Source organism: Vogesella oryzae (assembly GCF_902829295.1).
Taxonomy (GTDB): Bacteria; Pseudomonadota; Gammaproteobacteria; order Burkholderiales; family Chromobacteriaceae; genus Vogesella; species Vogesella oryzae.
In genome coordinates this window covers 1-56,115 of the sequence record NZ_CADEPL010000030.1, presented here as the reverse complement: position 1 = coordinate 56,115, position 56,115 = coordinate 1, and the positions used below count along the sequence as shown (strand labels likewise).

At 61.4% G+C, this 56,115-nt stretch carries 59 protein-coding genes and 1 pseudogene (1 of these 60 only partly in view); 29 read left to right on the top strand and 31 right to left on the bottom strand.

Annotated features, from left to right (window positions below; translation table 11 throughout):
* Nucleotides 1–84, bottom strand: the 5' end (the start) of a protein-coding gene (locus HU218_RS12290) for an extracellular solute-binding protein (protein WP_174875233.1). Its footprint begins 963 nt before the window's first position; only the first 84 of its 1,047 coding nucleotides appear in the window; its start codon is at nt 82–84; its stop codon lies off the left edge, out of view.
* A gap of 375 nt (nt 85–459) precedes the next feature.
* Between HU218_RS12290 and hppD the strand changes: the two genes are divergently transcribed.
* On the top strand, nt 460–1,536 hold the full coding sequence (gene hppD, locus HU218_RS12285) for a 4-hydroxyphenylpyruvate dioxygenase (RefSeq protein WP_174875232.1): 1,077 nt from the start codon (nt 460–462) through the stop codon (nt 1,534–1,536).
* A gap of 48 nt (nt 1,537–1,584) precedes the next feature.
* On the top strand, nt 1,585–3,876 hold the full coding sequence (locus tag HU218_RS12280) for a heavy metal translocating P-type ATPase (protein WP_174875231.1): 2,292 nt from the start codon (nt 1,585–1,587) through the stop codon (nt 3,874–3,876).
* 371 nt (nt 3,877–4,247) lie between these two features.
* Here HU218_RS12280 and HU218_RS12275 read toward each other — a convergent pair whose 3' ends face one another.
* Complete coding sequence (locus tag HU218_RS12275; RefSeq protein WP_174875230.1) at nt 4,248–5,210, bottom strand: tRNA dihydrouridine synthase; 963 nt, start codon at nt 5,208–5,210, stop codon at nt 4,248–4,250.
* Between the two features lie 207 nt (nt 5,211–5,417).
* On the opposite strand from HU218_RS12275, the gene HU218_RS12270 reads away from it, so the two are divergent.
* From HU218_RS12270 to recN, 8 genes are all read left to right on the top strand, one after another.
* Nucleotides 5,418–6,362, top strand: a complete 945-nt coding sequence (locus tag HU218_RS12270; RefSeq protein WP_174875229.1) for a nucleoside hydrolase — start codon at nt 5,418–5,420, stop codon at nt 6,360–6,362.
* Nucleotides 6,359–6,601: a DUF1653 domain-containing protein gene (locus tag HU218_RS12265; RefSeq protein WP_174875228.1), complete on the top strand. Its 243-nt coding sequence runs from the start codon at nt 6,359–6,361 to the stop codon at nt 6,599–6,601. Before HU218_RS12270 ends, HU218_RS12265 begins: the two co-directional genes overlap by 4 nt.
* Nucleotides 6,602–6,610: 9 nt before the next feature.
* Nucleotides 6,611–7,513: a histone deacetylase family protein gene (locus HU218_RS12260; RefSeq protein WP_174875227.1), complete on the top strand. Its 903-nt coding sequence runs from the start codon at nt 6,611–6,613 to the stop codon at nt 7,511–7,513.
* A gap of 3 nt (nt 7,514–7,516) precedes the next feature.
* Nucleotides 7,517–8,053: a peptide-methionine (S)-S-oxide reductase MsrA gene (msrA, locus tag HU218_RS12255; protein WP_174875226.1), complete on the top strand. Its 537-nt coding sequence runs from the start codon at nt 7,517–7,519 to the stop codon at nt 8,051–8,053.
* 137 nt (nt 8,054–8,190) lie between these two features.
* Nucleotides 8,191–10,455, top strand: a complete 2,265-nt coding sequence (locus HU218_RS12250; RefSeq protein ID WP_174875225.1) for a CHASE domain-containing protein — start codon at nt 8,191–8,193, stop codon at nt 10,453–10,455.
* The gene (locus HU218_RS12245) at nt 10,455–11,084 is read left to right on the top strand and encodes a response regulator transcription factor (protein ID WP_174875224.1); all 630 of its coding nucleotides are present in this window, start codon (nt 10,455–10,457) and stop codon (nt 11,082–11,084) included. Before HU218_RS12250 ends, HU218_RS12245 begins: the two co-directional genes overlap by 1 nt.
* 12 nt (nt 11,085–11,096) lie before the next feature.
* Complete coding sequence (locus tag HU218_RS12240; RefSeq protein ID WP_174875223.1) at nt 11,097–11,972, top strand: NAD kinase; 876 nt, start codon at nt 11,097–11,099, stop codon at nt 11,970–11,972.
* A gap of 7 nt (nt 11,973–11,979) precedes the next feature.
* Entirely contained in the window at nt 11,980–13,641 is a 1,662-nt protein-coding gene (gene recN, locus HU218_RS12235) for a DNA repair protein RecN (RefSeq protein ID WP_174875222.1), read from the top strand.
* 39 nt (nt 13,642–13,680) lie between these two features.
* On the opposite strand, the gene HU218_RS12230 is transcribed toward recN, so the two are convergent.
* From HU218_RS12230 to HU218_RS12220, 3 genes are all read right to left on the bottom strand, one after another.
* Nucleotides 13,681–14,979 carry a methyltransferase domain-containing protein gene (locus tag HU218_RS12230; RefSeq protein WP_174875221.1) on the bottom strand — a complete coding sequence of 433 codons (1,299 nt, stop codon included), beginning with the start codon at nt 14,977–14,979 and terminating at the stop codon, nt 13,681–13,683.
* A 140-nt stretch (nt 14,980–15,119) separates the two neighbouring features.
* Nucleotides 15,120–16,478, bottom strand: a complete 1,359-nt coding sequence (locus HU218_RS12225) for an aspartate aminotransferase family protein (protein WP_174875220.1) — start codon at nt 16,476–16,478, stop codon at nt 15,120–15,122.
* Between the two features lie 59 nt (nt 16,479–16,537).
* Nucleotides 16,538–17,875 (bottom strand): glutamine synthetase family protein, encoded by a 1,338-nt coding sequence (locus HU218_RS12220; protein ID WP_174875219.1) that lies wholly within the window; start codon nt 17,873–17,875, stop codon nt 16,538–16,540.
* Nucleotides 17,876–18,084: 209 nt separating this feature from the next.
* Here HU218_RS12220 and HU218_RS12215 point away from each other — a divergent pair, with 209 nt between their 5' ends.
* Nucleotides 18,085–18,735 carry a GntR family transcriptional regulator gene (locus tag HU218_RS12215; protein WP_174875218.1) on the top strand — a complete coding sequence of 217 codons (651 nt, stop codon included), beginning with the start codon at nt 18,085–18,087 and terminating at the stop codon, nt 18,733–18,735.
* Nucleotides 18,736–18,749: 14 nt separating this feature from the next.
* Nucleotides 18,750–19,325, top strand: coding sequence for a flavin reductase family protein (locus tag HU218_RS12210; protein WP_174875217.1), 576 nt, complete (start codon nt 18,750–18,752; stop codon nt 19,323–19,325).
* A gap of 81 nt (nt 19,326–19,406) precedes the next feature.
* Here the strand turns inward: HU218_RS12210 and selD are convergent, their stop codons facing one another.
* Entirely contained in the window at nt 19,407–20,447 is a 1,041-nt protein-coding gene (gene selD / locus HU218_RS12205; RefSeq protein ID WP_174875216.1) for a selenide, water dikinase SelD, read from the bottom strand.
* Nucleotides 20,448–20,467: 20 nt separating this feature from the next.
* Between selD and mnmH the strand changes: the two genes are divergently transcribed.
* A complete protein-coding gene (gene mnmH / locus HU218_RS12200) occupies nt 20,468–21,508 on the top strand; it encodes a tRNA 2-selenouridine(34) synthase MnmH (RefSeq protein ID WP_174875215.1) in 1,041 nt (346 codons plus the stop codon).
* Between the two features lie 102 nt (nt 21,509–21,610).
* On the opposite strand, the gene HU218_RS12195 is transcribed toward mnmH, so the two are convergent.
* On the bottom strand, nt 21,611–22,096 hold the full coding sequence (locus HU218_RS12195; protein ID WP_174875214.1) for an AtaL-like protein: 486 nt from the start codon (nt 22,094–22,096) through the stop codon (nt 21,611–21,613).
* Nucleotides 22,097–22,408: 312 nt separating this feature from the next.
* Here HU218_RS12195 and HU218_RS12190 point away from each other — a divergent pair, with 312 nt between their 5' ends.
* Nucleotides 22,409–23,284 carry a hypothetical protein gene (locus tag HU218_RS12190; RefSeq protein WP_174875213.1) on the top strand — a complete coding sequence of 292 codons (876 nt, stop codon included), beginning with the start codon at nt 22,409–22,411 and terminating at the stop codon, nt 23,282–23,284.
* A 6-nt stretch (nt 23,285–23,290) separates the two neighbouring features.
* Here the strand turns inward: HU218_RS12190 and HU218_RS12185 are convergent, their stop codons facing one another.
* Nucleotides 23,291–24,520, bottom strand: a complete 1,230-nt coding sequence (locus HU218_RS12185) for an MFS transporter (protein ID WP_174875212.1) — start codon at nt 24,518–24,520, stop codon at nt 23,291–23,293.
* 251 nt (nt 24,521–24,771) lie between these two features.
* Between HU218_RS12185 and HU218_RS12180 the strand changes: the two genes are divergently transcribed.
* The 4 genes from HU218_RS12180 (at nt 24,772) to msrB (ending at nt 28,320) form a co-directional block, all read left to right on the top strand.
* A complete protein-coding gene (locus HU218_RS12180) occupies nt 24,772–26,136 on the top strand; it encodes a deoxyguanosinetriphosphate triphosphohydrolase (RefSeq protein ID WP_246211060.1) in 1,365 nt (454 codons plus the stop codon).
* A gap of 146 nt (nt 26,137–26,282) precedes the next feature.
* A complete protein-coding gene (locus HU218_RS12175; protein ID WP_174875211.1) occupies nt 26,283–27,155 on the top strand; it encodes an AEC family transporter in 873 nt (290 codons plus the stop codon).
* Nucleotides 27,156–27,232: 77 nt separating this feature from the next.
* Nucleotides 27,233–27,871 carry a histidine phosphatase family protein gene (locus HU218_RS12170; protein WP_174875210.1) on the top strand — a complete coding sequence of 213 codons (639 nt, stop codon included), beginning with the start codon at nt 27,233–27,235 and terminating at the stop codon, nt 27,869–27,871.
* 47 nt (nt 27,872–27,918) lie between these two features.
* Entirely contained in the window at nt 27,919–28,320 is a 402-nt protein-coding gene (msrB, locus tag HU218_RS12165; protein WP_174875209.1) for a peptide-methionine (R)-S-oxide reductase MsrB, read from the top strand.
* A 77-nt stretch (nt 28,321–28,397) separates the two neighbouring features.
* Here msrB and HU218_RS12160 read toward each other — a convergent pair whose 3' ends face one another.
* Genes HU218_RS12160 through HU218_RS12145 form a run of 4 tightly spaced genes read right to left on the bottom strand, consistent with a single transcriptional unit; the run spans nt 28,398 to nt 30,299 of the window.
* Nucleotides 28,398–28,652 carry a hypothetical protein gene (locus HU218_RS12160; protein ID WP_174875208.1) on the bottom strand — a complete coding sequence of 85 codons (255 nt, stop codon included), beginning with the start codon at nt 28,650–28,652 and terminating at the stop codon, nt 28,398–28,400.
* A gap of 29 nt (nt 28,653–28,681) precedes the next feature.
* Nucleotides 28,682–29,209 carry a lysis system i-spanin subunit Rz gene (locus HU218_RS12155; protein ID WP_174875207.1) on the bottom strand — a complete coding sequence of 176 codons (528 nt, stop codon included), beginning with the start codon at nt 29,207–29,209 and terminating at the stop codon, nt 28,682–28,684.
* Between the two features lie 2 nt (nt 29,210–29,211).
* A complete protein-coding gene (locus HU218_RS12150; protein ID WP_174875206.1) occupies nt 29,212–29,769 on the bottom strand; it encodes a glycoside hydrolase family 19 protein in 558 nt (185 codons plus the stop codon).
* Nucleotides 29,757–30,299: a deoxynucleotide monophosphate kinase family protein gene (locus tag HU218_RS12145; RefSeq protein WP_174875205.1), complete on the bottom strand. Its 543-nt coding sequence runs from the start codon at nt 30,297–30,299 to the stop codon at nt 29,757–29,759. The genes HU218_RS12150 and HU218_RS12145 overlap by 13 nt, the downstream gene beginning before the upstream one ends.
* A 95-nt stretch (nt 30,300–30,394) precedes the next feature.
* Here HU218_RS12145 and HU218_RS12140 point away from each other — a divergent pair, with 95 nt between their 5' ends.
* Nucleotides 30,395–30,613, top strand: a complete 219-nt coding sequence (locus HU218_RS12140; RefSeq protein ID WP_174875204.1) for a hypothetical protein — start codon at nt 30,395–30,397, stop codon at nt 30,611–30,613.
* Here HU218_RS12140 and HU218_RS12135 read toward each other — a convergent pair.
* The 5 genes from HU218_RS12135 to HU218_RS16800 all read right to left on the bottom strand — a co-directional run bounded on the left by HU218_RS12135 (nt 30,610) and on the right by HU218_RS16800 (nt 33,423).
* The gene (locus HU218_RS12135; RefSeq protein WP_174875203.1) at nt 30,610–31,830 is read right to left on the bottom strand and encodes a hypothetical protein; all 1,221 of its coding nucleotides are present in this window, start codon (nt 31,828–31,830) and stop codon (nt 30,610–30,612) included. The genes HU218_RS12140 and HU218_RS12135 overlap by 4 nt on opposite strands.
* A gap of 81 nt (nt 31,831–31,911) precedes the next feature.
* Entirely contained in the window at nt 31,912–32,484 is a 573-nt protein-coding gene (locus tag HU218_RS12130; RefSeq protein ID WP_174875202.1) for a hypothetical protein, read from the bottom strand.
* Between the two features lie 58 nt (nt 32,485–32,542).
* Nucleotides 32,543–32,833 carry a DUF5658 family protein gene (locus tag HU218_RS12125; RefSeq protein WP_174875201.1) on the bottom strand — a complete coding sequence of 97 codons (291 nt, stop codon included), beginning with the start codon at nt 32,831–32,833 and terminating at the stop codon, nt 32,543–32,545.
* Nucleotides 32,830–33,222, bottom strand: coding sequence for a hypothetical protein (locus tag HU218_RS12120; protein WP_174875200.1), 393 nt, complete (start codon nt 33,220–33,222; stop codon nt 32,830–32,832). Before HU218_RS12120 ends, HU218_RS12125 begins: the two co-directional genes overlap by 4 nt.
* A gap of 12 nt (nt 33,223–33,234) precedes the next feature.
* The gene (locus HU218_RS16800) at nt 33,235–33,423 is read right to left on the bottom strand and encodes a hypothetical protein (RefSeq protein WP_217450810.1); all 189 of its coding nucleotides are present in this window, start codon (nt 33,421–33,423) and stop codon (nt 33,235–33,237) included.
* Between the two features lie 388 nt (nt 33,424–33,811).
* On the opposite strand from HU218_RS16800, the gene dinG reads away from it, so the two are divergent.
* From dinG to map, 3 genes and pseudogenes are all read left to right on the top strand, one after another.
* Nucleotides 33,812–35,893 (top strand): ATP-dependent DNA helicase DinG, encoded by a 2,082-nt coding sequence (gene dinG / locus HU218_RS12110; protein WP_174875244.1) that lies wholly within the window; start codon nt 33,812–33,814, stop codon nt 35,891–35,893.
* Between the two features lie 179 nt (nt 35,894–36,072).
* Nucleotides 36,073–36,360, top strand: a pseudogene (locus HU218_RS12105) (DUF3579 domain-containing protein); the annotation flags it as partial.
* 120 nt (nt 36,361–36,480) lie between these two features.
* Complete coding sequence (map, locus tag HU218_RS12100) at nt 36,481–37,281, top strand: type I methionyl aminopeptidase (RefSeq protein WP_174875198.1); 801 nt, start codon at nt 36,481–36,483, stop codon at nt 37,279–37,281.
* A gap of 91 nt (nt 37,282–37,372) precedes the next feature.
* Here map and HU218_RS12095 read toward each other — a convergent pair whose 3' ends face one another.
* The 4 genes from HU218_RS12095 to HU218_RS12080 all read right to left on the bottom strand — a co-directional run bounded on the left by HU218_RS12095 (nt 37,373) and on the right by HU218_RS12080 (nt 41,060).
* The gene (locus HU218_RS12095) at nt 37,373–37,981 is read right to left on the bottom strand and encodes an alpha/beta hydrolase (RefSeq protein WP_174875197.1); all 609 of its coding nucleotides are present in this window, start codon (nt 37,979–37,981) and stop codon (nt 37,373–37,375) included.
* Nucleotides 37,981–38,289 carry a (2Fe-2S) ferredoxin domain-containing protein gene (locus HU218_RS12090; RefSeq protein ID WP_174875196.1) on the bottom strand — a complete coding sequence of 103 codons (309 nt, stop codon included), beginning with the start codon at nt 38,287–38,289 and terminating at the stop codon, nt 37,981–37,983. Before HU218_RS12090 ends, HU218_RS12095 begins: the two co-directional genes overlap by 1 nt.
* A 44-nt stretch (nt 38,290–38,333) precedes the next feature.
* Nucleotides 38,334–39,737, bottom strand: a complete 1,404-nt coding sequence (dnaB, locus tag HU218_RS12085; protein WP_174875195.1) for a replicative DNA helicase — start codon at nt 39,735–39,737, stop codon at nt 38,334–38,336.
* A 66-nt stretch (nt 39,738–39,803) separates the two neighbouring features.
* Nucleotides 39,804–41,060 carry a BaiN/RdsA family NAD(P)/FAD-dependent oxidoreductase gene (locus HU218_RS12080; protein WP_174875194.1) on the bottom strand — a complete coding sequence of 419 codons (1,257 nt, stop codon included), beginning with the start codon at nt 41,058–41,060 and terminating at the stop codon, nt 39,804–39,806.
* A 31-nt stretch (nt 41,061–41,091) separates the two neighbouring features.
* Between HU218_RS12080 and HU218_RS12075 the strand changes: the two genes are divergently transcribed.
* Entirely contained in the window at nt 41,092–41,682 is a 591-nt protein-coding gene (locus HU218_RS12075) for a superoxide dismutase (RefSeq protein ID WP_174875193.1), read from the top strand.
* Nucleotides 41,683–41,726: 44 nt separating this feature from the next.
* Here HU218_RS12075 and HU218_RS12070 read toward each other — a convergent pair whose 3' ends face one another.
* The 6 genes from HU218_RS12070 to tig all read right to left on the bottom strand — a co-directional run bounded on the left by HU218_RS12070 (nt 41,727) and on the right by tig (nt 49,937).
* Nucleotides 41,727–43,553, bottom strand: coding sequence for a SurA N-terminal domain-containing protein (locus HU218_RS12070; protein ID WP_174875192.1), 1,827 nt, complete (start codon nt 43,551–43,553; stop codon nt 41,727–41,729).
* A gap of 129 nt (nt 43,554–43,682) precedes the next feature.
* Complete coding sequence (locus HU218_RS12065; protein ID WP_174875191.1) at nt 43,683–43,952, bottom strand: HU family DNA-binding protein; 270 nt, start codon at nt 43,950–43,952, stop codon at nt 43,683–43,685.
* A 174-nt stretch (nt 43,953–44,126) separates the two neighbouring features.
* Nucleotides 44,127–46,541, bottom strand: coding sequence for an endopeptidase La (gene lon, locus HU218_RS12060; protein ID WP_174875190.1), 2,415 nt, complete (start codon nt 46,539–46,541; stop codon nt 44,127–44,129).
* Nucleotides 46,542–46,678: 137 nt separating this feature from the next.
* Nucleotides 46,679–47,962 carry an ATP-dependent Clp protease ATP-binding subunit ClpX gene (clpX, locus tag HU218_RS12055; protein ID WP_174875189.1) on the bottom strand — a complete coding sequence of 428 codons (1,284 nt, stop codon included), beginning with the start codon at nt 47,960–47,962 and terminating at the stop codon, nt 46,679–46,681.
* 16 nt (nt 47,963–47,978) lie between these two features.
* Entirely contained in the window at nt 47,979–48,611 is a 633-nt protein-coding gene (gene clpP, locus HU218_RS12050) for an ATP-dependent Clp endopeptidase proteolytic subunit ClpP (RefSeq protein ID WP_174875188.1), read from the bottom strand.
* Nucleotides 48,612–48,635: 24 nt separating this feature from the next.
* Complete coding sequence (tig, locus tag HU218_RS12045; RefSeq protein WP_174875187.1) at nt 48,636–49,937, bottom strand: trigger factor; 1,302 nt, start codon at nt 49,935–49,937, stop codon at nt 48,636–48,638.
* 387 nt (nt 49,938–50,324) lie between these two features.
* Between tig and moaC the strand changes: the two genes are divergently transcribed.
* From moaC to HU218_RS12015, 6 genes are all read left to right on the top strand, one after another.
* Nucleotides 50,325–50,819, top strand: a complete 495-nt coding sequence (gene moaC, locus HU218_RS12040; protein ID WP_174875186.1) for a cyclic pyranopterin monophosphate synthase MoaC — start codon at nt 50,325–50,327, stop codon at nt 50,817–50,819.
* Nucleotides 50,820–50,889: 70 nt separating this feature from the next.
* Nucleotides 50,890–51,642, top strand: a complete 753-nt coding sequence (locus tag HU218_RS12035; protein WP_174875185.1) for a TOBE domain-containing protein — start codon at nt 50,890–50,892, stop codon at nt 51,640–51,642.
* Between the two features lie 14 nt (nt 51,643–51,656).
* On the top strand, nt 51,657–52,412 hold the full coding sequence (gene modA, locus HU218_RS12030; protein WP_217450809.1) for a molybdate ABC transporter substrate-binding protein: 756 nt from the start codon (nt 51,657–51,659) through the stop codon (nt 52,410–52,412).
* Complete coding sequence (locus HU218_RS12025) at nt 52,409–52,810, top strand: TOBE domain-containing protein (RefSeq protein WP_174875184.1); 402 nt, start codon at nt 52,409–52,411, stop codon at nt 52,808–52,810. The genes modA and HU218_RS12025 overlap by 4 nt, the downstream gene beginning before the upstream one ends.
* On the top strand, nt 52,807–53,475 hold the full coding sequence (gene modB / locus HU218_RS12020; protein ID WP_174875183.1) for a molybdate ABC transporter permease subunit: 669 nt from the start codon (nt 52,807–52,809) through the stop codon (nt 53,473–53,475). Before HU218_RS12025 ends, modB begins: the two co-directional genes overlap by 4 nt.
* Nucleotides 53,472–54,332, top strand: a complete 861-nt coding sequence (locus tag HU218_RS12015; protein WP_174875182.1) for an ATP-binding cassette domain-containing protein — start codon at nt 53,472–53,474, stop codon at nt 54,330–54,332. Before modB ends, HU218_RS12015 begins: the two co-directional genes overlap by 4 nt.
* Nucleotides 54,333–54,413: 81 nt before the next feature.
* On the opposite strand, the gene HU218_RS12010 is transcribed toward HU218_RS12015, so the two are convergent.
* The 4 genes from HU218_RS12010 to HU218_RS11995 form a co-directional block, all read right to left on the bottom strand.
* A complete protein-coding gene (locus tag HU218_RS12010; RefSeq protein ID WP_174875181.1) occupies nt 54,414–55,025 on the bottom strand; it encodes a 3'-5' exonuclease in 612 nt (203 codons plus the stop codon).
* Nucleotides 55,022–55,225 carry a hypothetical protein gene (locus HU218_RS12005; protein ID WP_174875180.1) on the bottom strand — a complete coding sequence of 68 codons (204 nt, stop codon included), beginning with the start codon at nt 55,223–55,225 and terminating at the stop codon, nt 55,022–55,024. Before HU218_RS12005 ends, HU218_RS12010 begins: the two co-directional genes overlap by 4 nt.
* 80 nt (nt 55,226–55,305) lie before the next feature.
* Nucleotides 55,306–55,653, bottom strand: a complete 348-nt coding sequence (locus tag HU218_RS12000; RefSeq protein ID WP_174875179.1) for a 2Fe-2S iron-sulfur cluster-binding protein — start codon at nt 55,651–55,653, stop codon at nt 55,306–55,308.
* On the bottom strand, nt 55,650–56,115 hold a 466-nt coding region (locus HU218_RS11995; protein WP_246211056.1), incomplete at its 5' end, for a molybdopterin-binding protein. The genes HU218_RS11995 and HU218_RS12000, both read right to left, overlap by 4 nt.

Genomic DNA, 56,115 nt, shown 5'->3' with positions numbered 1-56,115 from the left:
CAACACCCCCTCGGCTTGCACCGACAACGGCAGCAAGCACAGCAGGGTGGCAATCAGCAGAATGCGCCATTCAACAAGCAGCATGCGGTTTTCTTTCTTTTAATCCGGATAAATTCACAGCAGACATTTGCCATTTGCACGACAAGCTTGCCACATAATTTTAAAGCTCAAGCGATAACAAAACGGGCTCACCTATTAAATATCATCACACAATCCAAAACGGCAAGCCCGTGATAGCCCGTGATTTTTATCCACAAAAAATCAATGCCAATATAGTTGCACTCTGCATGCATTAATTTGCAAATAATCAAGGCGGCACAAACCACCCATACGGCATACAAAACAATTTCAACTCTACAAACCAATCGCATAATCAGCGGTCACCCACCCTAAAGCCGGCTATTGTGGTGATAAGAGCCGCGCAATGCCCTTGCCACACTTATCACCGGGAGTACCACCATGACTGACCTGTTCGACAACCCGCTGGGGTTGATGGGTTTCGAGTTTGTCGAGTTTGCTTCGCCATCACCAGGCATCCTTGAACCGGTATTCGAGAAGCTTGGCTTCAGCAAAGTGGCGCACCACCGCTCCAAGAACGTCGATCTCTACCGTCAGGGAGGGATCAACTTCATTCTGAACAACGAGCCACACAGTCTGGCCGCATATTTCGCCGCCGAACATGGCCCTGCCGCTTGCGGCATGGCATTTCGCGTTCGCGACGCACACCATGCCTACAACCGGGCGCTGGAGTTAGGCGCCCAGCCTGTCGACATCCCCACCGGCCCGATGGAGCTGCGTCTGCCGGCCATCAAGGGCATTGGCGGTGCACCGTTATACCTGATCGACCGTTTCGAAGACGGCAAGTCGATCTATGACATCGACTTCCGTTTTCTGCCAGACGTGGATCCGCATCCGCCGGGCTATGGCTTCAAGGTGATCGATCACCTTACCCACAATGTCTACCGCGGGCGCATGGCTTACTGGGCCTCGTTCTACGAGCGACTGTTCAACTTCCGCGAGATCCGCTACTTCGACATCAAGGGCGAATACACCGGCCTGACCTCCCGCGCCATGACGGCCCCGGACGGCCTGATCCGCATCCCTCTCAACGAGGAAGGCGGCTCCGGACACGGGCAGATCGAGGAATTCCTGATGCAGTTCAATGGCGAGGGCATCCAGCATATCGCGCTGCTGACCGACAACCTGCTGGCCAGTGTCGACCGGCTGCGCGCGGCCGGGGTACCGTTGATGACCGCGCCGCCAGCCACCTACTACGAAATGCTGGCCGAACGACTCCCCGGCCACGGCGAAGACCCGCAGCAACTGCAAATGCGCGGCATCCTGCTGGACGGCAGTACGGCTGATGGCAACCAGCGTTTGCTGTTGCAGATTTTCTCGCAGACGCTGCTGGGACCGGTTTTCTTCGAGTTCATCCAGCGCAAGGGCGATGACGGCTTTGGCGAGGGGAATTTCAAGGCTCTGTTCGAATCGATGGAGCGTGACCAGATTCGGCGTGGTGTCCTGCAAAAACCATGAGCCGATCCGGCGTACCCGGAACCACCTGTTCAGACAGAAAGGCCAAACTTGTCGCTACCGTTTACCTCGCGCCTTAACCATTTTTTGCTGCTGATCTCTGTCGCCTCCTTGCTGGCCGGCGGCATCAGCTATCTGCTGACAGCCCCCGACCTGGCCCGACTGCTATGGTTGGCCGGTGTCATACCGGTGCTGGTCGCGCTGCTGCATGACTCGGTACGCAGCCTGCTACAGCGCAAAGCCGGAGTCGATGTACTGGCCCTGCTTTCCATTCTGCTGGCAATTTCGCTGGGTGAGATACCGACAGCGGCTGTCATCGGCCTGATGCTGGCAAGCGGACGAACCCTGGAAGATTACGCCACCGCTCAAGCGCAGCGTGAAATGACCGCGTTGCTACAGCATGCACCTCGCTACGCCCACCGGTTTGAAAGCGGCGAATGGCACAAGATCGATATCAAGGCGATTGCCCCTGGCGATAGGTTGCTGGTGCGCAACGGCGAGGTCGTGCCGGCTGACGGCAACCTGCTCAGCGAAGCCACGCTAAACGAGTCCACGCTGACCGGCGAATCGCTGCCGGTGAAACGTGCCGCCGGCGAGCCATTGCAAAGCGGCGCCATCAATGCCGACCAAGCCTTCGAGATGCTGGCAACCGCCAACAGCGAGCACAGCACCTTCGCCGGCATCGTGCAGCTGATGCGCCAGGCACAACAACAGCAAAGCCCCTCGGCCAGGCTGGCCGACCGCTATGCGCTGCTGTTTGTACCGCTCACGCTGATCATCGCGCTGTTTGCCTGGCTGATCAGTCACGACCTGACCCGGGTGCTGGCGGTACTGGTAGTCGCCACGCCCTGCCCGTTGATTCTGGCCGTGCCGGTGGCCATCGTCTCCGGCATGTCCAGCTGTGCCCGTCGCGGCGTACTGGTAAAAGGCGGCGCGGCACTGGAAAGACTGGCCCAGGCCGACACCCTGTTTTTCGACAAGACCGGCACCCTGACCGGCGGCCACGCCCGCCTGGCCGTCATCCAGACCTCTGCAGGCATCAAGGCCGATAATGTCTTGTGGTTGGCCGCATCGCTGGAACAAGCCAGCAATCACGTGCTGGCGGAGTCGGTAGTCGGCGCGGCACGCGAACACAGTATTGCGCTGGCACTGCCACAACACATTGAGGAAAGCCCGGGTGCCGGCATCAGCGGCGATATCGCAGGCCATCATGTTGTGGTCGGCTCTTACGCCTATGTAAGCAGCCAGGCGATTCCGGCGCCGTGGAGCCCGCTATTTCTGCAACGGCTTGGCTACGAGGGCGCCAGCGGGGTGTTTGTCGGCATGGATGGCATGATGGTGGGCGCGCTGCAGCTGGTGGACAAACTGCGGCTGGACACCCCGCGCGCGCTGCGGCGCATGTCACTGGCCGGCATGCGCCGCATTGTCATGCTCACCGGCGACCGCAAGGACATTGCCAACACCCTCGGAACGCAACTGGGCGTTACCGAAGTGCTGGCGGAGCAAACTCCGGCCGACAAGCTGGCAGCCATCCGCCAGGCTCGCGACCATGGGATCGTCATCATGGTGGGTGACGGCGTGAATGATGCGCCGGCACTGGCCGCTGCGGATGTCGGAGTAGCAATGGGAGCTCGCGGGGCAGCAGCGGCCGCGGAGGCCGCCGACGTGGTGCTGCAGGTGGACAGGCTGGACCGGTTGGTAGAAGCACTGTTCATGGCCCGCCGCGCCCGCCGCATCGCGGCGCAGAGCGTCATTGCGGGCATGGGCATGTCTATTGTGGCCATGTTGGCCGCAGCCTTCGGACACCTGCCACCAATTACCGGCGCGCTACTGCAGGAGGTCATTGACGTAGCCGTGATCCTTAACGCCTTGCGTGCCCGCCAGCCACCGCCTGCTGCCGCCAGTCAAATGTCGCAGCAAGATGCGGCAGCACTCAGTGCCGAGCACCGTGAGCTGGAATCGTTGCTCGGACAGGTGGCGCAACTGGCCGACCGGCTGCCAGACCTGCCAGGACCGCAAGCGGTTGCCGAGCTCAACGCTTTGTACCAGGCTCTAAATGAGCAATTACTTCCCCACGAGCGCCAGGAAGATCACGAGCTATATCCGCAGCTGGCCAGAAAACTGGGCGGCGACGACCCAATGGCCGCGATGAGCGGCACGCACCGTGAAATATTCCGCATCACCCGCCTGCTGGATTGCCTGATCGGCGACCTGCCCGCAGAGGGCCCCAGCCCGCAAGCCGTGCAAGAGCTGCAACGCTTGCTATATGGACTGGATGCCATATTGCATCTGCATTTTTCCCAGGAAGAAGAACTGTATCACAGCCTGAGCAGTCAGGGCTGAGCTGCGCCGAATGCCAGTCTGACCAGCCCATCCATGCTGGATGACCCGGTTGACCGCACCCTAGCCGCTTTACCCACGGCATCACGATCACGACTGCCACAGCGAAACCATGAAACATAGGACCGCGGCTCAAGAGGAGATGTAGGACCTCAAAGCCGCAATAGCTGAGTAACTTCGCTGATAAGTGATAGCGCGTTGGAAACAGCAGAAATAACGGACAAAAAAATAACCTCCTGAATCGTCACGTCCAGGAGGCTTTATAAGTTACGGACTCGCCGTGATTCCTGAACCGCTAGCGAGGAACGCGCAGTAATCCAAGAACTGTTTGAATGATAAGCGCCCGCCCTGGCGGCGCCTATTCGTAAAAATACCTACCCACGCCTTGCGGCGTCGCGCAGCGCAATTTCTAACGCACAAAAATCAGATACTGATTTGATTTCATTGAACATTTCATCCGCCTCACGATAATTCCGCCGCAATAATTTCAGCCACTGCTTGGTACGGCTCAGCGCATAGTTACCGTTGGCCGCACGCAAGTGACATTGCGTCGCCAGATCCAGCAACCAGGGCAGCAGGCTTTCCCAAGCCATTTGCGGGGGGATTTCGCCGAACTGCTGCAGATGCTTGATGCGCAATGCCAGATCCGGTGCCGACACCAACCCGCGCCCGATCATGACCGTTTCGCAGCCACTTACCTCGCGGATGGCGCGATAGTCCTCCGGCGTCCACACCTCGCCATTGGCCACCACCGGAATACTGACCGCCTCGCGGATGCGCGCCAGCCACTCCCAGTGGGCCGGCGGCTTGTAGCCTTCCACCTTGGTACGGGCATGCACCGTCAACTCATCCGCCCCGGCACCGGCAATCGCCTGCGCGCACGCCAGTGTCAGGCTGGTGTCTTCGTAACCCAGCCGCATTTTTGCGGTTACCGGCGTGGCCGCTGGCACCGCGGCACGCACGGCGCTGACAATCTTGAACAGCAGCTCCGGCTCCTTCAGCAGCACGGCGCCACCGCGATGCCGGTTGACAGTAGGTGCCGGGCAGCCAAAATTGAGATCGACAGCCGATGCCCCCATTGCCGCAGCACGCACGGCGTTGGCCGCAAGCCAGTCAATATCCGACCCCAGCAGCTGCACCCGCAATGGCGTACCACTACGGGTAGAGGAAGCGTTGTGCAGCTCCGGAGCCAGCCGCAGGAAGGTGCGCGTAGGCAGCAGCGAGTTGGTAACCCGCACAAACTCGGTCACACACAGATCGATGCCACCAATGCGCGTCAGAACATCGCGCATGATGTCATCAACCAGCCCTTCCATCGGAGCCAGAACGATTTTCATGAAACATGCCAGTAAACGGGAGCAGGGATTGTATAGAAGCCGGTCCGCACAGACCACGACAACCGTCCATCCATAGCACGGCAATGCCACCGCCCGGGCGATCTGCATGGCACCGGCCACTGGTCGCCAGCGCAGCTGGGCTTGACGCCACCGGGCAAAATCCGGATTCTCGCCGCTCTTTTTTTCCGGCCCACCCACAGGAACATCATGACCGATAAACGAGCCATCATTATCGACACCGACCCCGGACAAGATGATGCCGTAGCCATTCTGGCCGCACTCGGTGCCGCCGAGCTGGATGTACTGGGCATTACCGCCGTTGCCGGCAACGTGCCATTGGCGCTGACCCAGCGCAACGCACGCATCATCTGCGAGTGGGCCGGCCGACCGGAAGTACCCGTATTTGCCGGTGCGGAAGCGCCACTGCTAAGGCCACTGGTGACAGCCGAGCATGTGCATGGCAAGACCGGCATGGATGGTGTGCCACTGCACGAACCAGCCATGCCGCTGCAACAGCAGCATGCGGTGGATTTCATCATCGATACCCTGCGACAGCGCCCCGCCGGCAGCGTCACCCTGTGCGCGCTGGGACCGCTGACCAACCTGGCGCTGGCATTGCGCATGGCACCGGACATCGCACCGCGCATCCGGGAAATCGTACTGATGGGCGGCAGCTACTTTGAAGGTGGCAACATCACCCCGGCCGCGGAGTTCAATATCTACGTCGACCCGCATGCCGCCGATGTCGTACTGCGCTGCGGTGCGCCTATCGTCATGATGCCGCTGGACGTCACCCACAAGGCCCGCACCTCGGCCGAACGCATCAAATGGCTGCGCGCCCTGCCCAACCGTGCCGGCAATCTGGCTGCAGATACCATGACCACACGGGAGCGTTACGACGTGCAGCGCTACGGCGAATTCGGCGCGCCATTGCACGACCCGACCGTGATCGCCTATCTGCTGCAACCCGTCCTGTTCGCCGGCCGCAAGGTAAATGTCTGCGTGGAAACCGGCAGCGAGCTGACCCTGGGCGCCACCGTCATCGACTGGTGGGGCGTCAGCGGCCGTGCGGCCAACGTCCAGTACATGACCGAAATCGATGCCGACGGATTCTTCCGCCTGTTGGCGACCTGCCTGGGGCAATTACCATGAACCCAACCCACAACATCACGCACCCCGCGCTACCGACAGGCCGCTACCAGCATTACAAGGGCGGCATGTACCAGGTACTGGGCGTGGCACGCCACTCCGAAAGCGGAGAGTTCCTGGTGGTCTATCGCCCGCTATACGGCGAAATGGCGCTATGGGTGCGCCCGCTGGGCATGTTTACCGAGCAGGTCGAGGTCGACGGCCAATCCCAGCCGCGCTTTCGCTTGCTGCAGGCCGACTGATTACTGCGCATGCAAATTTTCCGTACCGACCAGTTTCCGCTGCCACTACCAGCCGGACACCGCTTCCCGGCCGAAAAATACGCCTTGCTGGCGAATGCCGTTGCCAAGCTGGCTGCGGCCCAGCTGGAGACGGCGCCGGCAGCCACAAAAAGTGAACTAATGCTCGCGCATGCGGCCAACTATGTTATGGCCTTGTTCGATGGCAGCATCGACGCCAGCATCATGCGCGAGATTGGCCTGCCCTGGAGTGCAGCGCTGGTAGAGCGCAGCGCCCGCTCGGTCGGCGCCACCATCGGCGCGGCGCGGAGTGCGCTGCACTACGGCGCCGGCATCAATCTGGCGGGAGGCACCCACCATGCAGGCCATAGCAAGGGTGGCGGTTTTTGCGTGTTCAACGATGTGGCCGTCGCCATCCGTCTGCTACAGCAGGAGGGGCGCATTCGCCGCGCGGCGGTTATCGACCTGGATGTCCATCAGGGCAATGGCACCGCCGAGCTGTTCCAGCATGACAGCAATGTTTTTACCTTGTCGCTGCATGGCGAAAAGAACTTCCCGTTCCGCCGCGTGCCGTCTACGCTGGATGTGGGGGTTGCCGACAACACCGGGGATGGCGTTTACCTGCAGTTGCTTGATGACGCACTGCACACCCTGGCGGCCAACTTCCAGCCGGATCTGGTGTTTTACCTGGCCGGCGCCGATCCTTTTGCCGGCGACCGCCTTGGCAGGCTGTCGCTAAGCAAGCAAGGATTGCTTGCCCGTGACTGTCGCGTGTTCGACCTGTGCGAACAGCAGCGATGGCCAATGGTGCTGGTCATGGCCGGCGGCTACGCCGTTCCGATCAGCGATACGGTCGATATCCATTTGCAGACAGTGCGAGAGCTACTGTCGCGTCATCACCCGAAAGGAGGTTGATCTATGGAACTTGTTAAAGCCACATTTGCCGGCGGTTGCTTCTGGTGCACAGAGGCTGTCTTCCGCCAGCTGGACGGGGTTGTTGATGTCACCCCGGGCTATATAGACGGACATCTGGAGGACCCGGATTACGAGCGTGTCTGCCACGGCAATACCGGCCATGCCGAAGCTGTCGAGCTGATGTACCAGCCGGACAGAGTCAGCTACCAGACCCTGCTGCAAGTATTCTTCCTGACTCATGACCCGACAACACTCAATCGTCAGGGACATGACATCGGCTCGCAGTATCGCTCGGCGATATTTGCCCACGATCAGGCGCAGTTACAGGCAGCCCGCGACATGATCGCCAATCTGGAGGCATCCGGCAGTTACGACGCACCCATCGTTACCGAAGTGAAGATGGCCCCGCGTTTCTATGCTGCCGAGCACTTCCACCACAATTACTTCTCGCACAACCAGACAGCCGGCTACTGCCAGATTGTCATCGCACCCAAGCTGTACAAGCTGCACGAACAGCACCCGGAGTTGCTGAAAGCCTGAATGGCTGCGGGGCCGGCAACAACCGCCCCGTCCAGACTCCCCGGCGGGTAACCATGCGTTACAATGGCGGCATTGCCTGCGCCAGTCATATGTCATCGCCGATGCCCACAAGAAAACCAGAGAAACCTTTTGCCAGCATGCCCTCGCTTGATTCCTGGTGGCGCATGATTGGTGACCTCTCCATCCGGGTTAAGGCCAGCTTTGTCCTGTTATGGCTGTTGCTGTCACTGGCCATCCTGCTAGCCGCCCTGTTCCTGACAGAAGAAAGCCGTCAGCAGCAATTCGAATCGGCCACCCTGCACATCAAGAAAACCCTGGAAGAACGACTACTGATCTGCGAAACCGCCATTTACGGTTACGCCGGTCTTTCCGCTGCCGATCATGGCAGCAGCCAGAACCGCTTGCGGCAATTCGCCCAGAACATCGGCACCCGTTATCCCTATATCTACCTGATGGGTCTCCAGCCCACCGTCACGCTGGCAGAACGTGCCAGCTTTGAAGCAGCGACCAGTTTTGGCAACAAGCAGCCGTTCACCATCCGGGATTACAGCGGCAAAGCAGGTAGCGGCTGGCAGGATGCCCGTTTCTGGCGCCCTGCCCCCGCGCGGCCGTATTACATACCGCTCGCCGACACCCAGCCGGCGAGTGCCCGTCGTTACGATTTCATGCTTGGCCTTGACCTCGCCCGCGACCCGACCCTTGGACCGGCCGTCAGTCAGGCGATCCGCAGCGGCGAGATCGAGGTCACGCCACCCTTCAGGCTGCAGGACGGCGAACACGGCTTTGGCTACCTCAAGGCGATCTATCGGGATGGCGTATTGCCGGAAACCGTGGCAGACCGGCAGCAAGGCGTGATCGGCATCATCCTGCTAGGCGTTCGCGCCGAAGCACTACTAGCCGTGCAAGGTGACAATGACCGCCAGCTGGACTTGCGCCTGCTACCCAACAACCCCCAACAGCAGGCAGGCAGCATCAGCAGCCCTCCTGCACCATCGATCTCGGTTGGCAGTAGCGGCTGGCTGCACAAACTGTTGCAACCATCCCGCCAGATGCAGCTAGCCATCGAACGCGACTACTTCCCGTACCGGCTGGAGGTCTTCCGCCACGAAGACGCCAACCACATCCCGCTACCGCTATATGGCCTGGCAATGGGGTCCGCTGCCTTCATCACGGCTTTACTACTGCTCATTGCCGCTTCACAGAATAACGAGCGGCTGCAGAGCGAGCGATACCACGAGACCTTGCAACGCGAGCGCCAGCAAGCCTTGATAACGCTGGAAAGCATCGACGATGCGGTACTGGTACTGGATTGCGACTATCAGGTGGAGTATTTGAACCCCAAGGCCGCCTTGCTGCTTGGCGTGACGCAGACACGTGCTGTCGGCATGCAGCTGGAGCTGGTGTGGCGCGTGCGCTTTGAACTGGCACGCGAGGCCATTACCGACCCGGTAAAGGCATGCCACCAGCAGTTGCAGCGGGTGGAACTACCCGAGAATGCCTACCTGCTGCGCCCGGATGGCCAGGGCGCCTTTATCGAAGGCACCGTCTCGCCGCTACTGGACCCGGACGGCGCGCTGCGCAGCATCGTCATCACCTTCCGCGACATGGCACCGCTGCGTCAGCGTATGGCCGAGGCACTGGAACGCAGCGAGATGCGGCTGAAACAGCACCAGGCGGAACTGGCACGGGTGACCCGTATCAACACCCTCGGCGAGATGACATCCGGCATCGCGCATGAAATCAACCAGCCGCTGTCCGCCATCGTCAGTTATAACGAGGCCTGCCTCAGCATGCTGGATGACGAGGAGCCGGATCGCATCCTGCTCAAGACCGCACTGTTCTCCTCGGTAAAACAGGCGCAAAGAGCTGGGCATATCGTCAAAAAACTAAGAGAATTCGTCGCCAGCAAGCAGGCAGAGCTAGCCGCAGTCGATGTCAACCAGGCCGTGCTCAACGTCATTACGCTGATCGAATCCGAGTTGCGCGACCACGCCGTGACCATAGACACCGACCTTGCCCGGGACCTGCCGCGCGTGCGTGCCGATGCCATCCAGATGGAACAGGTTGTCATGAACCTGTGCAAGAACGCCATGGAAGCACTGATGGATCTGCCCGGCGAGCGCCGCCTGTTCATCTATAGCGAGCCACGCGGCCAACGTGTGCGCGTCGGCGTGCGCGACAATGGCCCGGGCATGCCGGCAGAAACCCTGCAGAAGGTGTTCCAGCCGTTTTTCAGTTCCAAGTCGCAAGGCATGGGGCTGGGGCTGACCATCAGCCACACCATTATCGAAAACATGGGCGGCGTCCTGCACGCCGGCAATCTGGAAACCGGTGGCGCCGAATTCTATTTCGAACTGCCCATGATCAAGCCGCTAGGCGTAACAGAAGGAGAACTAGCGTAATGCCAGCCATGACCCCGACGATCTATGTCATCGATGACGATCCTGCCGTGCGCGACTCGCTGGCCCTGCTGATCGGCACCCAGGGCATGCGCGTGCAGTCCTTCGAGCACGCCGAGGCATTCCTGCAGCGCTTCCATCCGGACGAGATCGGCTGCCTGGTACTGGACATCCGCATGCCGGAAACCTCCGGCCTCGCTTTGCAGGACATCCTGAACCTGCGCGACATCCGCATGCCGATCATTTTCATTACCGGCCACGGCGACATCGAAGAATGCCGCCGCGCTTTCCGTGGCGGCGCGGTAGACTTCCTCACCAAACCGATCAATGCCACGCAACTGCTGGACAGCCTGAAAAAAGCCATTCGCCTCAGCATCCAGCAGCAGGAACAGGTTGCCGCCACCCAGGATGTACGCCAGAAGCTGGAACGTATTACCGACCGCGAGCGGCTGATCCTGCGCCACGTGGCGGAAGGCTTGTCAAGCAAGGAAATCGCCCGCGAGCTGGAACTGTCGCCACGCACGGTAGAAGCACACCGTGCCAAACTGTTCGAAAAACTGGAAATCAATTCGCTGGCCGAGCTGGTGCGCTTTTATCTGCGCGCGCTGGAAGCCACCCAGCCCGGCCAATAGCAAGCACCCATCATGACCCGACTCTTCAACAAAATCGGCCTGGTTGCCCGCCACGGCAAACCGCACATCATCGAATCGCTGCTGGGGTTGGCCGCACACCTGACCTCGCGCGGCCTGCACGTGCTGGTGGACAAGGAAAGCTGCAACCAGCAACAGGTTAGCGGCTATCCGCTGGTCGAGCGCGACGACCTTGGCAAAATGTCCGATCTGGTGATCGTACTCGGCGGCGACGGCACCATGCTGTCGGTAGCACGGGTGCTGGCGCCCTATCGCGTACCGCTGGTCGGCATCAACCAGGGGCGACTGGGCTTCATGACCGACATTCCACTGCACGAAATGCTGGTTGCAGTGGACGGCATTCTCGACGGCCAGTTCGTACCGGAAGAGCGCATCCTGTTGCAAGCCTCGGTGATCCGCGAGGACGCCGAAGTTGCCAGCGCCCTGGCACTGAACGACGTGGTGATCAGCCGCGGCTCGCTGGGTTCGATGATCGAATTCGAGGTCTTCGTCGACAACCAGTTCGTCTATAGCCAGCGCTCCGACGGCCTGATCATCAGCACCCCGACCGGCTCCACCGCCTACTCGCTGGCCTCCGGCGGGCCTATCCTGCACCCCACGCTGCAGGCCTTCGCACTGGTGCCGATCTGTCCGCAATCGTTGTCCAACCGGCCGATTGCGGTCAGCAACAACTGCGAGGTGGAGTTCATGCTCACCCGCGGCCTGGACACCAAGGTGCATTTCGATGGCCAGTCACACTGCGACCTGATGGAAATGGACCGCGTGATCGTCCGCAGCTACCGCAATACGCTGAAGATCCTGCACCCGGTCGGCTACAACTACTACGACATGCTGCGCCACAAGCTCCATTGGGGCGAGCGCCTGCTGTGAGGCATCCATGCTGCTTTCGCTTAACGTCAAAGATTTCGTCATTGTCGATCAACTGCAACTGGAGTTCGCGCCCGGCTTCACCGTGCTGACAGGCGAAACCGGTGCCGGCAAATCCATCATCCTCGATGCGCTGGGCTTATTGCTTGGTGATCGCGCCGAGGTGAGCCAGATCCGCGAAGGTGCCGAGCGCGCCGAAATCGCCGCCCAGCTCGACATCCGCCAGCAGCCGGACCTGATTGCCTGGCTGGCGGAAAACGAACTGGCCGGCGACGATGGCGAGCTGCTGATCCGTCGCATCGTCGACCGCGGCGGCCGATCGCGCAGCTTCATCAACGGCATGCCGGCCACCCAGGGCCAGCTCAAGGCGATGGGCGAGTATCTGGTCGACATCCACGGCCAACACGCCCACCAGTCACTGGTGCGCCCCGACGCGCAGCGCGAGCTGCTGGATGCCTACGCCGGCGCCAGCCAGCTGGCCCGTGACACCCGTGCGGCCTGGCAGGACTGGCAGCGCGCCCGCAAGGCGCGCGAGGACGCCGACAAGCAGCAGCGCGAATCCGAAGTGGAGCGCGAGCGGCTGACCTGGCAAATCAGCGAACTGAGCGAACTGGGGTTGGCCGCAGACGAATGGCCGCAGCTGAACCAGCTGCACAGCCGGCTGGCCAACGCCGCCGAACTGGCACAGTCGGCCCAGTCCGCGGTGGATGTGCTATCGGAAATGGACGGCAGCTGCCTGACGCTGCTGTCACAAGTGCAGAGCCGGCTGGGCAAACTGTCAGGCTACGACACCCGGCTGGCGGAGTCGCTGGCGCTGCTGGATTCGGTCGATGCCGAGCTGCGCGAGGTGGTGTACAGCCTGCGCGACTACGCCAGCGGCTTCGACGAAGACCCGGGCCAGCTGGCCGATGTCGAGGCCCGCATCAATGCACTGATGAGCGCGGCGCGCAAATACCGTTGCCAGCCGGAAGACCTGCCGAAGAAACTGGCCGACTGGACCCAGCAGCTGGCGGAACTGGAAGCCGCCACCGACATCGAGGCACTGAGCACCGCGGAAAGCGTGGCGATGGCGCGTTACCGCGCCCAGGCCGAATCACTGTCCGCCAAGCGCCGCCAGGCCGCCGCCGAGCTATCGGAGCGCATCGGCCGCGAAATGCAGCGCCTGGCGATGGAAGGTGCCCGCTTTGCCATCGAGCTGTCCGCCGCCAGCGAGCCGACCGCGCACGGTCTGGAAACCATCGAATACCTGGTGGCGGCCAACCAGGGCAGCACACTGCGGCCGCTAGCCAAGGTCGCCTCCGGTGGTGAGTTGTCGCGCATCAGCCTGGCGATGCAGGTGGTGATCAGCCAGGTCGCCAGCGTGCCGACACTGATCTTCGACGAAGTGGATGTCGGCATCGGCGGCCGGGTGGCGGAAGTGGTCGGCAAGCTGCTGAAACAGCTGGGCGAGCGCTATCAGGTACTGTGCGTTACCCACCTGCCGCAAGTCGCCTCCTGCGGCAACCAGCACTGGCGGGTCAGCAAGGCGGCGGAAGGCGGCCGCACCGTCAGCCGCATCGCCGCGCTGGACGCCGAGGCCCGGATACTGGAGATCGCCCGCATGCTGGGTGGCGAGGACATCACCGCCACCACCCGCCAGCACGCCAGCGAGATGTTGGCCGCAAATGCCTGAACGCCCCGCAAACAAAACCCGGCCATACGCCGGGTTTTTTCATGCCTGCCGCCAGGCGCAGTACAGTTCGCCACACATCGGCACGCCTGACTCCTGCCGCAGTGTCACCGGCCGGCACTGCCAGCGGGCAAAACCGGCTGCGGCCAACTGCTTAGCCAGGTACTCCGGCCTATGACTGTAGCGGCCGCTACTATTGAGATGGAAACCGCTCGCTGCAGTGTCCGACAGCAATTCGCTGGAAAACACCAGCATCCCGTCTGGCGACAGACAACGGGCGATGGCAGGCAGCACCTGCGACAAGTCGCCGATGTAGATGAAGGTATCCATGCATACCGCTAGGTCGAAGCGCTCGTCCTGCTGCGTCAGCCACGCACCCAGCTCGGCCTGTAGCAGCTGCTGGTACACCCCTTTCGCCTGCGCCTCGCGCAGCATGCCGGCACTCAGGTCCACCCCCAGCAGATAGCGGGCATACGGCGCCAGCTCGGCGCCGATCAAACCGGTACCGCACCCCAGATCGGCGATGCGCCAGCCGGCTTGCGGCCAACCCTGCTCCACCGCCAGGGCCGCCACCAGCGCCGGCCCCTGATAGCCCAGTTCGCCCAGCTTGCGCTCGAAGCTGGTAGAGAACTGATCGAAAGCCTGCTGCACATAGGCATCGCTGCAGCGCGGTGGCACCGCGTCGCCACCGCAGGCCGCCAGCAAGTGCCGGGCGATGGCATTATCCGGCTCGCGCTGCAGCCACTGCTGCAGCAAGGCCTGCGCTGCCTGAGGCTGGCCGATTTCGCTCAATGCCTGCGCCAGCGTCGCCGGCGGGTGCTTGGCGGCACCTTCGCAGACAATGCCGCGGTAGTTGCATTGCTGCGCCAACGCGGCGTCACCGGCCGCCGCATGGTGGGCGGAAAGCAAAAACCAGGCATCCGGCAACTCCGGTTGCAGTTGCAAGGCCTGCACCCACGCCTGCTCGGCCGCGTCGCCATTACCCAGCGCCGCCTCGCTGGCGCCCAGATTGGTCCAGAAAAAGTACTGCCCACCATCGCGGGCCAGCGCGGCACGAAACGCCAGCACCGCGTCGGCAAACTGTCGCAGGCTGGCGCAGACAATCCCCAGGCTGAACCACCATGCCGCCGGCTCCGGCTTCGCCGCCACCGCCTGCTGCAACCACGGTAACGCCTCGGCATCGCGCCCCTGCTGATGCAGCGCGCAGCCCAGCCAGTGCAAACCGGCAGCATCGTCAGGGTTGGCCGCAAGATGCTGGCGGTACAGCACCTCGGCGGCGGCAAGATCGCCAGCAAGATGCTGGCGCTGGGCTAGCTGGAACAGGGTGTTATCGGCAGACATGGCACGGGTAGCGGGTAATCAAGCGGCCACTATAAGAATTTTGCCCGCGGCTTGCCAGCCATGCCGGCAACAACAAGGGCGTGCGCCCGTTGGCCGCACGCCCTTGCACTATCACCCACACGACAGCAACAGACGCGCCGTTACTTCACCGCCGCCACGAAGTCGCCGAACGCTGCCACCAGCCGCTCGACATCGGCCTCGGTGGTGTCCGGGCACACCAGAATCATGTTGTGGAACGGCGTGATCAGCAGGCCACGGTTGAGCAGGAACAGGTGCACGATATGTTCCAGTTCGCTATCCAGAATCTTGTCGACCTCGCTGCCGTTAACTGGCGGCACGGCGGTGAACTGGAATTCGGTACGCGCGCCGATCTGGGTGACGCACCACGGCAGCTGCTGCTGTTCAATTACCCGGCGCAAGCCTGCGGCCAACCTTTCCGCCAGTGCGAACATGTACTGGTAGGCGCTATCGGTCATCACTTCCGCCAGGTTGGCGCGCATCGCCGCCATCGCCAGCAGGTTGGCAGTGAGCGTGGTGCCGATGCCGCTATGGCCGGGCGGCGCGTTGCGCTTGGCCTCTTCGGCGCGGCGGGCAGTGTCCTCGCTGAAGCCGTATACCGCGCACGGCACCCCGCCGGCCACCGGTTTGCCGACCACCAGCAAGTCGGGGCGCAGACCGTGGGCGCGGGTGTAGCCGCCGGGGCCGCTGCTGATGGTGTGGGTCTCGTCGATCAGCAGCAAGGTGCCGTAACGCTGGCACAACGCCTGTGCCGCCTGCCAGAAGCCGGGCTGCGGCAGCACCATGCCGATATTGGTCATCGCCGGTTCGGCCAGCAGGCAGGCTACTTGGCCATCCTGCAACGCGGCTTCCAGCGCCGCCAGATCGTTGAATTCCACGCTGCGGGTGTGCTGGGTGATGTCGTACACCTGCCCCAGCAGGCTGTCGCGGGTTTGCGGCTGGCCGTCCACCAGATCGACAAACACGTCGTCCACCGTGCCGTGGTAGCAGCCGTTGAAGATCAACACCTTGCTGCGATTGGTGATCGCCCGCGCCCAGCGGATGGCGAAGCGGTTGGCATCCGAAGCCGACAGCGCGAACTGCCAGTACGGCAGGCCGAAGCGGCGTGCCAGCTCCTGCGCCACCCATACGCCGTCTTCGCTGGGCAGCATGGCGGTGTAGCCGCGCTGCGCCTGGCGGGCGATGGCCTCGGCCACCGGCTTGGGGCTGTGGCCGAACATAGCGCCGGTGTCGCCGAGGCAGAAATCCACATAGTCGTGGCCGTCGGCGTCGGTGAAGCGCGCGCCCTGGGCGGCGGCGACGTACAGCGAGAACGGTGTCGACCAGTCGTTCATCCAGTGCAGCGGCACGCCGAACAGCAGATGGCCGGCAGCGTTGGCCGACAGCTCGCGCGAGCGCGGCATGCGGCTGATGAAAGTGTCGCGCTCGGCGTGGTACAGCGCCTGGGCCTTGTCCCAGTTGATGCCGTGGCGGGTGCTCATGATGCTCTCCTTGTCATTCTGATTTGGTGCCGGCGGCGGCCAACGTTGGCCGCAAGCGGTTATACGTGCAGCTGCAGGTGCTCGCGTTCCCAGGCGGTGATGCCGCGATTGAAGGTTTCGAACTCTTTTTCCTTCACCGCGCAGAACGCCTGCACGAACTCCTCGCCCAGGATCTCGGCCAGTTCCGGGCAATCCTGCATCAGCTCCACCGCGTCCTCCAGGCTGCGCGGCAGCTCGTAGTCAAGGTCGTAGGCGCTGTCGTTCATCGGTGCCGACGGCTCGATCTTGTTCACCATGCCCAGATAACCGCAGGCCAGGGTGGCCGCCATCGCCAGATACGGGTTTACATCCACGCGGGGCACGCGGTTTTCCAGCCGGCGCGCGGCGGCGCCGGACGGCGGAATGCGGATGCCGCAGGTGCGGTTGTCGTAGCCCCAGCGCACATTGATCGGCGCGGCGGTGTGGCGGCTCAGGCGGCGGTAGCTGTTCACGTACGGCGCCAGCATCGGCATCGCCTGCGGCAGGTATTTCTGCATGCCGCCGATGTGGTGGAAGAACAGTTCGCTGGCACTGCCATCCGCTTGCGAGAAGATATTGTCGCCGCTTTCGCTGTCCACGATGCTCTGGTGGATGTGCATGGCACTGCCCGGCTCGCCTTCCATCGGCTTGGCCATGAAGGTGGCAAAGATATTGTGACGGTAGGCGGTTTCGCGCACCGCACGCTTGAACAGGAATACCTGATCGGCCAGCGCCATCGCGTCGCCATGGCTGAAGTTGATCTCCATCTGGCAGGCGCCCACCTCGTGGATCAGCGTTTCCACATTCAGCTTGGCCGCTTCGCAAAATGCCGACAGTTCCTGGAAGAACGGGTCGAAATCGTTGACTGCGTCGATGGAGAACGACTGGCGGCCAACCTCGGAGCGGCCGGCGCGGCCGGATGGCGGACGCAGCGGCTCGTGCGGATTGGTGTTCTGGCGGATCAGGTAGAACTCCATCTCCGGCGCCACCACCGGGCGCCAGCCGCGGTTTTCGTACAACTTCAGCACCTTGCGCAGCACGGCACGCGGCGAAAAGCCCACCGGGCGACCATCGAAGTCCTCGCAGTCGTGAATCACCACCGCCACCGGCTCGATCGCCCACGGCACCAGGCGGATGGTAGCCGGATCCGGCTTGCACACCATGTCCGGATCGTTGGCGCCGGCAAAGCGCTCGAACTCGGCAAATTCGCCATTGACGGTAATGGTCAGCACCGCCTTGGACATTTTCATGCTGTCCTCGGCCAGAAACAGTCCCTTGGGTACGATCTTGCCGCGCGCCATACCGGTCATGTCCGGTATCACGCATTCCACTTCGTGGATGTTGTGCTCGCGTATGAACGCGGCCAGTTGCTCATTCATGCTGGTTCTCCTCCGGTTTTGTGGCTGTTCTGACCGCAGCTGACACCGGCTCTGCTTACACAGGCAAACGGGCAGATACGGCTGCAGAACAGCGTATGCTGCGCATCGTAAATTTGATCAAATAGCCATGTCAACATTTGATCAAATTTAAAGTTGCGGTGGATTGCCGCTCTGCTATGCTGGCGGCCAACCTTGTTAGCCCGCCGACCATGAAGACCGAATCCGCCTCCACCCTGCAGGACGATACCTACGACAAATTGCGCCACATGCTGATGCTGGGGCGCTGGCTGCCGGGCGAGCGGCTGAAGATCAACCACCTCGCCAGCGAGCTGGGTGTCAGCCAGATGCCGGTACGCGCCGCGCTGCAACGGTTGGCCGCAGAAAAGGCGCTGGTGAACATCCCCAACTGCGGGGTGACAGTGCCGCAACTGACGGTGGCACAGTTCGATGACATTCTGCAGAACCGCATCCTGCTGGAAGGTGAAGCAGCGTTTCTCGGTGCGCAGCGGCTGGATGCCGCCGGCCGCGAGCAGCTGGTTTCGCTGTGCCGGCAGATGGATGTGGCCATCGCCGCCGACGATGTGAAGGGCTATCTCGATGCCAACGAGCTGTTCCACCTGCAGCTGTACCTGGCGGCCAACTCGCCGCTACTGCTGTCGCTGATCGAGACGGTGTGGCTACACGTCGGCCCGATCTCCAACCAGCTGCACCAGGACCTGGAGGTGTGGAAAACCATGAACGACGCCCACAGCGTGCTGATTTCCGCGCTGCAAAATAACGATGCCGACGGCGTACGAGACGCCATCGCCCAGGACTTGCGCACCGCCGGCAGCTACCTGCGCCGCCTGTGCCTGCCATGAAACACGGAGCCCCCATGCCGGACTACCAGCCAGTCGAACTGGCCAAATGCTATCGCCTGCTCAACCACGGCCCCACGGTATTGGTGACCAGCGCCCATGCAGGCCGCGCCAATGTGATGGCTGCCGCCTGGAGCATGCCGCTGGATTTCAACCCGCCCAAGGTGGCGGTGGTGATCGACAAGGCCACGCTCAGTCGCCAGCTGATCGAGGCTTCCGGCGAGTTTGTTCTGAATGTACCGGTGAAGGCGCAGGCCGCCGCCGTACTGCAGGTCGGCTCGGAAAGCGGGCTGCAAGTAGCCGACAAATTCGCCGCCAGCGGTCTCTCTGCCGAGCCAGGCCATACTGTTGCCGCGCCACACGTGGCCGGCTGCGCCGGCTGGCTGGAGTGCAAGCTGCTGCGCGAGACGCACAACCAGCAGCAATACGACCTGTTCATCGGCGAAGTCATCTCCGCCTGGGCCGACCCGGCGCTGTTCAAGGACGGGCACTGGCAACCGATAGCAGACGATGCCAAGCGCACGCTGCACTACATCGCCGGCGGGCACTTCTTTGCCATCGGCGACGCATTCGAGATCGCGCAGCCGGATTGACTCCGCTGCGGCAATAGAAAAAGGCAGACCCTAGGGTCTGCCTTTTTGCTGCCGATGCGGCCAACGTTGGCCGCAACCATTTCAGCTGACGTGGATAGCCGGCGCGCCGTCGGCCAGCACGCCGATGCGGCTGGCGTACCCGAAGCCGGCGGCGTGGAATAGCTGCAGCACCTGTTCCGCCGCTTCCGGCGCTACCGCCACCAGCAAGCCACCGCTGGTCTGCGCATCGGCCAGCACCCGCAGCTGCCACTCGGCCACGCTGTCGGCGCAGTGCACGTCGGCGCCGAAGCTGGCCAGATTGCGCTCGATAGCACCCGGGCCGATGCCCTGCTCGGCAAAGCCGCGCGCCTCACGGATCACCGGTACGCTGGCTATGTCCACATACGCAGCAAGGTTGGAGCCACGGCAGATTTCCAGCAAATGCCCCAGCAGGCCAAAACCGGTAACGTCAGTGAGCGCATGCACCGCATCCAGAGGCGCCAGTTGGCCGCCCACCTTGTTAAGCTGGGTGGTGGAGGCAATCAGCGCACGGTAGCCCGCATCGTCCAGCAGACCCTTCTTCATTGCCTGCGCCAGCACGCCCACGCCCAGACCCTTGCCCAGGATCAGCACGTCGCCGGCCTTGGCATCGCAGTTGCGCTTGATCTGTTCCGGGTGCATCAACCCCATCACCACCAGGCCGTAGATCGGCTCCGGCGCGTCGATGGAATGACCACCGGCAATCGGGATGCCCGCTTCACGGCACACGGACTCGCCGCCCTGCAGAATGTCGCGGATCACCTCGACCGGCAGGGTGTTCACCGGCATGCCGACGATGGCCAACGCCATGATCGGCGTGGCACCCATGGCGTAAATGTCGGAAATAGCGTTGGTGGCGGCAATGCGACCAAAGTCATGACCATCATCGACGATGGGCAGGAAGAAATCGGTGGTCGCCACCAGCGCCTGCTGATCATTGAGGCGGTAAACCGCGGCGTCATCGCTGGTTTCGCGCCCGACCAGCAAGTCCGGATACGGCAGCTGGTCCCTGGCGCCGGCAAGAATCGATTGCAGCACGGACGGTGCGATTTTGCAGCCGCAACCGCCGCCGTGAGACAATTGCGTCAATCTGATATCAGCCATGTAAAGAAGCCCACAAAACCATGTTGTTCAAGGCCGCGACCGTAGCACAGCTATCCCAGTTTGACGAGATCATCGACGTGCGCACACCGGCGGAATTCGCCGAGGATCACATCCCCGGCGCCATCAACTGCCCGGTGATGAGCGACGAGGAACGCGTGCGCGTCGGCACGCTGTACAAGCAGGTGTCGCCGTTCGAGGCGCGCAAGGTCGGCGCCGCCATTGCCGCCCGCAATATCGCCCGCCATCTGGATGAACAGTTTGCCGGCCACCCCAAGTCGTGGCGACCGCTGGTGTATTGCTGGCGCGGCGGGCAACGTTCCGGCTCGATGGCCATCATCCTGGCGCAGATCGGCTGGGCGGCGCACCAGCTGCAAGGTGGCTACAAGGCCTATCGCCATCAGGTGCTGGACGAGCTGGCCACCCTGCCCACACAGCTGGATCTGCGGGTGATCGGCGGCCCCACCGGCAGCGGCAAGAGCCGCCTGCTGGATGCCTTGGCGCAGGCCGGCGCGCAAGTGCTGGATCTGGAGCGGCTGGCGGTACACCGCGGCTCGGTACTGGGCCGCTTACCAGATAGCGAGCAACCCAGCCAGAAAGGTTTCGACAGCCAGCTGGTTGCCGCCATCAAGGCGCTCGACTTCTCCTGCCCGGTATTCGTGGAAGCGGAGAGCAAGAAGATCGGCTTTGTGTCGCTGCCGGATGCACTGTTCAGCCGCATGCATGCCAGCCCCTGTCTGCAGGTGGAAGTGCCACTCAAGGAACGCGTGGCTTTTCTGAAGCAGGATTACGAGTTCTACCTGAACCAACCGGAACTGCTGGTCACCCAGCTGGGCTTCCTGCGCAATGTCTACAGCAAGGCTCAGCTGGAGACCTGGAATGCCATGGCGCGCAGCGGCGACTTCGACACACTGGTTGGCGAGCTACTGCTCAATCACTACGACCCGCTGTATCGCCGCTCGCAAGGCAAGCACTACACCGCCGGCCAGCAGACCATCCAGATACCGGCACTGGACAGCGACAGCCTGGCGGCTGTGGCACTGCAACTGGCAGCCACGCTGTAATCCGGCCCATGGCTGGCCACCGCGTTGGCCGCATGCCGGCACGCACCCACGAAAAAAATCGCCACCTTCCCGGTGGCGATTTTTTTGGGGCAACACTAGCTGCTAGCTACTGCCCAACACACCCTCGACGGCCAACTCCAGGATGCGTTTCGCGGTCTGCATGTCGGCCTGGTGATAGGCCGACTTCAGGTACGGCACGAAATAGCTGGGGTCGTTGCTATCGGTCACGTTCGGCACTTCCGGCAAATCATTGATGTAGCAGAAGCGCAGGAACAGCTCGCCAGGGCGCGGCTCTTCGATACGCATACTCATCTGGCCACCGATGTGCTGGTCACTGGGCTCGGTGTGATAGTGCACCTCCAGCAGCTCGGTGAAGATCACTTTCTCTCGCACAACCAGACCGCCAAACTGCACCTCTCGCAACAAGACATCCTCGCTGCGCTCCAGAATGCGCGCTTCGCTGATGTTTTCGTCGAAGCGCTGCGGGTCTTCTGCCCGCAATACCAGCCCCTGCCATAGCTGGGAGCGACTGATGGTCAACCCCACTGGTTGCGGGTTGAACATCTGAACCAAGTGTTCGTATTTCATTTGCGACTCACGCCCTGTATCTGATGCTTGAATTGTAAGTCAGTCGCTAAAAAACAACAAAAATAGCACCTGCGGTGCCGTACATTTTAAAGCAAACACCAATATTTAAACTTTAATCAAACCATGATTAAAGCAAATGATTAATAAAAGTTACCACTGAGATTTATTGATTTTTTATGAAATGCATTTTGCATATTGCTGGTTTGTATAATGAAAGTAGTGTGCGAGAATACTTGGCTAGCCTCGCCAACGTTGGCAGACCCCGCTACCGGCAGACAAAGTCCGCACACCAATCACGGACCACCACAAGAAATGACCAGCAAGAATCAATACCTGCACCAGCCAGCCGTCATCGAATTCACTTCTCAGCTTACCCGCTGGCTCGACGGTGAAAGTTTTGGCGCCCACCAGTTCACCGTACGGGACAAGATTCTGCCGGCCGATTATGACCGTGAATTCTATGCCAGCACGCTAGAAGAAGCGTTCCAGCGTTTCTACTGGAACGGCCAGTATTTCGACGAAAACCAGACCCTGCTTGACCAGTACCGCCTGCGCTTGCGCGATGCCATGCGCGCTGGCGACAGTGCCGCACTGGTTGCTGTCATCGACGACGCCCTGCTATGGGGCTCCGGCGGCAAAGTCATCAAGCTCTACACCTTCAACCGCGACTGGGCAGTAGCTAACAGCCAGCAATTGCTGCAAAAAATGGGTAGCAGCCTGGCGATTCTGCAGTCGCCCGAGCCTGACACCACCGCCTTTGATGGCGATTTACGCATGAACGCCGGCTTCACCAAGGTATATGCGCTGGCCGGCGACAACATCATGATGTACGACGGCCGCATCGGCGCCGCCATGGGTTTCCTGGCCCGCCAGTTTTGCGAAAGCCGCCGCATCTTGCTGCCGGAGGCATTGTGTTTTCCGTGGGCCCCCGGCGCCTCGACCATGAACCGCAACCCCAGCACTGACCTGCTGCACTTCAAGCAGCTGGCCAATCGCAGCCGCTTTCACGCCGAATGGAAAATCAAGGCCGGCTGGATTGCCTGCGAGGCACTGAAAAAGACCACAGCATCCTGGTGTAGCGGCGCCAATGCGCTGCGCCATCTGGAAGCCGCGCTCTTCATGCTGGGCTACGAGATTCCATTGGCACACCGTAAAATCGGCAAACAGCGCCCGGCGCTCAGTCTGTAACAGCTATCAGGCCGCCTGTTTTGCCGTTACCGGCCATGCGGCCAACCGGCCCAGCCGCCACACCGCCAGCAGGCACATCCCGCCCCCCAGAGCGATGGTAAGCCGGGTATCCAGCAGGGTCAGACCACCGCCCAACAGCGCCACCAGCACATTGCTGATGCAAAACACGGTGGACAGCAGCCCCATTACCGCCCCCTGCCCGTGATGCGCAAATTGCTCGGCACACCAAGCCGGCAGCAAGGCGTTGTAGATCGCCAGCGGCAAACCAAGCGCTACCATCAGCAATATGCCGGGCACTGCGGGCAATACGGCCAGCACCAGCAGCCCCACCGCAACCAGCAAGGCATTGCGCCGCGCCAGTTGTAGCGGCTCGCTACCGTGACCCCGTCTGCCTAGCGTGGCACTGGATAACGCCATCAACAGACACAAGCCTGCCGTCACCCAGGCAATGCCGGTACTGCCAAGCCGCGCAAACTCCACCAGCCATAGCGGGTAGAACTCGTAGAAAGCGTTTACCCCCAGCGCAAACAGCAACTGCATCCAGAACATCGCCGCTAACAGTTTGTCCTGCCGCAGCAGACTGAAAGCATGTTGCCGACACACCACCTCAAGCAGCGACAAGCCCTGCAAACCCTTGGCCTCGCCGGTTTCCGGCAACACCCAGAGCAGGATCGCCAGACAAGGCAACAAGGTCAGCGCGCCGATCAGGAACGGCACCGGCTCACCCAGCGGCAAGGTAAAGCCGCCGATCATCGGCCCCACCAGCCACCCCATGTAGAGCACGGCATTCAGAATGGCAAAACTGCGGGACCGATCCAGCTGCGGATGCAAATCCGCCACGATGGCCCGCGCCACCGCAACATTGCCCTCGGTCACACCGGTAAGAAAACGCGCAAACAAAAACAGCAGATACCAGCGCATATCCAGCGCCCAGGCCGTCAGCAAATAACCCAGCAGCGTCATCACCAGGGTTGCCAGCAGGATACGGCGGCGACCCAGCCGATCCGACAGCGCACCGATGAAGGTACTCCCCAACAGAATACCCAGCGGGTTGGCCGCAAGCGCGATCCCCAGCAGTAGCTTTGGCGGCAGGCCGGCAAAGTGGTTGAAAGCATCCGCAGGCGCCTTTACAAAAATCGGCGCCAGGATCGGGTATGGCATGGCCACGCCCGCGGTGCTCATCAGCGCCACCAGGCATACCGCCAGCAGAATCAGTTTCGGGTGTGCAACTATCACGTAATCATCTTTACAAGGAATTGCCGCGCGTAAAGGCAACGGCTGGCATGCATATTAGCGCGTGCATCAGCAGGCGTATCCTGACCCAGCCGGCAGGCTGGCCGACAGAACCCACTCTAGTAGGCCGCCACAAAAAAAAGGCGTCGATTATACATGCCAAAGTCATTGACACGCATCCGGCTGACTGCCCGCACTGCAGCAGCGGCTATGTTTCTGGCATCATGCGGACACACCATCACCGGAACGCCATCATGAGCTCCAGCCGCATGCACTGGGAACAACTGCTATCCACCCGCCGCTTCAAGGTTCGCGATGGCGCCATCTGTGAAACCCGCACACCGGCGACGCTGGAAGGTGCTGCCGGCCTGCGCAGCGATTTTCACATCGACCACGACCGGGTGGTGTTCTCCAGCGCCTTCCGCCGCCTGGGGCGCAAAACCCAGGTCCATCCGCTCGCCCACAACGACCACACCCATAACCGGCTAACCCACAGCGTGGAAGTTGCCAGCGTTGGCCGCAGCCTTGGCAACCGCGTTGGCGCCATGCTGCAGGCCGCCGGCAGCCTGCCTGACGGTTACACCCCGTTCGATATTGGCGGTGCAGTACAGGTTGCCTGTCTTGCCCACGATATCGGCAACCCGCCATTCGGTCACACCGGCGAAGATGCGCTTCGCGAATGGTTCCGTGACCCGGCCCACAGCCAATGGCTGCACGGTCTGAGCGAAGCCGAGCGACAGGACATCCAGACCTATGAAGGCAATGCCCACGGCCTGCGCATGGTCGCCACCCTGGAGATGTATCGCGGCGAGGGCGGCATGCGCCTGACTTCGGCGGCACTGGGCGCCCTGATCAAATATCCGTGGACGTCGGATGCGCCTCCGGCCCAGGCCCGCGGCAAATTCAACCTGTATCGCACCGAGCTGCCCTACTTCGAACGCGTTGCTGCCGAACTGGGCCTGATCCGCAAAGGCGAAAAGCAGTGGGCCCGCCACCCGCTGTCCTACCTGATGGAAGCCGCCGATGACATCTGCTACGCCATTCTGGACCTGGAAGACGCAGTGGAAATCGGCATCCTCGATGTCCACGAGTTTGAAGCCCTGTTCAGCCACTTCGGCGAAATGGAGCGGGTATGGCGCACCGAGGACATCACCCAGAAGTGCGCCATGCTGCGCGGCATTGCCGTTGGCCGCTGCGTGGCCGAGGTTGCCGAAAAGTTCATGCTGCATCAGGACACACTGCTTGACGGCAGCTTCCAGGGCAAGGACCTGATCGACGTGTGCGCCCCCGACATCAAGCAAACCCTGCTGGCAGCCAAGGAGCTGGCCAGCCACAAGGTCTACCGCCACCGCACCAAGCTGGTAACCGAACTGGCATCCTACCCCTGCATCGGCACAGTACTGGATATCGTGGTGCCGGCGGTCTACACCAAGGTCACGCAAGGACCGCAGGCACTGAGCGCCCGTCAGGTGCTGGCGCTAGGTTTGTTGCCGGCAGAGCCGGAGCACGGCGGCAGCCTGTACCTGGCCTATATGGCAGTACTGGACTACATCGGCGGCATGACTGACAACTATGCGGCCAACCTGGCACGCGAAATTTCCGGCGTCGGCATCCTGTAGCTACCCGCGGCTGCCGGTCCGCCATGTACAGAGCGGCCGGCAGCCGAACAAAGCGTGCTACATATTGGTGCCAAACCACGGGAAACCCCTAGTCCAAGGCTTGGCCGATCAGCGCACAATGAGCGGCCACCCTAGCGAGCAGCAGCATGTTTGAACGCATCCTCTCCATCATCCTGCCGGTCCTGGTCATTATCGTGATTGGCTGGCTGTATGCCCGCCATAGCCGGCCGGACATGCGCGCCACCAACAAGCTCAATATGGATGTCTGCGTGCCACTACTGGTGTTTTCGGCGCTGGCAGCAAAGGACTTCCATCTTGCCGCACAATGGAAGCTGATGCCGGCGGCAGTGCTGATCGTTGTGGTCTCCGGCCTGCTTTGCTGGCCCATAGCCCGGTTGACCGGCATCAGTCTACGCACCCTGCTGCCGCCGGTCATGTTCAACAATTGCGGCAATATGGGGCTGCCGCTGGCGCTGCTGGCCTTCGGCCGTGAAGGTTTCAATGCCTTTGTAGTGCTGTTCGTTATCTCCAACCTGCTGCACTTCACCCTGGGCGCCTTCATTTTCAGCAGCCGCACCAGCCTGCGCAGCCTCGGCAAGAACCCCATCGTACTGGCCACCGCCCTCGGCCTGCTGTTCGGCCTTGCCGGCTGGCAGCTGCCGGACTGGCTGATGCGCGGCCTCAAGATGCTGGGCGAAATCACCATTCCGCTGATGCTGTTTGCGCTGGGTGTGCGCATGGTAGACGTCAGCTTCAAGGGTTGGCATATCGGCCTGCTGGGCGCGGTGCTGTGCCCGCTAACCGGCCTGCTTGCCGCTGCGACAGCCATTCCGCTACTGCAACTGGACACCAACCAGGCCGCACTGGTGATGCTGTTTGGCTCCCTGCCACCGGCGGTATTGAACTTCCTGATGGCGGAGTTGTATCAGCAGGAAGCCGACCGTATGGCATCCATCGTACTGCTCGGCAACCTGCTGAGCCTGCTGTTCGTGCCGCTCGGTCTGGCTTTTGCGCTGTAGCCCAAGGCAGGCTACAGTCTGTACTGCACTGCGGCGACCGGTTCGCCGCATTTTCATCTGTTGCCTCCGGAGGCCGCGTGACCAAACTGACCCGCTTCTGCCTGGTGCGCCACGGCGAAACCGCCTGGAATGCCGAGCGCCGCCTGCAAGGCCAGACCGACATTCCACTCAACAGCAGGGGCGAAGCGCAGGCCGAACATCTGGCCCAGGCCCTGCAACGGCGCGGCCAACGTTTCGACGCCCTGTACAGCAGCGACCTGAGTCGTGCCCACCGTACCGCCCTACCGGTTGCTAGTGCCCTGGGGCTGGATATCGCCTTGCTGTCTGACCTGCGCGAACGGCACTTCGGCGCACTGCAGGGCATCGCCCTGCATGAAGGCCCCAGCGCACAGCCCGTCGCGTGGCAAGCCTACGCCAACCGCAATGTAGAGCATGACCTGGAAGGCGGAGAAAGCCTGAACCAGTTTGCCCAGCGGGTCCGCACCGCCCTGGAGCGCATCGCCGCCGACCACCACGGCGAGACCGTGCTATTGGTGAGTCACGGTGGCGTACTGGACGTGGTCTACCGCATCGCCTGCGGCCAACCCCTGCATGAGCAACGCCGGGTACCCATTCCCAATGCCGCGCTCAACTGGCTGAGCCATGACGGACAGCAATGGCAACTGGAACGCTGGGCCGACGAATCACACCTGACACAATCACTGGACGAACTGTAAGCAATCACGGCTTTTACCGACTTATTGCCTTCTGCCAGGAGATCATCATGAGCGACAAAGTCTTCAAGACACCACAACAGTGGCGCGCACAGCTCACGCCGGAGCAATTCCACGTCACCCGCGAAGCCGGCACCGAGCGACCGTTTACTGGCGAACATTACTTTCACCAGCGACGCGGACGCTACCACTGCATTTGCTGCGATGCCCTGCTATTCAGCTCCAGCAGCAAATTCGACGCCGGCTGCGGCTGGCCCAGCTTCTGGGAAGAAGCCATCCCCGGCAGCATTGTCCGCCTGCGCGACACCAGCCACGGCATGATCCGCACCGAAGTCCGCTGCGCGCGGTGCGATGCTCACCTTGGACATGTTTTCGAGGATGGCCCCCCCCCCAGCGGGGAGCGTTTTTGCATCAATTCTGTGGCACTACACTTTGTGGAAGAAGCAGAATAATAAAAATCGCAGAAAGCCGTGTCTGGCCGGCATGAAGAAGATAAAGACTTGCCAGTTTATCTGACGGCCAGATTTGACTAAATCGGAAGAATCGACCAAACAAAAAAAGCCCTGAATTTCAGGGCTTTAATTTGAATCTTGGCGGAAGCGGTGTCCGTACAACAAAACAGATAAGCAGTTGATTTAACAGGAATCAATGGCGGAGTTTTTGCAATTCTTACCACGTAGATTACCACTATATCCAAGTCGCGACGGCGACAGGCGGCACGCCGACCAACACAACCCCACCACGACTTACCTGCACGGATTTGCAATGCAATCCAGCCATTCATATTCAATAACTTACAGCAAAACCGCCAGATCAACCACCGGTGCCCGCAAATAACCCACGCAGATGGGTTTCAAGCACATCAACCCTATCCGCGCAGCGGTTCAACTCCACCGCTACGGCGTCGGCTTCGCTGGCGAGTCCGACAAGAAATTCTGTAGCCGCGTCAGAAAGTTCGGCTCGTGGCGCTGGATCGGCTCCACCTTCGGCAACGTTGGCCGCAGTGCCTGCAGCTGGGCAGCTGGCAGGTTTGACGGGGATGGACAGGCGCAGCCGGCCAGCAGCAGCGTCAGCAAGAATGCGGTTCTTCTCGGCTTGAACATCGAGCAATCCTTTTCGGTAGCTTTCTTCTGCGGCCAACAGCTTGGTGGCGGCGACGGCATCGTCGCGGCGGCGCTGTTGCTGCAGGTCGTTAATGGTGGCGTTGTTGTCGCGCTCACGCGTGGCATCGGCCAGGTCGCGGGCGAGCGTGACAACCTGCTTGCCGTGGCTGTATGCCCACCAGTGCGAGCCGGCCAGCGCGGCCAGCAGCACCAGCCAGGGGATGGCTTTTCTCCACATGTTCAACCTTTCAGAATCTGCCCTGCCCGCGCCCAGATGGCGCGGCGGTCGTCGCGGCCGTTCTGGCCGCCATTGATGCGGCGGGTGATGGCGTCGAACGCACCCTTGTCGGCCAGCTCGTTGAGCCCGTTGTTGTGCCAGTACCAGGCCGCCGACAGCGCAGCGAACAGCGGCTGCTCCAGCAATTGCGGCTGCTGCACCAGGTCGACGCCCAGCGCAAAGCCGCACAGCTCATAGTTGCGGCGGCCGGTGATCTGGATCAGGCCGCGCCCGCAGTACAGCTGGCCGTCGCCGTCCTCCTCTGACGTGTTACCCAGCTGCGCGGCCAGCTTTCCGGTGTCGTACTTGGCCAGGTAGGCATTTCCGCCCAGCTCATGCAGGAAGTTGAACTGCCCGGACTCGTGCCCGATCTGCGCCAGATAGGCGGCCTGCCGCGCCACGGTGTTGATACCGAATGCCGCCATGGCATCGATCAATGGGCGCAAAAAAGCCCGCACGGCGGCGGGCTTGGCGAGGGGCAGGATCAGCGTCAGCTGGTTTTCAGTGGTCAGCAGCGGCATGGCGCGATCACCGGCAGCAAACGCAGCAAATCACCCGCCACGCACGGGGGAAGATGGTCGTTATACACCACCGGCATTTTCACTTCGTCCAGCCCGCTTTCGCTGGCATGCGCTACCGTGCCAGCACCATCACGCACCAGACGCACGGCCACGCCGCCCAGCGCCAGCGCAGCGTTCAGCTCATTGGGGAAACGGCAGTCATCCACCACCACCCGGCCGCCACTTGCCAGCACCGCCTCGACCTTGCGCCGCCAGGCATTGACCCAGATATCCCGTGCGATGAGTTCCCGCCCCCACTCGGTGCCGAGTGTCTGCATAGCGTGACGCGGCGTTTGTCCGCCCAGCAACGCGCACGGTTTTTCTTTCAGATCGCCCTCGATCTCGGCATCGGTCAAGCCGAGCGCGCGGATCATGTCCTTGAGCAAGCCGGCGAATTTGACTACCTGATAGCCATGCTTGACCAACTCGGCCGCGATGGTGGACTTACCCGAACCGGCAACACCGGCCAGGACGACGATTTTCGGCAACATAGCCTCTCCACAAAAGGAAAAACCCCGCACTTGGCGGGGCTTGAAATATGCAAATGGTTTGTTAAGCTGGTCGACAACCACCAGGAGACAGCGACATGGACCTGCAACCGTTTCTCGATCGAATCACGCCATTTTTCTGGCTGGCAGGCTTTGCCGGCATCATCGATATCGTGGTCTACCAGATGGCGCTGCACCACGCGCGGCTGGAGCTTGGCGACGAGCGCGAAGCCAGGTCACAAGCATGGGGGACCGGCAAGGTAGCTGCAGCAGCAGTTTTCATCCTTGGCGCGCTACTACTGAGCTACATCCTCTAAGCACAATCCCGCCAGCTCACCCACCCCGCCGCCGCCTCGTCTGCGGCCAACTTTGGCGCGTCATCCACATTCACCGGCATGCTGAAGGTGATGCCATGCTCCGGGTGAGTGATCCACAGCGCCTGCCGCGCGCGCTCAAAGCCGAAGTTATTGGCGTAGGCGTATTCGTCGTAGCCCTTGAGGCTGCCGTTGACGATCAGGCGCTGCAGCTGGATGAGCTGGTGAAAGTGGCCGATCATCAGCACGTCGTAGCCTTCGCCGATCTGGCCATCGCGGCTGCGCTTCTTGTGATCGCCACGGATGATCGGCCCGAGCGCACCGATCATGCCGTCGCCACCGCGGAATTGATCACCGTGCGACAGGCGGTAGCGCATGCCATAGACGCGCCAGCTGGCGTCCGACCCTTCCGGAATCAGGAAGGTGACGCGCGGATCCGCCTCGAACAGCTTGGCCAGGATGCCATACATCAGCCAGTCGAAGCTGGTATGGTTGCGCCCCTTGGCGCGGATCTTCTTGGTGTTACGGCCGTGGTTGCCGGACACACATGGCACGAACACCCTGCCGAACTCGTCTGCCAGCTGCTGGATACACCACTGCAGCACCCCAACCAGATCCAGCACCGTGGGCATGATTTCCATTTCGTTGGTGGCCTGCAGCTCTTCGTGAATATCACCGCTCACCATGTCGCCACCCAGCGCAAACACGATGCCCGGATAGCTGGCGCCGGCCATGCAGTTGCGCAGCAGATGAATGGTGCGCTCGATCATCTTGCGGGCGCGGCGATGGGCAATCGCCAGGTCATACTCGTTGACGCCACCGATCTGACGCGGGTCCACTTTCTCGGCCCAGTGCCAGTCGCTGGCAAACAAGGTTGGCACACCCAGGTCGCCAGCCTGCGCGCGGCGCTGCACCAGCCAGTCCGGCGTGTCAATTGGCGCTTTAGCCAAGCCGATGATCTTGCGGCGCACGTAGTCTGCGTCCAGCTTCTCGCTGGTGATCGCCCGCAACTGGGCTCGCAGCGCGCGCACTTCCGGGTCTGTGGCTTTGGCCTCCGGCTTCGCGGCAGCTTGGACCGCCGCCACATTGCCACGCTCGCGGATGCGCTGGCGACGCTTGCGCACCGCGCGGTCGCTGATGCCAAGCTGCCGCGCCACCTCGGCCACATCGTGCTGCTCCAACAGCCGCAGGAAATCCGCTTCGCTGACTTTCTTAGCCATCAGCCACCCTTTCAAAACAAAACGCCCGCGCATGGCGGGCTGGTTATTTTTTACGCAACAGCATGAGCAAGTACTGCGGGACTAGCCGCCGGCATGGTCTTGCACAGGGTTATCCACCGTTTCTGTGGATGGCGGTTGCGCCGCAGCAGCCGGCGCGCCCAGTCGGCTGGAAATCAGCCGCCGCAGCCACGGAATATCGTGCAGCAGCGCCAATAGCGCATCGCGCACGGCCAGCAGCAGCACACGCAGCGCATCGATCATCGGCACCGCCAGGTTGGCCGCAATCACACCACCCAACCCCACCGCGCCAGCGCCCAGCGTCGGCCACAGCTCGGCGGTGAGCAGGCTACCGAAGTACGCCGACACCATCGACACCACCGCCAGCAACACCCGCTCCGGATTGGGCCGCCCCTGCGTCTGCTGCCATTGCAGCGCCGCTCCGAACAGCGACCCGATAAAGGCCGGCAGATGCACCCCAGCCCCCACCGCGCCCGCCTTGCCTGCACCACTGGCACCGGCATACGCCAGGCCGCTGACGCTGGCCAGCACCGTGGCCACGACAGCCGCCAGCGCAGTCCGGAAGGTCAACGCGGCGATAACGCCGGCTACAAACACCCCCACCGCCATCCATAGTCCCGCCTTGAATCGCGCCATTATTTCCCCCTTGGATGAAAACCCGGCCTGCCGCCGGGATTGATGCGCCACAAATGCATCAGGCCCGCGATTTGCGGGCCTGGATGATGGTGCGGCAGTTATTGATGATGACTGCGGCGTAGTACAGCGCAAGCAGCCATAGCCACGGCGAGTCAGGCGGGCGCACGATCAGCAGCAGTGCGACGAATAGCCCCTTGAACAGCAGAAGCGATGGCAGCACGCCCATGCAATTCATGACCGGCGCCAGCAGGCCATTGACCTCACGGACACCAACCAGTTTTAAGCCATACACGGTGGTCAGTATGTCGGCCAGTTGCAGCGCTATCAGCAGGATGATCAGAACACTCATTGCGCAGCACTCTGCACACCGACCGCCAACAGCGCAGCCTGTAACTGGACGATCTGCGCCTGCAGGGTGGCGATGCTGGACTGCGCGGCATCCCGCTCGGCAGTGACTTCCTGCAGCACCTGGTTGGCCGCAGACAGCTGCTGCTGCGCCAGCGCCTCCGCAGCCACGGCCGATTCACGATCCAGCAGCGCTTGCGAGGCCACCGTGCCCAGCACTTCGGCCAGCGACAAACCAGCCTGACCATCGGCCAGCGCCAACGGCTCGGCATTGCCGATCTGGGTTTGCACCTCACCCGTGAGCGGGTTTTCCATATCGGCGGCAAACACCACATGGGCACCGACCACGCCAGCGGCCGACAGCCGCACCAGCACTTCGTAAGGGTATTTCATGATTTTCCTTTATCAGATGGCCACGTTTGTCAGCTGCGAAATCCAGCTGGTGCCGTTACTCCACGCCATGGCCGCACCGCCAGCCGCATCGGATACGTAGATGATGCCGCGCGGGTAGGCACTGGCCGCTGGTACGGTAGCCTTGGTGTAGGAGGCAGTTCGCAGGACAGTGGCCTGCAAACTGCCATTAACCTGGACCATATCCAACCCAGAGTCGGATGACGTACCCACTAGCAACCGCCCGCTGTTGTTGATGAGCATCCGCGACCCGCTCGTCGAGTTACCGGGATTCAGATAGAAACGAATGGCGCCACCGCTCAAATCAATGGCAGCCCCCGTCCCGGAGACATCACCGATTGACATCCCAACAGCGGCAGCATCGACCGTACTGCCCCTAATAAACCCTGTCAGACCGGAGTCGAGAGCACGCTTGATCTGCAACTCTCCATAGGCATTGGCCGTCGAGGCCACAACCTTTTCGCCGACTGACAAAGCCCCCGACGGCCAATGCCTATGGAGAGTTGCAGATCAAGCGTGCTCTCGACTCCGGTCTGACAGGGTTTATTAGGGGCAGTACCACTACCGCGCCATTGCCGACAACCTGCCGGGTTTCCGCCCGCGTGCCGCCCAGCGCCGCATGCTGGCCGAGATCGCCAACGCCTTCGGCCGCTCGCTGCCGCCGAATACCGAGGGCGAGGCAGTGGAGCGCAATGGCGAGAGCATTGCCGTGGTGGAAGGGCCTACCGGCGTCGGCAAGAGTCTGGCCTACCTGCTGGCCGGCGGCGTGATGGCCAAGTGCCGCAACAAGAAGCTGGTGGTCACCAGTGCCACCATTGCGCTGCAGGAACAGCTGGTCAACCGCGACCTGCCGTTCCTGATCGAGAAAAGCGGCCTCGCGCTGACCTTTGCGCTGGCCAAGGGCCGCGGCCGTTACCTGTGCCCATACAGGCTGTACCAGCTGACCTCCGAGCACGCTCAGGGCGAGCTGCTGGCCCCCGACCCAACCATGGCGCTGTGGGAGCGCAACCCGGAGCAGGCGGAGATCGACGCGCTGCGCCAGCTGTCCGATGCCTTCTACTACCGCCGCTGGAACGGCGACCGCGACACCTGGGCGGAGAACATCGAGGACGACCTGTGGCGCCGCGTCACCAACGACCGCCACGGCTGCCTGAAGGCCGGCTGCCCCAACCGTGCCGAGTGCCCGTTCTACCTGGCACGCGAAACGCTGGAAACCGTGGACGTGGTGGTCGCCAACCACGACCTGCTGCTGGCCGACATCACCATGGGCGGCGGCGTGATCCTGCCGGCGCCGGACCAGAGTTTCTATTGCATCGACGAGGCGCACCACCTGGCCAAGAAGGCGGTCAACCAGTTTGCCGCCGAGCACAGCGTGGCGCAGGCCATGGCCTGGCTGGACAAGGTGCCGGCACTGGCCACCCGCGTGGACTCGCTGATCGACAAGCCGGAGCTGTCGGTAAATGCCATCGATGCCGCCGGCGCCTGCATGGAAAGCCTCACCGAATGGCTGTGGCTGCTGCAGGGCGAGCCGTCGCTGGAAGCCGCCAGCGACAATATGGAGCCCTCCTGGCTGGTGGAAGACGGCACCTTGCCGGAACACATGAAAGTGCCGGCAGCCAACATGGCGCTGTCGGCGCGCATGCTGTACAAAAATCTGGCCGGCATGGCCGATGCCCTCACCCTGCAGCGCAAGGACAAGCAGCAGGATGCCTTGCTGCTGGACAAGACCAGCGCCGACGCCGGCTTTTTTGTCGGCAAGTGCGAGCAGCTGGTGGCGCTATGGGATCTGTTCGAAAAAGAGCCGGACGAGGCCGCGCCGCCGATCGCCAAATGGGTGACCCGCCGCCTGGATGGCAAGGGCGATTACATTTTCTCTGCCTCGCCGGTCAGCGCCGCCGCCAGTCTGGCGGCCACACTGTGGCGTCGCGTCTCCGGCGCCCTGCTCACCTCGGCCACCTTGCGCTCGCTCGGCAACTTTGACCTGCTGCTATCGCAAACCGGGCTGAAATGGCTGCCGGAAGTCACCTGCGTGGCGCTGGATTCGCCATTCAATTTCAGCGAGCAGGGCGAGCTGTACCTGCCGCCGCTGGCCGCCACCCCAAAAGACCCTTCCGCCCACACCAAGGAAATCATCAGCTGGCTGCCGCGGCTGATCGACTGCAGCGAAGCGGTTGGCACCTTGGTGCTGTTCACCTCGCGCAAGCAGATGAACGAGGTTGCCGACGGACTCGACCCCAGTCTGCGCGAGTACATCCTGATCCAGGGCGAACTGCCCAAGGCGGTGATTCTGGAGCGCCACTACAGCGCGCTGAAGGAGGGCCGCGCCAGCGTGCTGTTCGGGCTGGATTCGTTCTCGGAAGGTCTGGACTTGCCGGGTGAAGCCTGTGTGCACGTGATCATCGCCAAGCTGCCGTTTGCCATGCCGGATGACCCGGTTGGCCGCACGCTGGCCCGCTGGATCGAGAAGCGCGGTGGTAACCCGTTCGTGGAGCTGACCGTGCCGGAAGCCTCGATCAAGCTGGTACAGGCGGTTGGCCGCCTGATCCGCACCGAGAGCGACTACGGCCGCGTCACCATTCTGGACAACCGCATCGTACGCCAGAGCTACGGCAAGAAACTGCTGGCCTCGCTGCCGGCATTCCGCCGTATCTGATACACGCCATTAGGGAAATCCCCCCTTTTTGCAGGTGTCTTGATAAGCGTTTTCGGTTAAAATCGAGGGATAACCCGCAAACCTGTCGGCCGAATATTTAACAGAACAGCGCCCGCATAAAAAACAGACAGGACACGGACAGAGACCACACCCCACAAGAACAAGCGCCCGGTTACGTCATGATCTGCAACCCCTACGAAATTGTTATCCAAGGTGTTACCTCCGAAGGCCGCACCTTCCGCCCCAGCGACTGGGCCGAACGTCTCGCCGGCATCCTGTCCTCGTTCGGAGATGACCAGAAACTGGCCTACCACCAGTTTGTGCGCCCGATGCTGCTCGACGGCATCCGTTGCGTAGCAGTCGACAAGAAAATGGAAAAGCTGCACCCGCCGGTGTTCCGTTTCCTGATGGATTTCGCCAAGGATAACGACCTGCGCATCGTCGATTGCCGTACGCTGATCGACGAGGTCTATCCCAACCAGTTCCTGGCCTGATTGCCAGGCGGCAACTATCAACGGGCGCCCTGTGCGCCCGTAATTACTTGATATTTGCTATCATTATCTGCTCACCTATTAAGCGATTACAGCATGGCCATCGTCATCAAGACCCAGGAAGACATCGAGAAAATGCGCATCGCCGGCCGTCTGGCCGCCGAAGTGCTGGATTACATCACCCCGTTCGTGAAGCCGGGCGTCACCACCGAAGAGCTGGACAAGCTTTGCCACGACTACATGGTGAACGTGCAAGGCACCATTCCCGCCCCGCTGAACTACGCACCCGATGGCGGCACGCCGTACCCGAAGTCGATCTGCACCTCGATCAACCACGTGATCTGCCACGGCATTCCGGATAACAAGCCGCTGAAAAAAGGCGACATCGTCAATCTGGACATCACCGTAATCAAGGATGGCTACCACGGCGACACCAGCCGCATGTTCTATGTCGGCGAAGTCAGCGACTTTGCCCGTCGCCTGTGCAAAGTGACCTACGAGTGCATGTGGAAAGGCATCGAGAAAGTGAAGCCGGGCGCACGCCTCGGCGATATCGGCAACGTGATCCAGCGTCACGCCGAAGCCGCCGGCTACAGCGTGGTACAGGAATTCTGCGGCCACGGCATCGGCAAGAAATTTCACGAAGAGCCGCAGGTGCTGCACTACGGCCAGCCGGGCACCGGCCTGGAACTGAAAGCCGGCATGATCTTCACCATCGAGCCGATGATCAACCAGGGCAAACGCCACCTGCGCATGCTGGCCGATGGCTGGACCGTGGTCACCAAGGACCGCAGCCTTTCTGCCCAGTGGGAACACACCATCCTGGTCACCGAAACCGGCTACGAAATCCTGACTACCTCTGACGGCACGCCGCCGAAGCCGGTATTCAAGCATTAAGCGACCGTTTCCGCTGGTCGCATGCGGCCAACGTTGGCCGCAATAAAAAACGGGCTGCAACAGCAGCCCGTTTTTTATTGCCTGGTGCGTTTTACCAGCAACGTTTGATCATCGCCGCCAGCTGCACCAGCCGGCCGTGGAAGAAGTGCCCCGCCTCCGGAAACACCACCACCGGCAAATGCTGCGGCCGCGCCCAGTCCAGCGCCGCCGACAACGGGATCACCTCGTCCGCCTCGCCGTGGATCACCAGCGTATCGGCCGGTACGTGCGGCGTCGGAATCGCATACTTGCCGACCGCCACGCCCATCAGCAGCAACTTGTCGGCGTCGATGCGCTCGCGCACCCGCGCGGCGACAAAACCGCCGAACGAGAAACCGGCCAGCGCCAGCGGCAACTCGCCCTGCTCGGCCTTGGCGTGGGCAATGACCGCCAGCACGTCATCCACCTCGCCGTTACCGTAATCGTGCTCGCCGTCGCTATCGCCGACACCGCGCAGATTGGGCAGGTAGCAGACATAACCCAGTTGCGACAGCGCCTTGGCCGCCGTCTGGATCACCTTGTTGGTATTGGTGCCACCCTGGGTAGGATTGGGGTGACAGATCACCGCGATGCCGGTGGTGTCACCCACCGCCGGAATGACAATGGTCTCGAGCTTGCCCACCGGGCCGGTAATATCGATTTTTTGCAGCGCCTTCAGCATCAGATCTTCAGCCTTTCCACCACCTCGCCGGCCACCATGTGACGTTCGATGATTTCATCGATGTCCTCCTTGTCGATGAAGGTGTACCAGGTCTCCTGCGGGTACACCACCATCACCGGACCGTCATCGCAACGCCCCAGGCAACCGGCCTTGTTGACGCGGATCTTGCCGTCACCGGCCAGGCCGCGCGCCTTGATCTGGTCTTTCATATAGCCCAGCAGTTCGCTGGCGCCGTGATTGTTGCAACACGCTTCGCCCTCGGCGCGCTGGTTGCAGCAGATGAATACATGCTTGTCGAAAAAGCTCATCGCGATTCCTTGCGTCGACTGCGGCCAACGTTGGCCGCACGTGATTAACCTTCCGCGTCGGCCCAGCCGGCAACACCATGCACCGCCGCGTTATCGAACTTGGCATACATGCCGATAAAGGCCAGCCGCACCCGCCCCACCGGACCGTTACGGTGCTTGCCGATAATGGCCTCGGCCAGACCCTTGTCCGGGGTGTCCGGGTTGTAGTACTCGTCGCGGTACATGAAGATGATCAAGTCGGCATCCTGCTCGATGGCGCCGGATTCCCGCAAGTCGGACATCATCGGGCGCTTGTCGGTACGCTGCTCCACCGCACGCGACAGCTGCGACAGCGCGATCACCGGCACCTGCAGCTCCTTGGCCAGACCTTTCAGGCCGCGCGAGATTTCGCCCAGTTCGGCGGTACGGTTATCGCCACGACCGGAGCCGGACATCAGTTGCAGGTAGTCGATGACGATCAGGCCCAGCTTGCCGCCATGCTGGCGCGCCAGACGGCGGGCACGGGCACGCAGTTCCAGTGCGGTCAGGCCCGGGGTTTCGTCGATATACATCGGCGCCTCGGACAGCTTGCCGATGGCGTAGGTAAGCTTCTGCCAGTCCTCGTCGCCCAGCTTGCCGGTACGCAGCACGTGCTGATCCAGCCGCCCCACCGAACCCAGCATCCGCATGACCAGCTGCGCGCCGCCCATTTCCATGGAGAACACCGCCACCGGCAGGTGCGCCTCCACCGCCACGTGCTCGGCGATGTTCATCGAGAACGCGGTCTTACCCATCGACGGACGGCCGGCGACGATGATCAGGTCGCCCGGCTGCAGGCCGGAGGTCTTGGCATCCAGATCGGTAAAGCCGGTGGGCACGCCGGTGACTTCGTCCGGGTTCTCGCGGCTGTACAGCATGTCGATCCGTTCGACCACCTCTTTCAGCAGCGCCGGCATTTCCAGGAAGCCCTGCTTCGATTTGGCGGTGGATTCGGCGATCTGGAACACCTTGCCCTCGGCATCGTCCAGCAGCTGCGCCGCGTCGCGACCCTGCGGATTGTAGGCGGCCTCGGCAATCTCGGTGCCCACCTGTGCCAGCGCACGCATGATGGAGCGCTCGCGCACGATCTCGCCGTAACGGCGGATGTTGGCCGCCGACGGGGTGTTCTGCGCCAGCGAGGCCAGGTAGGCAATACCGCCGATACTGGCCAGCTCGTTGTTTTTGTCCAGGCTCTCGGAAACGGTCACCACGTCGGCCGGACGCGCCATGTCCACCAGCCGGGCCATGTGCTTGAAAATCAGCCGGTGGTCGTGACGATAGAAATCGCCCTCGGTCAGTAGGTCGGCAATTTTTTCCCAGGCGCTGTTGTCCAGCAGCAGACCACCCAGTACCGATTGTTCGGCCTCGATGGAGTGCGGCGGCGTACGGATGGCGGTGACGCTAGCGTCGTTGATGTCGAAGTCGCTCATAAAACCCAGCAATCGGAAAACAGAGGCAGGGTTGGCCGCGGCCAACCCCGAAAGAAGGTGCTGATTCTAGCAGTTTTTGCCGGCAACAAAGCCGGAAGACCACGCCCACTGGAAGTTATAACCACCCAGCCAGCCGGTGATGTCCACCACCTCGCCGATGAAGAACAGGCCCGGCACCTCGTTCGCCATCATGGTCTTGGACGACAGTGCCTTGGTGGACACCCCGCCTCGCGTCACCTCGGCCTTCTTGTAGCCTTGAGTGCCATTGGGCAGCACCCGCCAGTTATGCAGCGTCACCGCCAGCTGACGCCGCTTCTTGGGCGACAGATCCTTGCCGCGCACGTTCGCCCCCTGCCCCTCCAGCCATGCCTCGGCAAAGCGCTTTGGCCAGCCCAGCTCGCCCATGGCATTGGCCAGCAGCTGCTCGCTGCCGGCACGCTCCTCCAGCCAGGCCTCGGCATCCGTTTCCGGCAACAGGTCGATGATGATCTCCTGCCCCGGTTGCCAGTAACTGGAAATCTGCAGGATGGCCGGCCCGGACAGGCCCTTGTGGGTGAACAGCACGTTTTCGCGGAAGCGCACCTTGCCGATACGCACTTCGGTATCGAGCGACACACCGGCCAAGGGCGCAAAGCGCGTGGCATCGTCGACATGAAAGGTCAGCGGCACCAGCGCCGGGGTCAGCGCGGTCACCGGCAAACCGAATTGTTCGGCAATCTGGTAACCCAGCGGCGTGGCGCCAATTTGCGGAATCGATAGCCCGCCAGTGGCCACCACCAGTGACTCGGCGCTGAAACTGCCGATCGAGGTGGCGACCACAAAACCGTCATCGCTGCGGCCAACCTGCTCGACCCGGGCACCCATGCGGCGCTCCACCCCCGCTGCACGGCACTCCTCATCCAGCATGTCGATGATCTGCTGGCTGCTGTCATCGCAAAACAGCTGGCCCAGTTTTTTCTCGTGGTAGGCAATGCCATAGCGCTCTACCAGCGCGATAAAGTCACGCGGCGTATATTGCGCCAGCGCCGAGCGGCAGAAATTGGGGTTCTCCGACACATAGCAATCATGTCGCGCCTGCAGGTTGGTAAAGTTGCTGCGCCCACCGCCGGAGATACGGATTTTCTCCGCCAACTTGTCGGCGTGATCCAGCAGCAGCACCCGGCGCCCCCGCTGGCCGGCAGTAGCCGCACACATCATTCCAGCCGCGCCGGCACCCAATACAATGACATCGAAATGCACAGCCGAAACCTTTAGTCTAGTGATTTGGTCAACAATTGGCGCATTCGCCCAATTACAGTAAACTTCAACGGTCTGACAGCGCATGCTGTTTTGCTAATCAAACCTGGAGAGCAAGATGGAACACAAACTGCCCGAACTCCCGTACGGCCTGGACGCCCTGGCACCGATCATTTCCAAGGAAACCCTGGAATTCCACTACGGCAAGCATCACCAGACCTACGTGACCAACCTGAACAACCTGATCAAGGGTACCGAGTTCGAGAACGCTTCCCTGGAAGAAATCGTCAAGAAATCCTCCGGCGGCATTTTCAACAACGCAGCCCAGGTATGGAACCACACTTTCTACTGGTTCGGTCTGGCACCGAACGCTAGCGGCGAAGAGCGCAAGCCGGCTGGTGCACTGGCTGACGCCATCAACGCCAAGTGGGGCTCCTTCGACGAGTTCAAGAAAGCCTTTGCCGCCTGTGCCGTTGGCACCTTCGGCTCCGGCTGGGCCTGGCTGGTAAAAGCTGCCGACGGCAGCCTGGAACTGGTATCCACCAGCAACGCCGCCACCCCGCTGACCACCGACAAGAAAGCACTGCTGACTTGCGACGTGTGGGAACACGCCTACTACATCGACTACCGCAACAGCCGCCCGAACTACATGGAAGGCTTCTGGAAGCTGGTAAACTGGGACTTCGTCGCCCAGAACTTTGCCGCCTGATCCTTCAGCCCGGCAATAAAAAAGGCCCCTTACGGGGCCTTTTTTCATTCAGCCGGCGTCTGGTTGATCAGCACCTTGTGCTTCAGGCGCAACTGTTCCAGATAGGCGACCAACATATTGTTGGCCGACAACTCCGACAGCAAGCCCCCAAGCTGAGCGGTTTCTTCCGGGCTCAGCGTCTGCGCAGCCTGTACCTTGTCGACACGGTAAATGACAAAGTCCCCGTTTTCGCGCTTCAGGCCGGCAAAACCCGGCAGTTGCTTGCCAGACACAGCAAAGATGGCACGCACGTCGCCTTGTGGCACCTGCCCCGGCGAGCGGCGCGACAGCGACTGGGGACCACCCCAGGATTGCGCATCAACGCCCTTGCCTGCCTTCAGCTCGGCCAGCAAGGCCTCGCCACGCTGCGCGGCCAACTTGCCACCTTCACGCTGCACCAGCTCTGCCTTGACCTGGTCCTGCACCTCGGACAGCGGCTTCTGCCGTGCCGGCAAATGCTCGGCAACACGCACCACTGCAAGCGTATTGTTACCAAGATCGATCGGCTCGCTATTGTGCTTGCCCTGCAACACGTCATCACTGTATGCAGCATCCAGCAGCTTGCGGTTACCCAGCACCGCATCGCCAGCTTTGCCACTGCGCGGCAGTGCGTCGCTATGCTGCACCGTCAGGCCCAACGCCTCCAGACCTTTCAGCGAGTCGCCCTGCTGGTAAGCGATTTCACCCATCTTCTCGGCACTACTGCGGAATTGCGCGGCGGCTTTCTGCAGTTGCAGCTTGGCAATGACGGCAGCCTTCTGCGCCTCGAAATCCACGCCCTTGATGTCGTTAAGCTTCAGGATGTGGTAGCCGAATTCGGTTTCAACCACTTCGCTGATCTGGCCTTTCTGCATGCGGAAAGCCACATCTTCGAATGCTTTGGTCATGGTGCCGCGACCGAACAACCCCAAATCACCGCCATTGGCAGCAGAGCCCGGATCCTGCGATTTGGTCTTGGCAATCTCGGCAAATTGAGCCGGATTGGCACGCACCTGCTTGAGGATAGCCTCCGCCTCGGCTTTGACCTTCGCCTTCTCCGCGGCCGATGCCCCAGTGCTGACGGTCAGCAAAATATGCGACACATCGCGCTGTTCGCTACCGAATTCCGCGCGGTTTTTGTCGAAGTAAGCACGGGCATCCGCATCACTAACCTGAATCGCTTGCGCCAGCTGCGATTGCGACAGCAGCACATAATCCAGCTTTACCGTTTCTTCAGTCTTGAAGCGTTTGAGGTTGGCCTCGTAATAGCTCTTCAGCATTGCATCATCCAGCTTCACGCTGGCGGCAAACTGCTCCGGCTTCAGCACCAGCTCGCGGACATCACGTACCTCGGTCATCATCGCTGCCATGCGCGACTGCAGGCTGCGAGAGACAAACTGGCCATTTAGGAATGGCGCCACCTGGGCTTGCAGCAACAGATCGCGACTCACCTGCGCCTCGAAGGTGGCAGCATTGAGGTTACGGGCAGCGAGAAACTCCTGATAACGCGCGGGGCTGAACTTGCCGTTATCCTGGAATGCAGGCACACCAGCGATTACCGCGCGCAACTGTGCCGGCGACACGGCCAGGTGCGAGCTACGTGCCTCGGCCAGCAACATTTCCTGACGGATCAGGTTCTCCAGCACCGCCTGGCGTGAAGCCGCATTGGCGGGCTGATCCTGCATCTGGCGCTCGACATCACGCTTGTAAATCTTGGCATCCCCGACCTTGGCCAGGTATGGGTCATCAACCGCAGCGCTGTAGCTACCCACGCCAAAGCCGACGAAAGTCAGGGCAACCGCCCCCAGGATTATCTTGATGGCGGTGTTGTTGTTATGAACGAAATCAAACATGGCTATGGGGTCTTACAAAAAAACAAGGTGAACGGCGGGCCGTTCACCATCTGATGGAGCCTCGTGACAAGCAAGCCCCTGACAGACGGTCGGACGACGATACCGTCCGAGCGATTACCGGGCCGTCAATTACAGGGCGTCTTTCAGAGCCTTGCCAGCACGGAACTTCGGAGACTTGGCTGCAGCGATGGTGATGGTTTCACCGGTCTTCGGGTTACGGCCGCTACGTTCGGCACGCTCGCCTACGTAGAAAGTACCGAAGCCTACAACGGTGACAGTGTCGCCGGCTTTCAGTGCGTCAGCAACAGCATCAATCATGCCGTCCAGTGCCTTGCCGGCAGCTGCTTTGGAAATGTCTGCCTTGGCGGCGATCGCGTCAATCAGTTCAGACTTGTTCACGTAAAGTCCCCTTTCGTCGTTCTCGGTGTACGGAGTACTGAATAAAACCGCTAGCTTTATAGCAAGGCCAAAATCCTTGTGTCAAGCGGCTTCCAGCGGGGTATTGATATGTTCCTCGCCCCTCTGGAAGCCGATGCTAGCGCGCTTTCTCAGGCAAATCAAAACAATGCGTCATTAATGCGTCATTTGCGCCGACGCTGTCGCAGGATCACCAACAGGCGTAGCAATGGCGGGGATTTCTGCCACCAAAGGCTCCGGTTGGCGCTCAAGGGCCAATGCCAAAACTTCATCAATCCACTTGACCGGAATAATTTCCAGCTTGTTTTTGATATTAGCCGGAATTTCTGCCAGATCCTTCACGTTACCCTTGGGGATCAACGCACGTTTGATCCCGCCGCGCTGCGCCGCCAACAGTTTTTCTTTCAGGCCGCCAATCGGCAGCACTTCGCCTCGCAAGGTGATCTCGCCGGTCATAGCCACATCCGCCCGCACCGGGTTGCCCGTCAGCACCGATACCAGTGCGGTCGTCATTGCAATACCCGCGGACGGACCATCCTTGGGCGTCGCACCTTCCGGCACATGGATATGCATATCATGCTTTTCGTAGAAGTCAGGCTTGATACCAAGCTGACTGGCACGACTGCGCACCACGCTCATGGCGGCTGTAATCGACTCCTGCATCACCTCGCCCAGCTGGCCGGTACGGATGATATTACCCTTGCCAGGCAAAGCCACAGCCTCAATGGTCAGCAATTCGCCACCCACCTCGGTCCAGGCCAGCCCTGTAACCTGACCAATGCGGTTTTCTTCTTCCGCCAGGCCGAAGTCAAAACGGTGCACACCAAGGTACTTTTCCAGATTCTTGGCGTTTACAACCGTTTTACTGGTTCCGGCAGTCTTCTTCTTGGACTGGACAGTGACAACTTTACGGCAGATTTTGGCAATTTCGCGATCAAGGCTACGCACACCGGCCTCACGCGTGTAGTAACGCACAATATCGCGCAGCGCCGATTCGTGAATCTGCAGCTCGCCCTCGTTCACGCCATTCGCCTTCACCTGCTTGGGAACCAGATACTTGACGGCGATATTGACCTTTTCGTCCTCGGTGTAACCAGACAGGCGAATGATCTCCATACGATCAAGCAGCGCCGGCGGAATGTTCAGCGAGTTGGCCGTAGCCACAAACATCACATCCGACAGGTCGAAATCAACTTCAGCGTAGTGATCGACAAAAGCATGGTTCTGTTCTGGATCCAGCACCTCAAGCAAGGCAGAGGATGGATCGCCACGGAAATCGGCCCCCATCTTGTCCACTTCATCCAGCAGGAACAGCGGATTCTTCACGCCAACCTTGCTCATGTTCTGCAGCACCTTGCCCGGCATCGAGCCGATATAGGTACGGCGGTGACCACGAATCTCGGACTCATCGCGCACGCCACCAAGCGCCATGCGCACAAACTTGCGATTAGTGGCACGCGCAATCGACTGCCCAAGTGAGGTTTTACCCACCCCCGGCGGCCCAACCAGACACAAGATCGGCGCCTTCAGGCGATCGACACGCTGCTGCACCGCAAGGTATTCGAGGATACGTTCCTTGACTTTTTCCAGGCCAAAGTGATCCTCATCCAGCACCTCTTCGGCAACATCGATATCCTTGCTGATCTTGGTTTTTTTCTTCCAAGGTAGATCGGTCAGTGTTTCGATGTAGTTGCGCACCACCGTAGCCTCGGCGGACATCGGCGACATCATGCGCAGCTTCTTGAGCTCGGCCATCGCCTTGTCCTTGCCTTCCTTGGACATGCCGGCCAGCTTGATTTTCTTCTCCAGCTCGTCAAAGTCGTTGCCTTCCTCGCCCTCACCGAGCTCTTTCTGGATCGCTTTTACCTGCTCATTCAGGTAGTACTCGCGCTGGCTTTTCTCCATCTGCCGTTTGACCCGGCCACGGATGCGCTTCTCGACCTGAAGAATGTCTATTTCGGTTTCCATCAGCGATAGCAGATACTCGATACGTTCCTTGATATCGAACATCTCCAGCACCTGCTGCTTGCTTTCCAGCTTCAGCGGCAAGTGCACCACGACGGAATCTGCCAGACGGCCGGCCTTATCGATGCCGGCCAGCGATGACAACACTTCACTCGGAATTTTTTTGTTCAGTTTAACGAACTGCTCAAACTGGGCCAGCAGCGCACGGCGCAGTGCCTCGACCTCGCTTGCCTCTTCCACCGCCGGCGATAGCGGGTCAAGCACAGCAGAGAAATAGTCGCCATGGTCTTCGACCTTGGTAACCTGGGCACGCTGACGCCCCTCAACCAGAACCTTTACCGTGCCATCCGGCAATTTGAGCATCTGCAGGATAGTGGCAACCGCCCCAATGTCATGCAGATCATCAACGCCCGGCTCATCTTTTTCAGCGGAGCGCTGGGCGACCAGCAGAATCTGCTTGTCACTCTCCATCGCCAGCTCCAGCGCCTTGATGGATTTGGCACGGCCAACAAACAGTGGGATTACCATGTGCGGGAAAACAACCACATCGCGCAGCGGCAGCAGCGGCAGCGTGGTCTGGTCTTTTAATTCGGCGGGTTGTGGCATATCACCTAACCTTGCTCTTTAGGATTTCTGTTAACTGGACAAATTAGGGCAAATCCGTCCTTATCAAGCATGCTAAAGCACATCTGCACAGCTGGAAATAAAAAAACCGCCCTTGCGGGCGGCTTGTTCTAGCGGCATCAGGCTGACTGCGCCGCATCCGGCAACTGGTCGCCGCCCTGGTAAATGAAGGTCGGTTTATCACCTTTTTCGATAACCTTTTCATCTACAACGACTTTGCACACATCCTCCAGCGATGGCAGCTCGTACATGGTGTCGAGCAACGCACGCTCAAGGATAGAGCGCAGACCACGGGCTCCGGTCTTGCGAATCAGGGCCTGCTTGGCAATAACACGCAACGCCGACGGCAATACGTCCAGCTCGACATTTTCCAGTGAGAACAAGCGCTGGTACTGCTTGATCAGCGCGTTCTTCGGCTGGGTCAGGATGCTCACCAGCGCTTCCTCGTCCAGCTCTTCCAGCGTGGTCACTACCGGCAGACGGCCGATCAATTCCGGAATCAGACCAAACTTGATCAGATCTTCCGGCTCTACCTCGCTGAACAGCGTGGTGATCGACTTGCCATCTTCCTTGGAGCTGATGCTGGCACCAAATCCAATCCCGCCTTTTTCCGAGCGGCGACGAATGATCTTTTCCAGACCATCGAATGCACCACCACAGATAAACAGGATATTGGTGGTATCAACCTGGATGAACTCCTGGTTCGGATGTTTGCGACCACCTTGCGGCGGCACCGAGGCCACGGTGCCTTCGATCAGCTTCAGCAATGCCTGCTGCACACCCTCGCCGGACACGTCACGGGTAATGGACGGGTTTTCCGATTTGCGGGAAATCTTGTCGATCTCGTCGAGATAGACGATGCCTCGCTGCGCCTTCTCCACGTCGTAATCACACTTCTGGAGCAGCTTCTGGATGATGTGCTCTACATCCTCACCCACATAGCCCGCCTCGGTCAGCGTGGTCGCGTCAGCAATTACGAATGGCACATCCAGCAGCTTGGCCAGCGTCTGCGCCAACAGCGTCTTGCCGGAACCGGTCGGGCCGATCAGCAGGATGTTGCTCTTGGACAGCTCGACATCGTCCTTGCTGCTCGGGGTATACAAGCGCTTGTAGTGGTTGTACACCGCCACCGCCAAGGATTTCTTGGCATGCTCCTGCCCGATGATGTGCTGATCCAGCGAGGTGCGAATCTCCTGCGGGGTCGGCAGCGGCGGTGTAGCAGACGCATCTTCGCCTGCTCCCACCTTCGCCTCCACTTCCTCGCGGATGATGTCGCCACACAGATCGACACACTCATTGCAGATGTAAACCTGCGGGCCTGCAATCAGGCGCTGCACTTCATGCTGGCTCTTGCCGCAAAAAGAGCAGTACAGCAGTTTTTCGTTACCGCCTTTTTCTGCCATCTGATCGACGTCCTAATTAAGCCGCCACGTCGGCGCGCGAACTCAGCACCTTGTCGATGAGCCCGTATTCACGGGCATCTTCGGCAGACATGAAATTGTCGCGTTCGGTGTCGGCTTGTACTTGTTCCACACTCTGGCCGGCGTGCTTGGCCAGCAGTTCGTTCATCTGCGCCTTGGTTTTCACCAGTTCGCGGGCATGAATCTCGATATCGGTAACCTGACCGGTCAGACCTCCGCCATACAGCAGCGGCTGGTGGATCATGACGCGGCTATGCGGCAGCGCAAAGCGCTTACCTTTGGCACCGGCAGACAACAGGAACGCGCCCATGCTGGCAGCCTGGCCAATGCAGAGGGTTGATACGTCCGGCTTGATGAAATTCATCGTGTCATAAATCGACATGCCGGCCGTAATCGAGCCCCCCGGAGAATTGATGTACAGATAGATGTCCTTGTCCGGGTTTTCCGACTCCAGGAACAGCAGCTGTGCCACCACCAGATTGGCCGACTCGTCGGTAACCGGACCGACCAGGAACACAATGCGTTCCTTCAACAGGCGAGAGAAGATGTCGTAAGCGCGCTCGCCACGACCGCTCTGCTCTACCACCATGGGCACCAGGCCCAGACCTTGCGGTTCAATCATCGATTTCATCGACCTCTCCGGTTATTCAACAAATCAGGCGTTCTGGCCCATCAGGGTTTCGAAGGAAACTTCCTTCTCGACAACATTGGCCTTACCCAGCACAAATTCAACCACGTTGTCTTCCAGCACCATGGAGGTCGGGCCTTCCAGGCGTTCCTGGCTGGCGTAGTACCACTGGATCACGTCTTCCGGCTGCTCGTAGCTTTCGGCAAACTCTTCTACCAGTGCCTTGATCTGTTCCGGCTTGGCTTCCAGCTTGTTGGCCGCAACCACTTCGGACAGGATCAGGCCCAGAGCCACACGACGCTCGGCTTGCTGGGTGAACAGATCGGCCGGCAGCGGCATATCTTTCATCTGCATGCCACGCTGAGCCAGATCCTGGCGAGCCTGATCCATCAGGCGGCCAACTTCCAGGTCAACCAGTGCTTTGGGCAGGTCCAGCGGGGTTACGTCGATCAGCGCCTGCATCACGTTTTCTTTGATCTTGGCAGTCAGACGACGCTTCACTTCGCGCTCGACGTTCTTGCGGATCTCGGCACGCATTTTTTCTACGTCGCCATCGGCGATACCCAGCTGCTTGGCGAACTCTTCGTTCACTTCCGGCAGTTGGGCTTCAGCCACGTTTTTCACCAGGATTTCGAACACGGCGGTTTTACCAGCCACGTCCTTGCCGTGGTAATCAGCCGGGAAGTTCACTTCCACGCTCTTGATATCGCCTTCTTTCATGCCGATGATGCCGGCTTCGAATTCCGGCAGCATCTGACCCTGGCCCAGCATGAACGGGAAGTTCTCGGAGGAACCGCCTTCGAAGGCCACGCCATCGACAGCGCCTTTGAAGTCGATGATCACGCGGTCGCCATTGGCTGCTTCACGCTCTACGCGGTTGAAACGGGTACGCTGCTTGCGCAGGATGTCGACGGTCTTGTCGATTTCGGTATCGGTAACCGCGGTAGTCGGCTTCTCGATTTCCTTGCCGGCCAGTTCGCCAACCTTTACTTCCGGGAACACTTCGAAAGCAGCAGCGAACTTGAAGCTCTCGGCATCGCCTTCAGCCGGTTCAAAACGCGGGTAGCCAGCTACACGCAGCTTCTGCTCGGCAGCGGCCTTGTAGAACGCTTGCTGAACCTGCTCGCCCAGTACTTCTTCGCGCACTTGTGCGCCGTAATTCATTTCAACGATCTTTGCCGGAGCCTTGCCCGGGCGGAAACCCTGAATCTTCGCAGAGCGTGCCACGCGCTTCAGACGCTCGGCGACTTGTGCGTCGATGGCAGCCAGCGGCAGTGCGATGTTCATGCGACGCTCGAGGCCGCTCAACGTTTCCAGTTGTACTTGCATTTCCAATCCTTAGATTTAAAAGGGTGTGGGGTTGAAGCCCGAAGCGGGAAAGTCCGAGGCCTAGCGTAGTGCTGGAGGAACCTTGCAGATGATGCTTTCCTGCGCCATGAAATCAGAACTCAAACCAGTGCACTCACCCGCAGCGCGGGCAAGCCTAGCAGGCTAAAGCAAAGGGCGAGTATAGCATGCAGTGTCGAATTGAACAGCGCACACGGCCAGACGACCAGAACATGCCGATACGCTTTTGATGGGCACATCGCACCCGTAAAAATCATGAGTTACCAGACATTGCTGCAGCGCTACAGCCAACTACATCTTCCGGCCGATTGTGCAGCGCGCCGCCACACGCTAAGGTAGCAGCTCATTTGTCTGCCCCGCACCAAGCTCATGACACGTCTCACCCATTTCGACGCCGCCGGCCAGGCTCACATGATCGATGTCGGCAGCAAAAGCGAACCCCGCCGCGTTGCGCGCGCCAGTGGCCACATCGACATGGCCGCCGATACCTTCGCCCTGCTGCAAGCTGGCAACAACAAAAAAGGCGACGTGATTGGCATCGCGCGACTGGCTGCCATCCAGGGCACCAAACGCACCGCCGACCTGATTCCGCTGTGCCACCCGCTGGCACTGACCCGCGTGGCAGTGGAGTTCAGCGCCGATGCTGCGGCCAACCGGCTGTATATCGAAGTCACCACCGAGACCGTTGGCCGCACCGGCGTGGAAATGGAAGCACTCAGCGGCGTGATGGCCGGCCTGTTGACGGTGTACGACATGCTGAAAGCGGTAGACAAGGGCATGACCATCGGCGGCGTGCAACTGCTGGAAAAACAGGGCGGCAAGAGCGGCCACTGGCTGGCCGCAGGCACCGCCCCGCAAGATTAAACAACGGGCCGTCGCGAACGGCCTTGTTTCGCACTATCGTTAACCTTATTTTGAATAGCGAAGAATAACGATGAATGACCCCTGGCAACTGTTTGCCGGCCGTGGCGCCAGCCAGCGCCTGCAGCTGCTGCGCGCCATCGCCGCACAGGGCTCGATCAGTGCCGCCGCCAGAAGCTGCGGCATCAGTTACAAGGCGGCCTGGCAGCAAATCGACAACATGAACCGCCAGAGCGACAGCCCGCTGATCGAACGCCTCACTGGCGGCCGAGGCGGTGGCGGCACGCGGCTGACCGAACTAGGTGCAAAACTGCTGCTTGCCTGGGACAACGCCGGCAACACCCTGCAAACCAGCGACGATCACCCCGCCACCCTCACCGACCTGTCACGCCTGCCGCTACGCACCTCGGCCCGCAACCAGCTCGCCGGCATCATTCGCCGCATCGACCAGGGCGCCGTCAACGACACCCTGCTAATACAGCTAAGCGGTGGCCAGATGCTGACCGCGCAGGTGACACGCAGCAGCTGCGAAGAACTTGGCCTGCGCGTCGGCAAGCAGACAGTCGCGCTGATCAAGGCATCGTGGCTGGCACTGGCCACACCGGACACCGCCGGACGCATTGCCGTTGCCAACCGGCTGAGCGGCCATATCGGCCGGCTGACCGCGGGCGCGGTCAACAGCGAAGTGATCGTGCAACTGGCTGGCGGCGGCACGCTATGCGCCATCGTCGACAACGACAGCATCGCCAGCCTGCAACTGCAATCCGGCAGCGCCGTCACGGCGCTCTTTTCTGCCCAGAGCGTGATTCTGGGCATTTTCGACTGACACAGGACCCTCAGATGCGCCGCTATCTCCTGACACTCTTCGGCAGCCTGATCGCCACCATGCCCTGCAACCCCGCGCTTGCCGCACCGGTGAAAGTCGCGGTTGCGGCCAACGTGCAATACGCCTTTGCCGATGTCGCCGCCGACTTCACCCGCAGCACCGGCGTAGCGGTGGAAGCTTCCTATGCATCTTCCGGCAAGATCGCCACCCAGATTCTGAACGGTGCGCCATTCGAACTGTTCCTGTCTGCCGACGATGAAACCCCGCGCAAGCTGTCCAGCGCCGGCATGGCCCAGCTGCCGGCCAAGACCTATGCGCTAGGCGCACTGGTGCTGTGGTCGAAAGACCCGGCTTTCGATGGCAAGCAATGGCAGTCCTGGCTGAAAAGCGCCAGCGGCAAGGTGGCGATCGCCAACCCGCAAGCCGCCCCCTATGGCGCGGAGGCGCTGCGGGTGCTGGCCTACTACCGGCTGACCGACAGCGTGAAGCCGCGGCTGGTACAGGGCGACAACATCGCTCAGGCGGCGCAGTTCGTCGACAGTGGCGCGGCGCAAGCCGGCTTTGTCGCCAAGGCGCTGGTGCTGGCGCCGCAGATGCAGGGCAAGGGCCGCTGGGTGGATATCCCTGCCGCCAGTTACCAGCCTATCGTGCAGGACATGCTGCTACTCAAGCCTGCCGCGGCCAACCCGGATGCCCGCAAACTGTTCGACTACCTGTCCTCGCCTGCCGCGCACGCCATCCTGCAACGCTACGGCTACCGCCTACCATGAACCGGCTCCCGGGTTTTGTGACCGGCATCCATAGCGCCGACGGCATCCACCTGCTGCAGGTCAGCGTGGGCGAGCAGCAATGCACCGCGCTGGCGCTGGGCGAGCACGCGCCAGCTTCCGTGGGCCAGCAGGTGCAGCTGGGTTTTCGCGAAATGGATGTGGCGCTGGCGCGCGACCTTGCCGGCGACATCAGCATCCGCAACATCCTGCCCAGCGCCGTCACCGACGTGCAGCTGGGCACGCTGATGGCGCGAGTCAGCCTGTGCTGCGGCCAACTGTCGTTCACCGCCCTGATCCCCCGCCAGTCCGCGCTGCGCCTGAAACTTACCCCGGGCAGCCGGGTCAGCGCGCTGATCAAGTCGCACGCCATGCTGCTACTGAAGAATGCCGCCACATGATCGACCTGCAACCGCTGTGGCTTACCGCCAGACTGGCGGCCACTACCAGTGCCATTCTGCTGTTGCTCGGCGTGCCGCTGGCCGGCTGGCTTGCGCACTGCCGCCGCTGGTACAAACCGCTGGCCGAGACCCTGGTCGCGATGCCGCTGGTGCTGCCGCCATCGGTACTCGGCTTCTACCTGCTGCTGGCGTTCTCGCCCGCCAGCCTGCTCGGGCAGTGGCTGCAAAGCATCCATCTCCAGCTGGTTTTTTCCTTTGCCGGGCTGGTAGTGGGCTCGGTGCTGTTCAGCCTGCCATTCATGGTGCAGCCGGTGGCGGCGGCGCTGTCCAGCCTGCCAGCCAACCTGCGCGAAGCGTCCTACACGCTAGGCAAGTCGCGCTGGCACACCTTCTGGCATGTGGAACTGCCCTGTATCAAACCGGCACTGGTGGCCGGATTGGTGATGAGCTTTGCCCATACCGTGGGCGAATTCGGTCTGGTATTGATGCTGGGCGGCAATATCCCGGGCGTCAGCCGGGTGGCCTCAATCGCCATTTATAACGAGGTGGAAGTGCTCAACTACCCTGCCGCGCATGTCTATGCCGCCGTACTGTGCAGCTTTTCTTTTCTGGTGGTGCTGGCCGTCAATCTGCTGCGCCGCCACAGCGAAAGGTTGGCCGCATGATCCGCTTTGCCCTGCAAAAGCAGCTGTCGGCACAGCTGACGCTGGATGTCGCCGCCGAACTGCCGGCCGGCCGCATCACAGCCGTCACCGGCGACTCCGGCGCTGGCAAGACCACGCTGCTGCGCCTGCTGGCCGGTCTTACCCTCGCCGACAGCGGCACGCTGGAGGTCAATGGAGAGCCGTGGATCAGCGGACGCCAGCAGCTATCGCCGCAGGCGCGCGGCGTGGGAATGGTGTTTCAGGATTACGCACTGTTCCCGCATCTGGATGTGCGTCGCAATATCGCCTACGGCGCCGCCCCTGCCGACCAGCCATTGGTCGAGGAGCTGCTGGCGTTGACCGGACTGGCACCCCACGCCAGCCAACGGCCGGCACAGCTGTCCGGCGGCCAGCGCCAACGGGTGGCGCTGGCACGTGCGCTGGCCCGCCGGCCGCGCTTGCTGCTGCTGGATGAACCGCTATCGGCGCTGGACCCGGCACTACGCAGCCGGCTACAGGATGATTTGCTGCAACTGCAGCAACGCTTTGCGGTCACCACGGTACTGGTCAGCCACGATATTCCGGAGGTGTTCAAACTTGCCGACCAGGTACTGCAGCTGGCCGCTGGCCGCATCGTACGGCGCGGCACACCGGCACAGGTCTATCTGCACGGCAACACAGCCGGCCGGTTGCAGCTGAATGCCACCGTGCTGGCAATCCAGCCGGCGGACCTGCTGTGGCGCGTCACGGTGCAAAGCGGTGGCAGCATGGTCGACATCCTGCTGGATCATGATGAAGCGGCCGGTCTGCGCGTCGGCAGCACACTCCCCTTGCTGGCCAGCAATCTGGTACCGCTACCACGGCCAGCCGGCAGCTGAGCGCAACAAAAAAACCCTGCCGCCTGGCAGGGTTGTTTTAGGTACTGGCATGCCACAACGGCAGCATGCCAAGCCGACGCTTCAAGCTGGCAACTCGCGCAAGTATTGCGCCACCTTGGCCGCCGGCACTTTTTGCAGCTTGCACAGCAAGCCATGATCGACCGTCCCGCGGCCATGCTGCTGGCGCAGAGTAATGCCCAGATGCAGCAACAGGTTGGCCGCCATCTCGGCATCGGCCAGCGCACGGTGGGCGCGACCGGTGGCCGGCAGTCCGGCCCAGCGGGTAAGGGTTCCCAGCTTGTGGTCCGGCGCCTGCGGCAGCAGGCGGCGCGACAGCAACAGCGTGCAGGCAAAGGCTTGCGCCCGGCTGCGCCCCAGCTGCGCCAGCTCGTAATCCCAGAACTTGCTGTCGAAACTGGCGTTATGCGCCACCAGCGGCGTCGTGCCGACAAAATCGGCCGCCTCGCGCATCACCTGCGCAGCAGGCGGCGCGCTGCGCAGCATGGCGTTGCTGATACCGGTCAGCTGTTCGATCATCGCCGGCACCCGCACGCCGGCATTCATCAGGCTCTGGTAGCGGTCGACGATCTGCCCGCGTTCCAGCAGCACGATGCCGATTTCGGTCGCGCGACAACCGACACCGGGGGTGATGCCGGTGGTTTCGAAGTCGATGACCGCCAGCCGTTGTTTCATGCCAGCGCCTGTTTGGCGGCCTCGGCCGGGCTCAGGCCATCGTAGAACATGTCGGTGTACCACTCGGCCTGTTCTTCGATGTGATCTTGTGCTTCTTCAATGCGGGCACCAGCCGCCACCAGATGCGCTTCTACCTCGGTGCACCAGGCCAAGAGTGCCAGGGTTTCGTCGTCCAGTTCGTCGTCGTGCTTCTTGGCCATGATTTTTCCTTTGCGAATCAATGCAATAAAAGAGCCGCGCATTGTACGCGGCCCCGCGGTTTGCGCAAGTGCATCGCCAACTAATTATCGTCGGGCAGCAGCACTTGCCAAGCCATGTCTTCCAGTGGCAGGTGGCAAGCCAGCCGTGGCGTCGACTCGGTATCCAGCCAGACTTCTTGCGCCGCCTGCGCGGCATCCACCAGTGCTGCACGCAGCAGCACGTTGCGCTCCTTGCGGCCAACCTTCACGTCGCGCGGCTGCCCCGCATGGCGGATGCGCACCGCGCAGGTACCACAGGTGCCCTGGCCGCAGCGCCAGTGCAGCGGCACCTCGTGAAAGCGCGCCACGTCGAGCAGCATGTCACCGGGCTGGGCGTCGTCAATCAGCGCCAGCAACTCGCCGCCGCGCCAGAAACTCAGGCCGCTCACAGCGGACAAACCGCCACCAGATCGCCGGGCGCCACCCGCTGCCCCGGCTGCAGGCGCACCAGCGCATCGGCCCAGGCGCAGGAAGTCAGCACCGCGGAGCCCTGGTTTGGGTAGCGATGCACCACCAGCTGGCCGTCCTGCTCGCGCAGCTGCACGCGCAGAAACTCCTCGCGTTTCATGTCCGGCTTGTGCCATTCAAACGCCGCCGGCAGCTGTTGCGTTTGCGGCCAACCTTGCACCGTCTCCCCCATGCGCGCACGCAGGAAATCGCGCACCAGCACCGCGAAAGTCACATAACCGGACACCGGGTTGCCCGGCAGACCGATGAAGTCGGCCTCACCCAGCCGGCCGCTGGCCAGCGGCTTGCCCGGCTTGATGGCGATCTTCCACAGCTGCAATTCACCCTCGGCTTCTACTGCGGCCTTGACGTGATCTTCCTCGCCCACCGACACACCACCACAG

Coding starts and splice junctions, on each gene's coding strand:
- hppD (WP_174875232.1), top strand. CDS start 460: ATGACTGACCTGTTCGACAACCCGCTGGGGTTGATGGGTTTCGAGTTT.
- HU218_RS12275 (WP_174875230.1), bottom strand. CDS start 5,210: ATGAAAATCGTTCTGGCTCCGATGGAAGGGCTGGTTGATGACATCATG.
- HU218_RS12270 (WP_174875229.1), top strand. CDS start 5,418: ATGACCGATAAACGAGCCATCATTATCGACACCGACCCCGGACAAGAT.
- HU218_RS12265 (WP_174875228.1), top strand. CDS start 6,359: ATGAACCCAACCCACAACATCACGCACCCCGCGCTACCGACAGGCCGC.
- HU218_RS12260 (WP_174875227.1), top strand. CDS start 6,611: ATGCAAATTTTCCGTACCGACCAGTTTCCGCTGCCACTACCAGCCGGA.
- msrA (WP_174875226.1), top strand. CDS start 7,517: ATGGAACTTGTTAAAGCCACATTTGCCGGCGGTTGCTTCTGGTGCACA.
- HU218_RS12250 (WP_174875225.1), top strand. CDS start 8,191: ATGCCCTCGCTTGATTCCTGGTGGCGCATGATTGGTGACCTCTCCATC.
- HU218_RS12245 (WP_174875224.1), top strand. CDS start 10,455: ATGCCAGCCATGACCCCGACGATCTATGTCATCGATGACGATCCTGCC.
- HU218_RS12240 (WP_174875223.1), top strand. CDS start 11,097: ATGACCCGACTCTTCAACAAAATCGGCCTGGTTGCCCGCCACGGCAAA.
- recN (WP_174875222.1), top strand. CDS start 11,980: ATGCTGCTTTCGCTTAACGTCAAAGATTTCGTCATTGTCGATCAACTG.
- HU218_RS12230 (WP_174875221.1), bottom strand. CDS start 14,979: ATGTCTGCCGATAACACCCTGTTCCAGCTAGCCCAGCGCCAGCATCTT.
- HU218_RS12225 (WP_174875220.1), bottom strand. CDS start 16,478: ATGAGCACCCGCCACGGCATCAACTGGGACAAGGCCCAGGCGCTGTAC.
- HU218_RS12220 (WP_174875219.1), bottom strand. CDS start 17,875: ATGAATGAGCAACTGGCCGCGTTCATACGCGAGCACAACATCCACGAA.
- HU218_RS12215 (WP_174875218.1), top strand. CDS start 18,085: ATGAAGACCGAATCCGCCTCCACCCTGCAGGACGATACCTACGACAAA.
- HU218_RS12210 (WP_174875217.1), top strand. CDS start 18,750: ATGCCGGACTACCAGCCAGTCGAACTGGCCAAATGCTATCGCCTGCTC.
- selD (WP_174875216.1), bottom strand. CDS start 20,447: ATGGCTGATATCAGATTGACGCAATTGTCTCACGGCGGCGGTTGCGGC.
- mnmH (WP_174875215.1), top strand. CDS start 20,468: ATGTTGTTCAAGGCCGCGACCGTAGCACAGCTATCCCAGTTTGACGAG.
- HU218_RS12195 (WP_174875214.1), bottom strand. CDS start 22,096: ATGAAATACGAACACTTGGTTCAGATGTTCAACCCGCAACCAGTGGGG.
- HU218_RS12190 (WP_174875213.1), top strand. CDS start 22,409: ATGACCAGCAAGAATCAATACCTGCACCAGCCAGCCGTCATCGAATTC.
- HU218_RS12180 (WP_246211060.1), top strand. CDS start 24,772: ATGAGCTCCAGCCGCATGCACTGGGAACAACTGCTATCCACCCGCCGC.
- HU218_RS12175 (WP_174875211.1), top strand. CDS start 26,283: ATGTTTGAACGCATCCTCTCCATCATCCTGCCGGTCCTGGTCATTATC.
- msrB (WP_174875209.1), top strand. CDS start 27,919: ATGAGCGACAAAGTCTTCAAGACACCACAACAGTGGCGCGCACAGCTC.
- HU218_RS12160 (WP_174875208.1), bottom strand. CDS start 28,652: ATGAATGGCTGGATTGCATTGCAAATCCGTGCAGGTAAGTCGTGGTGG.
- HU218_RS12155 (WP_174875207.1), bottom strand. CDS start 29,209: ATGTGGAGAAAAGCCATCCCCTGGCTGGTGCTGCTGGCCGCGCTGGCC.
- HU218_RS12150 (WP_174875206.1), bottom strand. CDS start 29,769: ATGCCGCTGCTGACCACTGAAAACCAGCTGACGCTGATCCTGCCCCTC.
- HU218_RS12145 (WP_174875205.1), bottom strand. CDS start 30,299: ATGTTGCCGAAAATCGTCGTCCTGGCCGGTGTTGCCGGTTCGGGTAAG.
- HU218_RS12140 (WP_174875204.1), top strand. CDS start 30,395: ATGGACCTGCAACCGTTTCTCGATCGAATCACGCCATTTTTCTGGCTG.
- HU218_RS12135 (WP_174875203.1), bottom strand. CDS start 31,830: ATGGCTAAGAAAGTCAGCGAAGCGGATTTCCTGCGGCTGTTGGAGCAG.
- HU218_RS12130 (WP_174875202.1), bottom strand. CDS start 32,484: ATGGCGCGATTCAAGGCGGGACTATGGATGGCGGTGGGGGTGTTTGTA.
- HU218_RS12125 (WP_174875201.1), bottom strand. CDS start 32,833: ATGAGTGTTCTGATCATCCTGCTGATAGCGCTGCAACTGGCCGACATA.
- HU218_RS12120 (WP_174875200.1), bottom strand. CDS start 33,222: ATGAAATACCCTTACGAAGTGCTGGTGCGGCTGTCGGCCGCTGGCGTG.
- HU218_RS16800 (WP_217450810.1), bottom strand. CDS start 33,423: ATGGTCCAGGTTAATGGCAGTTTGCAGGCCACTGTCCTGCGAACTGCC.
- map (WP_174875198.1), top strand. CDS start 36,481: ATGGCCATCGTCATCAAGACCCAGGAAGACATCGAGAAAATGCGCATC.
- HU218_RS12095 (WP_174875197.1), bottom strand. CDS start 37,981: ATGCTGAAGGCGCTGCAAAAAATCGATATTACCGGCCCGGTGGGCAAG.
- HU218_RS12090 (WP_174875196.1), bottom strand. CDS start 38,289: ATGAGCTTTTTCGACAAGCATGTATTCATCTGCTGCAACCAGCGCGCC.
- dnaB (WP_174875195.1), bottom strand. CDS start 39,737: ATGAGCGACTTCGACATCAACGACGCTAGCGTCACCGCCATCCGTACG.
- HU218_RS12080 (WP_174875194.1), bottom strand. CDS start 41,060: ATGCGCTGTCAGACCGTTGAAGTTTACTGTAATTGGGCGAATGCGCCA.
- HU218_RS12075 (WP_174875193.1), top strand. CDS start 41,092: ATGGAACACAAACTGCCCGAACTCCCGTACGGCCTGGACGCCCTGGCA.
- HU218_RS12070 (WP_174875192.1), bottom strand. CDS start 43,553: ATGTTTGATTTCGTTCATAACAACAACACCGCCATCAAGATAATCCTG.
- lon (WP_174875190.1), bottom strand. CDS start 46,541: ATGCCACAACCCGCCGAATTAAAAGACCAGACCACGCTGCCGCTGCTG.
- clpX (WP_174875189.1), bottom strand. CDS start 47,962: ATGGCAGAAAAAGGCGGTAACGAAAAACTGCTGTACTGCTCTTTTTGC.
- clpP (WP_174875188.1), bottom strand. CDS start 48,611: ATGAAATCGATGATTGAACCGCAAGGTCTGGGCCTGGTGCCCATGGTG.
- tig (WP_174875187.1), bottom strand. CDS start 49,937: ATGCAAGTACAACTGGAAACGTTGAGCGGCCTCGAGCGTCGCATGAAC.
- moaC (WP_174875186.1), top strand. CDS start 50,325: ATGACACGTCTCACCCATTTCGACGCCGCCGGCCAGGCTCACATGATC.
- HU218_RS12035 (WP_174875185.1), top strand. CDS start 50,890: ATGAATGACCCCTGGCAACTGTTTGCCGGCCGTGGCGCCAGCCAGCGC.
- modA (WP_217450809.1), top strand. CDS start 51,657: ATGCGCCGCTATCTCCTGACACTCTTCGGCAGCCTGATCGCCACCATG.
- HU218_RS12025 (WP_174875184.1), top strand. CDS start 52,409: ATGAACCGGCTCCCGGGTTTTGTGACCGGCATCCATAGCGCCGACGGC.
- modB (WP_174875183.1), top strand. CDS start 52,807: ATGATCGACCTGCAACCGCTGTGGCTTACCGCCAGACTGGCGGCCACT.
- HU218_RS12015 (WP_174875182.1), top strand. CDS start 53,472: ATGATCCGCTTTGCCCTGCAAAAGCAGCTGTCGGCACAGCTGACGCTG.
- HU218_RS12010 (WP_174875181.1), bottom strand. CDS start 55,025: ATGAAACAACGGCTGGCGGTCATCGACTTCGAAACCACCGGCATCACC.
- HU218_RS12005 (WP_174875180.1), bottom strand. CDS start 55,225: ATGGCCAAGAAGCACGACGACGAACTGGACGACGAAACCCTGGCACTC.